Below are 40,987 nucleotides of genomic sequence, written 5' to 3'. Positions count from 1 at the left end.
GAGCCGGATCGAAGCCGCCGGACCCCAAGCCATGACCCAAGACGCCAACCGCCAGTCCACCGGCGGCCCGAATTCCGTTTTCATTCTGGTCAGTCTCTTCGCCGTGGCGCTGGCCAGCGCCTCGCTCGCGACCTTCATGGGGTTCCATATCGTGGAGGATCTGCACCAGCCGCCCTGGGCGATGAGCCTCTACGCGGCCGTGGCGACGCTGGTGACCGTGGGAGCCAACCGCTTCTGTGGCGAGCGGATCGATGGGGGCGCACGCATCGCGCGGCTCGTCTCCGCCGCCAATGCCTTGCGCCTGCTCGGCGTCGTCGTTCTGGTGCTGCCGCATGGCTTCCCGGCCCTTCTGGTCCTCGCTGCCCCCCTTTTGGCGCTCGGCAATTCGGCGACCTCCAGCCTCTATTCCTTCGGTCGCCTTTATGCCGAACGGGAGGGCCTCGACGCGGCGCGATACAACACGCGCCTTCGCACCATGACCTCGCTCGGCTGGATGATCGGCCCGGCGCTCGCCTTCGGCGCAGCCGATCGATGGGGAAGCGCGGTAGCGTTCGAAGGAAGCGCGCTTCTCTGCGCCGTCACGCTCGGCCTTGGCTGGATCTGTCTGCCATCAGGCTTTCGCAAGATCGCAGCCTCCAAGGAGAGCGGGCTTGGGTCGCAGGCCGAAGCGGAAGCGCCGAACCCGGCGCTCTGGCTCGCCACCGGCGCCTGCTTTCTCTTCTCGATTTCGCATGTCCTGTGCACGGCGGCGCTGCCGCTGTTCTATGTCCGGGAAGCGGGCCTGCCGACCTATGCGCCGGGCCTGTCCTTTGCGGTGAAATGCTTCATGGAGGTTTTGGTCATTCTGGCCAGCGCACCTCTCTTGCGGCGGATCGGCGCGCGGCGCTGCCTGGTTCTTTCCGCAGGTCTCGGCATCCTCGCCTATGGGGTGTTGGCTCAAACACACTCAATCCCACATCTCGTGCTGGGCGCGGCTCTGGAGGGGCTTTATTACGGCGTGTTCGCGGGCGTCAGCGCCAGTTTCGTGCAGGGCTTCGCGCGCGGGCGAATCGGCCGGGCGACCTCGCTCTACATGAACTCGCTCTTCGTCGGCGGGCTGATGGCCTCGGCGCTGCTCGGCGGGCTCGCCAGCCTTTTCGACTTTCGAACCGCCATTCTCTCGGCCACCGGCATGATGGCGGCCGCCGCCGCGATGCTCCTCATGACGCGTCATCTCGACCGGCAATCGGATCTTTATGCCGCCGGACAGGCATAGCGGATCGGCGTCAAAGCCATCCGCTGCGGCGGAAGCGCCAGAACAGAAAGCCGGCGACCGTCAGAATGGCTGATAGCACCATGTAATAGCCGTAGCGCCAGTGAAGCTCGGGCATGTTTTCGAAATTCATCCCGTAAACGCCGGCGATGGCGGTGGGCACGGCGAGGATCGCGGCCCAGGCGGCGAGCTGGCGGGTGATCTCGCCCTGCCGGTGCTGCTCCAGGAGCGAGGAGGCTTCGAGCGTCGCGGTGATACTGTCCCGCGCGCCTTCGATGCGCGCGGAGGCGCGGCGCACGCGGCCATAGACATCGCTGAAATAGGGGCGCACATCCTCATCCAGGCTTTTCAGCGCCAGATGGGTCAGGCGCTCCAGCATCTCCTCCATCGGCCCCATGATGCGCCCGAAGCGGGCCAGCTCGCGGCGGATGGCGAAGAGCCGGTTGATCTCGGCGCGCGTCAGAAACGTGTCGAGCGCCTGCCGCTCCATGTCGAACAGATCTTCCTCGATCGATTCCAGAACCGGCTCGTAATTGGCGACCACGAAGTCGAGAACGCCGTAAAGCACGTAATCGACACCATATCGCAGGAGCAAGGGTGAGGCTTCCAGCTTGGCGCGTAGCGGCTTGTGATCGCTGTGCGAGCCCGTGCGGATCGTGACGATCACATCGTCGCAGACGAAGATCGACGTGTTGCCGTAGCGGATATGGTCGCCCTCGCGCATCGCCGTGCGCGCCACGAGGAACAGGTCGCGATCATAGACTTCGAGCTTCGGGCGCACATGGGGCTGGCGCGCATCCTCCAGCGCTAAGGGATGAAGATCGAAACACCGGCCGATCGCCTCCATCTCGGCTTCCGTCGGATCGGCAATGCCGATCCAGATGAAGCTGCCGGGCTCGCGCCGGGGAAGCGGCTCGAAGAGCGAGACCTCGCGAACCCGCTTTCCATCCCGATATTCGAAGCCGGCAACAACGGTCATGGAGCTCTTTCAACGGGAAATCAGCGCGCGCCGCTGGAGGGTTTCATCGCGAGACGGTTCGGCTCGCCCGGCAGATATAGCCGGGCGAGCCGAAGAGACGATGACGAAGGATTCCTTTGTCAGGCGCTCATGCGTGTCAGGCGCTCATGCGCTCGAAGCCCTTCTGCGGATCGGTTTCGCCGAGATCCAGTTCGAAGCCGGAACGCTGAGCCGAAGGCTGCGGGGTCCGCTCAGGGCGCGAGGCTGCGAAGCGACCGACCTGCGACTGGAGCGTGCGGGCGTCTCCGGCTGCCGCCGGCCGGGCGACCGGCGCGTCGAGGACCACGGACATCGGGGCTGCCGGGCGGTCGCGCTGACCGGTCAGCTGGAAGTAGCTGACGCGATCGGCCAGACGGCGGGCCTCGGCGGCAAGCTGTTCGGCCGTTGCCGACATTTCGTTGGCCGCGCTGGCGTTCTGCTGCGTGACCTGATCGAGGGACTGGATGGCGACGCTGGTCTGCTGCGCGATCTGGTCGATCTGCGTGGCCGAATTGCTGACCTGCTGCGTGACCTGATCGAGCTGCTGGATCGCTTGATTGATCTGCTCGGCACCCGAATTCTGCTCGCGGCAGGCCGCGGAGATTTCGGCCACGAGATCGGCCGTGCGCTGGATGTCGGGAACGAGCTGCTCCAGCATCCGACCGGCCTCTTCCGAGACGTGCAGCGTCGAGGTCGAGAGCGAGCTGATCTCGCTCGCGGCGGCCTGACTGCGCTCGGCGAGCTTGCGCACTTCGGAGGCGACCACCGCGAAGCCCTTGCCATGGGCACCGGCGCGGGCAGCTTCGATCGCGGCGTTCAGAGCGAGAAGGTCGGTCTGACGGGCGATTTCCTGAACGATGCGGATCTTCTCGGCGATGGTGCGCATGGCGTCGACGGAGTTGGCGACGGCGACGCCGCTCTTCTGCGCGTTCTGCGAGGCGTTCCCGGCGATCTTGGCCGTGGCGCCGGCATTTTCAGCGTTCTGGCGGATATTGGCCGCCATTTCTTCCATGGCCGAGGAGGCCTGTTCCATCGCGGCCGCCTGTTCGGTGGCGCCCTGGCTCAGCTGCTGCGTGGAGGCGGCCTGCTCGTTCGCGCCCTGGCCGATCTGCTCGGTCGAAGCGGCCTGCTCGCTGGCGCCCTGGCTCAACTGCTCGGCGGTCACGGCAGACTGACGGGCACCGGCCGCGACCTGGCTGGACGAGTTGATGACGTCGGAGACAATCTCGCTCAGCTTGTCGGACATGCCGTTCATGGCCAGCTGGAGATCGCCGATCTCGTCGCGCGTGGTGATCGCCGCGCGTTGCGTCAGGTCGCCGGAGCCGATGGCCTCGGCCAGAGCCACGGACTTGGAAAGGCCCCGCGAAATCGAAAGCGAGATCCAGACGGCGGCAGCGGCCCCCACGAGCACAGCGCCGATGATGAGCGCGATCAGATCGAAGCGGATGGTGTCATAGGAGGTCTGAGCCTGCGCCGCGACATCGGTGGCGGTCTGCGCGAGGTTGCGATTGAGCTGACCGACATAGGTGGTGAGCTTGTCACCTGCCGCCACAACCTGCTTGTCGAGCATATCCTGCGCCTTCGCGAAGTCGTTGACGACCCCGATCTCGGCTTGTTGCTTCAGAACGGCCGTAGCCTTTTCCCATTCGCTCTTCAGGCGTGTCATGCTCGTCGCGTCAGCGGACGGCAGGTCGCGCGTCAGATTGACGATCTGTTGCGCGATGGATTGTGAATTCTGTTCGACGAGGTCGGCCGCCACCTGGATCTGCTTGTCGTCCGAGAGCACGACCGCCGAAATCGCAGCCATGCGAGACGTAGCGATCGTCTCCAACAGGTCATCAACGCGCTGCGACAGAGCCGGGGCATTCTCCCGGCGCAGCATGTCGCGGATACCCGTGAGGTCGGACACCACGGGATCAACGACCTTCCCAATCTCCAAGATGGCTACGTTGCCCGCTTCGATATTGGCTTTTTGCAATTGAACGGTCGCAGACTGGACAGCGACGCGGAAGCCGTCCACCAGTGCATGGAACTCTGCGAGGCTCGGCTGATCGGCCGCGCTGGTGGCAGCCTCCAAACGCTTGAGAGACGCGTCGATCGTCTCCCAGTTTTGCGCAAGCCGCGACTTTTGCGCCTCCAGCATCTGACTGTCATTCGACAGAAGCATACGAAGCATCAAGCGACGAATATCGGCCACGGCGGTCGAGATGGCCAACCCGTTCTGTGACTGAACGAAGGTTGTCTGGGTGAAGCTCGTCATGGCGGCATTGGTCTGCCCCAGACCCGCCACCGCCATATAACCGCTGGCCCCCAGCAGCAGCAGCACACCGCCGAACGCTCCGGCGAGCTTTGCCTTGATCGTCATACGCATAGAATAAACCCCACGACACAACCATTGACGCTACGGCAACGACGGACACGTTGCGACGAATACAAATTCACAACATCCCATTCACTCGAATGGAACTTTTACGATCTCGGGACGAAAAACATCATCGATGCTGATAATAAGAGGCGCGTTAGCACTTCTTCTAATTAATTCTGATTACAACTTGAGGGAAACTCCTTGATGGCGAGCTAACACCTTCGGAATGTTCCCTCTCTTTTCCGGCTCTCAGCCAAGAGGGGCAACAAAGGGTAAATCTAACCCAAGGGCGGTGACGCCGGCCCTCTTACCGGCTTCGGCACAACGGCAAACGGCCCATGTCGGATCGATCCGACATGGGCCGTTTGGACTTTTCGCGACGCTGCTTGAGAGCGGCTGACTTTCAGTGGCCTCCGACTTCCGCCACCGTCCGCGCCGCGCCGATGGCAAGCAGCCCCGCCAACTCGCGCGTGACCTCCTCGCGGAAATGCGGATCGTGCGTCAGGTCCGCACCGAAAACTTCCGGGAACTGGAAATAGGCCTCGACCAGCGCCTCCGCCGTGCGCTTGTCGGCGGTCGCCTCGGCAAAACGCGCCGCCAGCGGATCGCGCACGTCGATCGGCTGGCCATGCTCGTCATGCGCGGTGGCATAGACCATCCAAGCCGCGACGCCGAGCGCCAGACGCTCAAAGCCCGCGCCCGCCTTCAGCCGGTCGCGGATCGTGCCGAGAAGCCGCTGCGGCAGCTTCTGCGAGCCGTCCATGGCGATCTGCCAAGTGCGATGGCGCAGCGCCGGATTGCGGAAACGCTCCAGAAGGGCGGCGCGATAGGCGGTGAGATCGAAGCCCGGAAGGCTGGGGAGCGTCGGCGTGACCTCCTCGCGCATCATGGCTTCCAGTAGCTCGGCGAAGCCCGGCGCGGCCATGGCGTCGGCGACCGTCTCATGGCCCGAGAGGTAGCCGAGATAAGCGAGCGTCGAATGCGAGCCATTGAGAAGGCGGAGTTTCATCAGCTCGAAGGGCTCGACTTCGCTCGCGAAGGTCGCGCCGCCCAGCTCCCATTGCGGACGCCCAGTGGGGAAATGATCCTCCACCACCCATTGGGTGAAGGGCTCGGCCATGACGGGCCAGGCATCCTCGACGCCCAGGGCCTCGGCCACCAGCGCGCGATCGGCGTCGGTGGTGGCCGGCACGATCCGGTCCACCATGGTGCAAGGGAAGGCCACATGCTCGCGGACCCAGGCGCCGAGTTCGGCATCCCGCAGTTCGGCAAAGCGCGTGACGACCTTGGCGACCGTGCGCCCGTTGGACGGGAGATTGTCGCAGGAGAGAACCGTGAAGGGCTGCAAGCCGGCGCGGCGACGGCGATCCAGCGCCTCGACGAGGAACCCGATCGCGGTCTGGGGCTTGGTTGGCTCAGCCAGATCATGAACGATGCCGGGATGGGCCTCGTCGAGTTCGCCCGTCGCCGGCTTGTGGCAGTAGCCCTTTTCGGTCACCGTCAAGGAGACGATGCGCGTGTCCGGCGCCGCCATAAGGGCGAGGACGGCTTCGGGATCTTCCGGCGCGACGAGGCTCTGGAGGATCGCGCCGATCACCTCGAAGCGACCGCCCTCAGCGCCGCGCACGGCCACCGTGTAGAGCCCGTCCTGCGGTTCCAGCGCATCGCGCGTGTCGGGGCTGCGCAGCGACACGCCGGCAATGCCCCAGCTCAGATCGCCCGAGGCGAGCACCGCTTCCGTCATCACGGCCTGATGGGCGCGGTGGAACGCGCCGAGTCCGAGATGGACGATGCCGACCTTCACGTCCGTGCGGTTATAGGCGGGGCGCTGGACGCTGGACGGAAGGTTCGCGAGAGCGGTCTCGGACAGGCGGGTCATGTCGGGTTTCCCTTGGGCCTCACGATGGGGCCGGCGCTCAATGCGCCGGCTGGGACTGCTTGGCTCTAGCCACGATCTGCGTCGGATTGACGAATCGCAGGGCGAGCACGAGCCAGAAGAGTGTCGTGACCATATAGACCACGGCCATGGCGTCGATCGACTGCGAGGCGCGCACGCCGGACGCAAAGACCGCGTAATAGAGCGAGACGACCAGCGTCTGGCTTGTCGGCCCGGCCACGAGGAAGGTCAGCTCGAACATGGCGATGGTGCGCACCAGAACCAGAAGCAGCGCGGCCAGCATGCCCGGCAGCAGCAGCGGCAGGAGAATGCGCAGGAAGAGGCTCCCCGTGCCGGCCCCGAAGACGCGCGCGGCGGCCTCCACGCGCGGGTCGATCTGCTCGATGAAGGGGATCATGACGAGCACCACGAAGGGGATCGAGGGCACGAGATTGATGATCACCACGCCCCAGAAGGAACCGCCGAGCCCGACCTGATAGAGGAGGGTCGCCAGCGGAATGCCGTAGGTGAGCGGGGGCACCAGAAGCGGCAGGAGAAACAGGAGGATGGCGAAGCGCTTGCCCGGAAAGTCCCGCCGCGCCAAGGCATAGGCCGTGGTGATGCCGATGAGGCCGGACAGGATCGTGACCAGAAACACGACCTGGAAGGTGACGAGAAGAACGTCGGTCAGCTGGAACTCGCGCCAGGCGGAGAAATACCAGCGCGTGGTGAAGTCCACCGGCAGCCAGGTGCCGAGCCAGCGCGTTGCCAGCGAGTTCGTCACCACGGTGGCGATGACGCCGAGGAGATTGAGCACGAAGAGGATGGTGACGGCCCAGACGGCCGTTCGCCAGAGTTTGGAGCCGATGCCACGGTCGCGGATCATGGGGTCAGCCTTTCGTTCCGCCGGCGGGGCCGCGATAGAAGAGACCACGGATCCCGAGCACCAGAAGCACCACGGCGAGCTGCACCAGCCCCATGATGATGGCGATCGCCGAGCCGAGCGAGTGATTGTATTCCTCGAAGGCCGCCGAATAGGCCGCGATCGAAATGACGCGCGTCGCGCCCGCCGGCGCGCCGAGCAGCACCGCCGAGGGGAAGACGGCAAAGGCCTGCACGAAGGCAAGGCAGAAGGTGACGGCAAGGCCCGGCACCAGAAGCGGCAGGAAGACTCTCGTGAAGCGCCGCCGCGCATTGGCCCCGAGCGTCGCCGCCGCCTGCTCGATCGCCGGGTCGATGCCCGACACATAAGAGAGCGTCAAGAGGAAGGCGAAAGGAAAGCCGGTGATGAGCAGCGAGGCGAAGACGCCCCAGTAATTGTTGGTGAGGCGGATCGGCGTCTCGAGAAGACCGATGAAGATCAGCGTTCGATTGAACCAGCCCTGCGGCCCGAGGAAGTTCAGGAGCCCTTCGGCCACCAGAACCGTGCCGAGCGTGATGGGGAGAACAAGGAGCGTCGTGAGCAGCCGCTGCCGACGCATGAGGCGCACGCGAAAGGCGATGGGCACGGCGAGCGCGAGGTTGAGCAGCGTCACCGGCAGGGCGAGCCAGAGCGTCGCCGAGATCGTGTTGTAAAGGAACGGGTCGGAGAAGAAGCGGCGGTAGTTCTCGTACCAGACGCCGTCCGTGGGCGTCAGCGAATCCACGACGCCATAGGCGAAGGGATAGATGAAGAGGGCCAGCACCGCGACGAGGCCGGGCAGCACGAGAAGGGTCGTGCCGTCGATGCCGTTGGCGGCGAGGCGCGTCTTCAGCGAGGGCCGCGCCATCACGCGCGGGGCGGCGGAAAGGGTGGTGTCGCTCATGCCCCCTCCCCTTCGAAGACGAGGGTGCGCGTGGGGTCGAAGCGCAGCGTCACGCTCTCGCCGTTGCGCAGCGCCCCGTCGGCGCGGAAATAGACGACCGTTCCGTCGGCGAGAGCCGCCGAGCCGAACCAGGCACGGCCGCGATATTCGATGGCGCGCACGGTGCCGGTGAGACCTTCGCCGCCGCGCGTGGCGACGAAGTCTTCGGGCCGGGTCGAGACGGTGACCGCCGTGCCGGGCCGCAGTTTGGCCGCCGCCGGCAGGATGATGCGCCCGCTCGCGAGATCCACCGCGCCAGCCCCATCCGCCACGCGGCCGGACACGCGGGTGCGATAGCCCATGAAGTCGGCGACCTCGACATGGTTGGGCCGCTCATAAAGGTCTTCGGGCGTGCCGACCTGCCGGATCAGGCCGCCCGACATGACGACGATGCGGTCGGCCAGCGACAGCGCCTCGTCCTGATCATGCGTGACATAGATCGTGGTGGAACCGATCGCCTCGTGGATGGCGCGGATTTCGGCGCGCATCTCCAAGCGCAGCTTGGCGTCGAGATTGGACAGCGGCTCGTCCATCAGAACGATGGGCGGGCGGATGACGATGGCGCGGGCGATGGCCACGCGCTGCTGCTGACCGCCCGACAATTGGCCCGGCAGCTTGTCGCCCTGCGAGCGCAGGCGCACAAGATCGAGCGCGGCATCGATGCGGCTTTCGGCCTCCGCCTTCGGCACGCCCTGCATAGCCAAGCCGAAGCCGACATTCTTGCGGATCGTCATATGGGGAAAGAGCGCGTAGCTCTGGAACACCATGCCGAAGCCGCGCTTTTCCGGCTCCAACTCGTGGATCGGGCGCCCATCAAGGCGAATCTCGCCCCCCGTCAGCGGCAGAAGGCCGGCGATGCAGTTCAGCGCCGTGGACTTGCCGCAGCCCGATGGCCCGAGCAGCGCGATGAACTCGCCGCGCTCTACCGCCAGATCGATGCCGGCCAGCGCCTTATAGGTGCCGAAGGCGCGTTGAAGGTTCAGAAGTTCGAGCCGGCCGCCGCCGACAGGGGGAGCGGACGCGCGGCCCGAAGCCGACACGGAAGAGCTATGGGCGTTCATCGCGGGGGATCTCCGGCGTGATGGGAGAACGGCTCCGGCAACTGGGCCGGAGCGAAGGAGCGGCCGGGTCAACCGGCCGCCCGTGTCGGGGCTATGAGCTTCAGCCCTTCTTGGCGCCGATCCGCTCGTCCCAGATGCGGAAGGCGGCAACGAGCTTGTCGGCGTCGAGCGGGGTTTCCAGCGGATTGTCGGCGATCCACTGGTCGTATTGCGGACGGCCGAATTCCTTGATCGCGTCCTGGCTCTCCTGCGGCGCCATGGACAACGGCACATCCTTCACCGCCGGGCCGGGATAGAAGTAACCCTGGTCATAGGCATAGGCTTGGGATTCCGGTGTCAGCATGAAGTTCATGAGGTCGAGGAGAACCGCGAGCTTCTCTTCCGACACGCCCTTCGGCACGACCATGTAATGGGCGTCCGTCACCCAATGGAAGCCGGCCAGCGTGCCGACCTCGGCCTCGGTCGGAACGGTGCCGAGAACGCGGGGGTTGATGTCCCAGCCCGTGGTCGAGACGACGATGTCGCGCGTGCCTTCGCCCAGCTCGCGCATGGTCTGCGTCGTGCCCGAGGCGTAATATTCGATGTTCTGGCCGAGTTCTTCGAGATAGGCCCAGGTCTTGTCCCAGCCCTTCACGGGATCGCGCGGGTCGGCATCCTTCAGGATATAGGGCAGGCCCATCAGGAAGGTGCGGCCCGGCCCGGAATTGGAGGGGCGCGCATAGATGAACTTGTTCTTGTTGGCCTTGGTCCAGGCCAGAAGCTCTTCGGCCGTCTTGGGCGGCGTCGGCACGCGGTCGGGCATGTATTCGATCAGCGGACCGGACGGGTAGTAGGACACGACGACGCCGTGGTCCTTCGCCATGGCCTGCATCTTGTAGGCCTGCGGAATATAGATGCTCTGGAGATTGGGCAGATCGGCCATATAGGGCTTGAGATCGGTCCAGATGCCCTGATCGAGGCCCGCCGACAGGGCGTCCGTGCCGGTCAGCACGAGGTCGATATCGACCCGGCCCGCCGCTTGCTGCGCCTTGAGCTTGGCGGGCAGTTCGGGCGCGGGGGCCTTGGTGAAGGCGATGCGGCTCGCCCATTCGGGCTTGGCCTGCGTGTAGCGCTCCATCGCGGCCTGCGTCAGCGCCAGATTGCCGGCGACATCGGCCACCGTGATCGTGACGGGGCTCGACGGGGCCTTCAGCGCGGCGAAGGCGCGTCCGCCGAACAGCGTTGCGCCGGCCACGGCCGCCGTCGTTCCCATGAAGCGTCTGCGGTTCATGTTCATTGGTCGATCCTCCCTTTGCAACCTGCCGGTCTCCCGGCCGACAGGCCCATGTCAGATTTTGTAGGCGTCCTTGACCACACGATAGGTCAGGTCGATGGCGACCTCGCGCGCCTCGTCCTCGTCCAGCCGGCCATCGGCCACGAGCTTGGCGAGGAAGGCGCAGTCGACCCGGCGCGCCACATCGTGGCGCGCCGGGATGGACAGGAAGGCCCGCGTGTCGTCGTTGAAGCCGACCGTGTTGTAGAAGCCGGCGGTCTCGGTGACGTTCTCGCGAAAGCGCATCATGCCTTCCGGGCTGTCGTGGAACCACCAGGGCGGGCCGAGACGCAGCGCGGGATAATGGCCGGCGAGCGGAGCCAGCTCGCGGCTGTAGACCGTCTCGTCCAGCGTGAAGAGGATGATGGTGAGCCCCGCCTCGTTGCCGACGACATCGAGCAGCGGGCGCAGCGCGCCGACATAATCCGTGCGCTGCGGGATGTCCGCGCCCTTATCAAAGCCGAAGCGCTCGAAGAGCTTGGAATTGTGATTGCGCGAGGAGCCGGCGTGGATCTGCATGACCAGCCCGTCGTCGAGGCTCATGCGCGCCATTTCGGTGAGCATCTGGGCGCGGAAGAGTTCGTTCTCCGCCGCGCTGCCTGTGCCCGCGAGAATCTTCGAGAACAGAAGCTCGCATTCCGCCGCCGAGAGATTGGCAGTGCGGGCGGACGGATGGCCGTGATCGGTCGCCGTCGCCCCCCGCGCCTTGAAATAGGCGCGGCGGGTGCGGTGCCCGTCGAGATAGCCGCTATAGGTCTGCGGCTCGCCCGTCAGCGCAAAGAAGCGTTGCAGCGCCTCGGCAAAGCCCGGACGATCCGGGTCCACCACGGCATCGGGCCGATAGGTCGGCAACACGCGGCCCCGCCAGCCGGACGCGCGCACCGCGTCGTGATGGGCGAGATCGTCGAGCGCCGAGTCCGTCGTCGCGATGGCCTCGATGTTGAAGCGCTCGTAAAGAGCGCGCGGGCGCATGGCATCGGTCTGGAGCGCATCGGCGATCTGGTCGTAGATCGCGTCGGCCGTCTGGGGCGACAGGCGCTCCTCGATGCCGAAGGTGGCTTGCAGCGAGTGCTCGAACCAGAGGCGCGAGGGCGTCCCGCGAAACAGGCGGTAATGCTCGGCGAACAAGCGCCAGATCCGCCTCGGATCCGTCTCGACCGGGGTGCCGTCGGCCGTGGGAACCCCCAGCGCCTCCAGCGGCACGCCCTGCGAATAGAGCATTCGAAAGATATAGTGATCGGGGATCACGAACAGCGCGGCGGGGTCCGGGAAGCGCTCGTTCTGCGCGTACCAGGCGGGCTCGGTGTGCCCGTGCGGCGAGACGATGGGCAGGGTTTCGACCTCGGCGAAGAGCCGCCGCGCGATCGCGCGCGTGGTGTCCTCAACCGGCAGGAGCCTGTCTGGATGCAGCGCCATCGTTCCTCCCTTCGGCCGTCCCGTCCGTAAGACGGGCTCCCATTCGGCCTTGGCAGGTTCTATCAACTAGTATACTAGAATGTCAATCGCGAGACAGTGCGAGTTTCTTATGTCCGAACGGGTCCAGATCGACGCGCCGGTCGCCCCGCCCCGCCGGGGCGCACCAGCGCGCCGCGTCACATCAGCCACGCAGATTTTCGAAGCCTTGCGCGTGGAGATCGTCGCGTCCCGCCTGCCGCCGGGCTCGCCGTTGCAGGACCGAATGCTGATCGAGCGTTTCGGCGTCAGCCGCACGCCGGTGCGCGAGGCGCTGATCCGCCTGTCGGAGATCGGGCTGGTGGACATCTTTCCCCAATCGGGCACCTTCGTGTCGCGCGTGCCGGTGAACGCCATTCCCGAGGCTGTCCTGATCCGCAAGGCGCTGGAAGGGATCACGGTGGAACTGGCCGCGCGCCATGCGACGCCCGAAGGGCTGGCGGGGGTGGATCTGGCTATCCGCCGGCAAAAGGGCGCGGCCCATGCGGGGGATACGGACGCCTTCCACGAAGCGGACGAGGGATTTCACGCCGCGATCGCGGATCTGTCCGGTCATCCCGGCATCTGGGCGCTGCTGGCGCAGGCCAAGATCCAGATCGACCGCGCCCGCCGCCTGACCCTGCCTGTGCTCGGGCGCATGGAACAGGTGATCGCCGAGCATGAAGAGATTCGCGCCCGTCTCGCCGCGCACGACGAAGACGGGGCGAAGGCCGCCATGGCCCTTCATCTGAGCGCCGTCATTCCCGACGTCGCCGAGCTCAAGGGGCGCTACCCCGACTATTTCATTTAAAGCCCGGCGGGGAACCGGGCGGGAGGAGACAGACGATGCGGCAAGGCTGGAGATGGTTCGGCCCAAAGGCCCCGGTAACGCTGGACGAGGTGCGCCATGTCGGCGCGACGGATATCGTCTCGTCGCTGCACGAGGAGCCGATCGGCGCGGTCTGGACGCCACAGGCGGTCGAGACCCGGCGCGACATGATCGAAACGACGCCCGAAGGCCGCGTGCCGCTGCGCTGGTCGGTGGTGGAAAGCATTCCCATTCCCGATGCGGTGAAGCGCAAGGGCGGGGCCGCCAAACCCGAGATCGAGGCTTGGATCAGCAGCCTCGAAGCGGTCGGGCGCGCCGGCATTCCGGTCGTCTGCTACAATTTCATGCCGGTTGTGGACTGGTGCCGCACGGAGCTCGACTTCGTGACCGACACGGGCGCCACCGCCATGCGCTTCGACTTCGACACGTTCGCCGCCTTCGAACTCTTCATTCTGGAGCGGCCGGGCGCGGGGCGCGACTATACGCCAGACGAGCAGGCCCGCGCCAAGGCGACATTTGCGGCGATGAGCGAGGAGACCAAGGCCGATCTCGTGCGCAACATCACGAGTGCCCTGCCCGGCTCCACCACCGAGCCCATGACCATTCCCGGTTTCCGCGAGAAGCTTCAGGAATATCGCGACATCGACGCCGGACGCCTGCGCCAGCACCTGATCGAGTTCCTGCAAGCGGTGACGCCGGCAGCCGAGGCGGTCGGCGTCAAGCTGACGCTGCACCCGGACGATCCCCCGCGCCCGCTCTTCGGCCTGCCGCGCATCGCCTCGACGGAAGCGGATTATGCCGCCTTGTTCGATGCGGTCCCCTCCCCCGCCAACGGCATGTGCTTCTGCACGGGCAGTCTCGGCGTGCGACCCGACAACAACTTGGCCGCTATCGCCCGGCGCTTCGCCTCGCGCATCCATTTCGCACACTTGCGCAACACGCGCCGCGAAAGCGATCCGCGCTCGTTCCATGAATCGGCCCATCTCGACGGGGACACGGACATGGTCGCGGTGCTGCGCGAGCTGGTGGCCGAAGATACCAAGCGGACGGGCGACGGGACCATTGTCTTCCGCTCCGACCACGGCCATCGGATGCTGGACGATCTCCACAAGAGCGTGACGCCCGGCTACCCCGCCATCGGGCGCATGAGGGGCCTTGCCGAATTACGCGGTATTCTTCATGCGCTTGGCCATCCGCCGGAAGTGCCGGGGCCTGCGCAATCCGCATCGACCGAGGCGCTGACGCTCGCCTGATCGCCGCGCGCGCTCTTCGACAGCTAAGGGACGAGCGCTTCAGGCCGCTCCGATGCGCGATATTTTCCTGCGCATCGGAGACCTCTCATGGACGCAACCGACATCGCCGTTCGCTTGGGGCTCGCCACGCTGGTCGGCCTCCTGCTCGGCATCGACCGCGAGTTGCGCGGCATCTCGGCGGGCATTCGCACCCATGCGCTGGTCGCCATGAGTTCGGCAACGATCACGATCTCGGCGCTGATCCTGTTTCACGAATTGAACGGCCTGGCGAACGCAAGCCCCGATCCGCTGCGCGTCATTCAAGGACTCGCCCAGGCCATCGGCTTCGTCGCCGCGGGCGCGATCTTCGTCTCGAAGGGCGATGTCCACAATCTGACGTCCGCCGCCAGTATCTGGCTGGCGGCCGCGCTCGGCATTGCGGCGGGCGCGGGCCCGTTCTGTCTGGTGGGGATCGCCGCCGGCTTGTGTCTCGTCATCCTGACGCTGGTGCGTGTCCTGGAGCGCCTCCTGCCCGGCAGCGAAAAGGCGCGGCGCGACTGACAGGATCGCTTCAGGCCGTCACGGCCCAGAGGATCGGGTCTTCTTCCAGAAGCGTGCGCATCCCCTGCAACTCGGCCAGAGTCTTGTTGTCGAGAACGGTCGCGATCGCATTGCGGACTTCCAGCATCACCAGCCGCACCCGGCACCGCTCGACATCTGTACAGTCCGTGCAGCGGCGATAGGCCGTGCGACTGGCGCAGGCGATCGGTGCCAGCGGGCCATCCAATACGCGCAGGACGTGTCCCACCGCGATCTCCCCCGCCGGGCGAGCCAGCGCGTAGCCGCCATTGCGCCCCTTCTTGGCATAGATGAACCCCGCGTTGCGCAACTCGCCAAGGATCGTATCCAGAAACTTCTTGGAGATGGCGTTCTGACTGGCGATCTCTTCCGACAGGATCAAGTGCTCCGGTGCCGCATCGGCCAGATGCAGCATGGCTTTCAATCCGTATTTGCCTTTCGCGGTCAGCATGATCCGGCCTTCGTGCGGGCCGCACGAGCGGCTGGGTCCGTCCCGACATAAGGGCTGGGTCCTTATATCGCCAGCCTTGATTCACGCCATCTCGCAACAATCGTTGAGCGCGGAAATGCCGCTCGTGACGCTGCGCAGCATAGCGAGATAGGTCAGCATTGTTGACATATCTCGCCGATCCGTTTTTAACGGCGCCGAACGCTCGCACGGCGCACGCAGACCTCTTTGAACGAGGCGTGTCGGCGGGATTGGAGGACCATCATGGATTTGACCGACCTTTTCGCCACGCGGGCGGGACGCATGAAGGCGTCCGAAATTCGCGAGCTTCTGAAGCTGCTGGACCAGCCCGACATCATCTCCTTTGCCGGCGGTATTCCGGACCCTTCGCTGTTTCCTCATGAAGCGTTTCGTCAGGCCTATGCCGACGTTCTCGGGGGCCCCGACGCCAATACCGCCCTGCAATATCAGGTGAGCGAAGGCTATCGGCCGTTGCGTCGCTGGATCGCCGGCGAAATGGGCCGGATCGGCATTCCCTGCGACGAGAGCCATATCTTCATCACTTCCGGCTCGCAGCAGGGGCTGGACTATCTCGGCAAGCTTTTCCTGTCGCCGGGCGACACGGCGCTCGTGACCTGGCCGACCTATCTCGGCGCGCTTCAGGCCTTCAATGCCTACGAGCCTCGCTATGATCGCCTGTTGCCGGCGGGCGGCAACATGACGCCGGATGCCTACCGTCAAGCGGCCAGCGAGACGAGCGGCGCAGTGAAATTCGCCTATCTCGTGCCCGACTTCGCCAATCCGAGCGGCGAGACGCTGACGCTCGCCCAGCGCGAGGCCGTGCTCGATCTCGCCGAAGAGCTTGGCATCGCGATCATCGAGGACGCCGCCTATGCCGCGCTGCGCTATAGCGGCGAAGGCGTGCCGCCGATCGCGGCGCTCGACGCATTGCGCTCGGGCGGGATCGATCAGGGCCGGACGATCTATTGCGGCTCCTTCTCCAAAATCCTTGCGCCCGGCCTTCGCGTCGGCTGGATCTGCGCGCCGCGCCCGATGATCGAAAAGCTCGTGCTGACCAAGCAGGCGTCGGACCTTCATTCCCCATCGATCAATCAGATGGTGGTCCATCACGTGGCCGAGGCGACCTATGGCGCGCAGGTCGAGCGCACGCGCACCGCCTATCATGCACGGCGCGACGCGCTTCTCGAGGCGCTGGAGCAGCATATGCCAGAGGGCGTGAGATGGACGAAGCCGGATGGCGGCATGTTCGTCTGGGTGACGCTGCCGGAAGGGATGGACGCGGTCGAGCTTCTGGCGCGCTCGGTTGCGGAAGCGCGTGTCGCCTTCGTGCCGGGCAGTGCGTTCCACGCCGATGGAGGCGGCCGGAACACGCTGCGCCTGTCCTTCACGCTGGCCGACGAGCGCGCGGTCACGCAAGGCATTCCGCGTCTCGCCGATCTGATCCGACGCAGCCTTTCGGCCTGAGTTCCGCACTCGATGCCTGTGTCGATCGGTTGACCGCTGGCAACCGATCGACACAGGCGCGGCCTTCCGCGCACCGCCGTTGCCCAGCTCGGGCTCGCATCCCTGCGCAGCGCCCATTCCTGACATCGCCAGACTTGACAACCGCCCCGTGATCGCGTCCCGCTGAGGCGAGACTCTCACCGGCCCCAGCGAGTTTGCGAGCCTGCCATGCCGATCAAGCGCGAGATGCGCGGCTTCTATCCCATCGACTGGCGCGAGCTTTCCCGTTCCATCCGCTTTCGCCGCGCCAAGGGGCGCTGCGACCATTGCCGGCGTCCACACGGCGCTTTGATCTGCGTCAGCGACGATGGCGCATGGTGGGACGAGAGCGCAGCCGTCTGGCTCGATCGACGCGGCCGCCCCTTGCGCAACGCGCGTCCTGCCCCGTCCGACCTCGCGCCGTCCATCCCGGTGTCCTGGACGCGTGTCTGGCTGGCCTGCGCGCATCTCGACCATGATCTCGCCAACAATGCTTCGAGCAATCTCGCCGCCTTGTGCCAGCGCTGCCATCTCAACCATGACAGGCCGGAACATCGTCGCCGACGCCGGGAGCGCTGGATGGCCAGCAAGGCGCTCGGAGACCTGTTCGACGGTCCCTATCGCTGAGCGGGCCTCGCTTGGTCCTTCCCACCTTGTCCGTAAGCTCATCCTCCCGACAATGCGCCGTGGCCCATCAGCTTCGCAGAGCATGGTTGCGCAGAGCCTCCAGCATCGGGCCGAGACGGAACCCCTTGGTCGCGGCCTTATGCGTCAGCGCGCGCAAATATCCGCCGGGCGAGCGAATGTGTGCGGCACGCTCCAGGAGCGCCGCAATCGTCACCGCCGCCTGAAACGGCCCCATCGCGGACTGCGCCGAACGGTAGGCATCTCGCGAAATGCCGAGGAAGCCGCGCACGCGGTCAGCCACGGCTTCCAATTCCCCCGGCGAGCGTATGGGCCCCGTGCTGTAGTCGGACAAGCTCGGGCAGATTTCGAGAACCGTCGCAATGTCGGGGTCATCCAGTCTTGCCGCGTCGCTGCGCGATGTCACGCCCCTGCCCTTCCATACGGGAGCTTTGCTGAGCGAGCGTGTCTTCCCCGTCGACTGAGTTGAGGCTCGCGGCGCCGGATCAGCGTCTAAGCCCGTTTCCTTGTCAGACCGGAGACCCCCGTCAGAATTTTCTTCTTTTTTTTTGTCGATGCTGGATTCAATAGAGTTTTCTGTTTTTGAATTTTGATAGTGACGCTCGTTTCGCGCGTCATTGCCGCTCATTTCTTGTTCAGAAAGACTTGATAGATAACGCGTTTCGGCTTGTGTGCGAAGATCTGCGCATTCACGCAGGCGCGCTGTAAGCTCCGCGACTGGAGCGTTGCGCGCAAGCGGTCGAATGACGTCGATCCACCGCTGCTCCAGAGCGGTCCAATCTCCCGTGCGCCCTTCGGAGAAAGCCGCATCCAAGATCTTTCGGATATCGCGGCGGCAGAGAGAGATATCCGTCTTGATGTGACGGATGGCCCGAGCTTCGGCGCGCGCTGCCTCGGCCGCGGCCTGAATCACATCCGCTGAAAGAGCGAAGGGAGAGAGATCGAACCCGAACGCTTCATCGCCCTGCTCCAGATCCCGCCGCCGGTATCGCTTGCCATTGGGGCTGTCGCGGCGCAGCAGAAGCCCCGCCTCGATCAGGCTGGCCAGATGCCGGCGCAGCGTCGCATCGGCCATGCCGCGCGTTCGCAGCGACAGCTCGCGATTGGACGGGAAAACGATTTGCGGGCGCGCGGGATCGATCCGTTTTCCGGCGTGGCACGACACGAGCGCCTCCAATACGGCGATGGTGCGATCCGACAGGCCGAACCGTGCCCGCGCTTCCGTCAAAGCCCGGAGCAGCGCCCATTTGTCGGGCCCCTCCTCCGCGCCTGTTTTATTGGTGCAAGCGCCATCCTCGCGTAGCCGCGCCTGCGCGCGGCGAACGCCGTCCTCCCGCCGGATCAGGGCAGCCGAAAGCGGCCGCGCCCCGAAAGGCGAGTTCCAATGGATCTCGATCATGTCCCTGTTTCAGGCTCGAGGCCAAGCAGAGGCATTGCCGGAACAGAGCCGACTCTTGACAGAGCAGACCGGACATGATTCTTTCAGATTGCTACATCTTGAAAGGGCTTCCGGAGCGTCTCGTTTCGGGGGCCTTTTTTTCTTGGGTCTTGCCTCGATCTCTGTCCTTTCGTCGGCTGGTTACGTTTGCGGTTCCCCGATGACTGACGCCACCGGAAAGTTCAGTCCTCTCGGCCTCGCGCCTTGAAGGCAGCGTAGAGCGCGGGAATCTCGTCGGCGACGAAAGCGGCAAAATCCGCCTCGCCCTTGAATTCGATGACAGGCCGTTTGGCGTCGCGCCGGATGGTCGCCACCACGCGGCCCCCATCTTCCGTCAGGGCCTCCGCAGCTTCCGCGCTGCCCTTGCTGCGCTTCGTCAGCCGCTCCAGGATGAGAACGAAGCGCTCGTCGCTGGTCGCTTTCGCGAAGCGCTCCGTCGCGATCTCGCGCTCGGCCTTATCGCGCGCACTGGCCGTCTTCAGCTGGTCCGCCAGAAGCATCCAGCGCGTTCGCCCGGCCTTGGGCGCCGGGCCGATGGCGCGCGCGATATCGACCGGCACGGCGTCGGCCACTTGCAGCAGGCGCGTCATCTCGGCCTTGTGCAACGACAGAGCCGACTGCACCGTGCCGCGTTCGAAACCGCGTCGCAGCAAGGCTTCGGCAAACATGGCCCGCTCGATGAAGGAGAGATCGCGCCGCTCGGAGTTTTCCTTGCCTTGCGCGACGACCAGTTCCTCGTCGCTGAGCGGCCGAACGACGGCGCGGACCTTGATCCCGAGGGCGCGGGTGGCCGCAATGCGGCGATGGCCATAGGCGGTCTGATACCAGCCCGCGCGCGCCTTGTCCGCCTCCGGATGCGGGCGCACGAGGACGGGCACTTCCTGGCCGCCGCTCTCGATCGACCGGCACAGCGCGTCGAAAGCTTCGTCCGAGCGGTCGGGCTGCGACAGCCGATCGGCCACGAAGGCCGGTTCGATCAGATCGGGATCGATCTCGATGATCTTTTCGCCCTTGGCCACCTGTTCGCGCAGGAGGCGTGCGTCTTGGGCCTCGGCCCGCAGATTGCCGAGCGCCAGCCCCATGGCCTTCACCGCCCCGGAACTCGAATGCGAGCGAGGGCGAGCGGCCTCCGTCTGCGGTTCGGGGGTCGGCGTCTCCGGCTGGCTGGTTCCGCCCAGAAGGGCCTTGAGTTCGTCGCGGCGGCGGCTCATGGGCGTGCCCCCCACGCCGTCTGATCCAAATCCCTATTGAGCTGTGCCGCCATCTCAGCCGCGCCCCCAACTGGCGAGGATCAGGTCCTCCACTTCGCTGTTGACAGCGGTCAACGACTCCATGGCTCTGTCGTAGGTCGAGCGGGAGAAGTTCTCACGGGCGACCTCGTAAAGCGTCTGCTTGGTCAGACCCGCATCGCTCAGCGCAGTGGATTTCAGCATCGGGTTCGTCAGGACGCGGCTGCCGAACTGCGCGCGCAGAAACCCGGCGATCTGCGCTTGGGGCCCGTCATGGGGCTCGTAGCGCGTCACGAGATAGCGCAGGAAGTCGAAATTGAGATCGCCGCCGGCCTCCCGCACGACCTGCAGGAGGTCCGACGTCATGAAGAGGAACTGGCTCATGGAGGCGACGTCGAGCATCTGCGGATGCACAGTCACCAGGACCGAGGTCGCCGCGCACAGCGCGCCGAGCGTCAGGAAACCCAGCTGCGGAGGGCAATCGATCACGACCACATCGTAATCGTCCTCGACCTCGCGGAGCGCATCCTGCACCCGCGCGAAGAACAGACGCTCGCTGGCCAGCCCCTCGCGCTGCGCCTCGGCCAGTTGCCGGGGGGTCGCGTGCTCGAACTCCTGGAGCTCGAGATTGCCCGGCACGAGGTGCAGCCCGTCGAAATAGGTCGGGCGGATGATGCTGGCGAGCGGAACGCGCTCCTCGTCGTAGCGGATGGCGCCATAGAGCGTATCATTGCCGGTAAGGTCGAGTTCGGGCTGATAGCCGAGAAGCGCGGAAAAGGACGCCTGCGGATCGAGATCGACCGCGAGCGTCCGATAGCCTTGCAGCGCCAGAAACTGAGCAAGGTGGGCCGACGTCGTCGTCTTGCCCGACCCGCCCTTGAAGTTGGTGACCGCGATGATCTGAATATGCTCGCCGTCTTCCGGGCGGCGCCATTTCAGATATTGGCGCGCCTTCACCGAGCCGGCTTCGTGCTGGCCGGCCAAGTGGCGACGCAGCGCGTTGATGTCACCCAGCGTATAGGAGCGACGGCCGGATGGGCCGACCTCGGGCTGCGGGCCTTCGCCGGAGATGGAGAGTTGGCGCAGATAACTGTCGGACACGCCGATCAACCGCGCCGCTTCCCCCGAGGTGAAGGGGCGCAGCGACTTGCTGGACGTCGGCGGGAAAAGCCGCTGTCGCATCGCCTGCAACTGACTGGACAAAAGCCGCGCGTCGGCGGCAATCTGCTCGTCGGCCGGCATGGTCTCGCGGGCAGGGGATGTCGGCTTGGACAAAGCTTCGCCTCGTTTGGGAACGCGCGTCGTTTCCGCGCGGGGCCGTTTCGTGCGCTCTGTTCCGGCGCGGCGAGGCGCACGGCCGCTGTGACCGCCCGGAACCACATCCGGCTCGGGAGAGTGTGGAGCATTCGGGCCCAACCCGAGGTTTGCGCTTCCATCCATCAGTAACGGCACTCGGTACATCTAACGGCTAAAACCGTTAACGAGGATGCGCGTAGGGACGTTAAGAGTCAAATCCGCCTCAATTAACCATAGGTCTGATCACCGCGCAGCAGAGCACTCCGGTCCGAGGCAGCGATACGACTGCCTCTAAGTGCCGGTTTTATATTAGTATTTTCGAGTTCTGCGCCCGTTGCCATCTGTCAACGCTGTCGCTTCAGGCGTTCCGTGACGAGCAACGCGTGATTCCCGAGGGAGAGGAATCGGCCACTACCCGAGCCTGTCGAGGCCGCATCTCTCGCCACGAAAGCCCGTCGACATGGGGTCTTGAGCATTTCCGATCCCTATGCACACCCGTCGCATGAAGGCGTGGCGCAGCTTGTATTGAACGCCCCATACACTTTTGAGAGGGCACTCCTCCGGCACCCAGGTTGATGAGCGTCACTCGAACCGCACATCCCCAGCCCGCTCTGCGCTTTCACGCGATGGGGTCATAGTTGATCGCACGCGCCAGTCCCGCATGGCGTCACGCCTGGAGAGGAACCGATCATGCGTGGGGATGCGGGGGCGGACGCCCCGTAGGCAAGAAAAAAGCCGGCGCCCTAGATGGGCGTCGGCCTCGGGAATCGCGCGAAGGGCGGTATGGTCCGCCCCGAATTAGGCCGCGGAAGTCTTTAGCGAGCCACTGCGATAGCGCTTGGCCATATCAGCCAATGCGATCGGCTTGATATTGGGCGCATGGCCCGCCGTGCCGAACTCCTCGAAGCGCTGCGCGGCGAGCTTCGTGACGGCCGCCATGGCGGGTCCGAGATATTTGCGGGGGTCAAATTCCTCGGGTTTCTCCGCAAAGACCTTACGGATCGCGCCCGTCATCGCCAAGCGGCAGTCCGTGTCGATATTGATCTTGCGCACGCCATGGCGAATGCCACGCTGGATCTCCTCCACCGGCACGCCCCAGGTCGGCTTGATCTCACCGCCATACTTGTTGACGATCTCCTGCAGATCCTCCGGCACGGAGGAGGAGCCATGCATGACGAGATGCGTGTTCGGCAGCTTCTGGTGGATGGCTTCGATGACGTTCATCGCCAGAACATCGCCATCGGGCTTGCGCGAGAATTTGTAGGCGCCGTGCGAGGTGCCCATGGCGACGGCGAGCGCATCGACATGCGTGTCCTCCACGAAGCGCGCCGCCTCGTTCGGGTCGGTCAGAAGCTGGTCATGGCTGAGCGTACCCTCGAAGCCGTGTCCGTCTTCCTTTTCGCCCGAGCCGGTTTCGAGCGAGCCGAGAACACCGATCTCGCCCTCCACCGAGGCGCCGCACCAATGGGCCATGTCGGAGACGCGGCGGGTGATTCCGGCATTGTAGGCGTAGTCGGCGAGCGACGCGCCGTCTTCCTGGAGCGAACCGTCCATCATGACGGAGGTGAAGCCGTGCTGGATGGCGGTGATGCAGGTGGCTTCGTTGTTGCCGTGGTCGAGATGCATGCAGAGCGGAATGTCGGGATGCATTTCCGCCAGCCCCTCGATCAGGCGAGCGAGGATCAGGTCGTTGGCATAGGCGCGCGCGCCGCGGCTCGCCTGAAGGATGACGGGCGAGGACGTCTTCTGGGCGGCGGCCAGAATGGCGAGCCCTTGCTCCATGTTGTTGATGTTGAACGCGGGCACGCCGTAGCCATACTCGGCGGCGTGGTCGAGAAGCTGGCGGAGGGTGATCAGGGCCATGGGGTCTTGTCCTTCCGTGGGGCTCAGCCGAGCGCGGCCGTGACGTCGGCGACAATGCCGAGATAGCCGTCCGCATTCCAGGCGGAGCGGCCGATGAAGAGGCCGTCGATATGCTCACACAGGGCCAGATCGACGCAGTTGCCGGGATTGACGCTGCCGCCATAAACGACCGAGAGCGGCGCGCCGAGCTTGTCTGCGGTCAGCGCCTTGATGCGCTTGTGCTGGGCGTCGGCGAAGTCGGGCTCTGCGGGCGTGCCGCCTTCGCCGATCGACCACACCGGCTCATAGGCAAGGATCACCTTCGCGCCGCTGGCCCAGTCGACCTCGGAAATGGCGGCCAGAACTTGGCGCTCCAGCGCTTCTTCGGTACGCCCGGCCTCGTATTCCTCGCGGGTGTCGCCGATGCAGACGAGAGCGGTCAGCCCATGGCGCACGGCGGCGGCCGTCTTGAGCGCCACGGTCTCATCCGTCTCGTTGAAATAGGTGCGTCGTTCGGAATGGCCGATCTCGACCAGCGCCGCGCCGCAATCGCGAACCTGCGGCACCGAAACCTCGCCGGTCCAGGCACCGGCATCCTTCCAATGCGCGTTCTGCGCGCCGACGATGACGTCCGTCTCCTTCAGATGCTCCGCCACGCGGTGCAAGACGGTGAAGGGCGGGATGACGAAGAGCTGGGCATCGTCGGACCGGCGCGAGCGATCCGAGGCTTTGAGGGTTTCGCAGAAGGCGTCGGCCTCCGCGATCGTCTTGTTCATCTTCCAGCTGGTGCCGATCCAGGGACGCTTTTGCAAAATGGCTCCTCCAGGGGTCTTCGATCCGCTCACCAGCGTTCATGCCGGCGCGGGGCAGGGGGCTTCGGGTGGGAATGCCCCGTCATGAAAAAGGCCGGCTCTTTCGAACCGGCCCTTCTGTTTCGAGGATCAGGCGCGGGCCTTGGCCTTGGCCTTTTCCGCGACCTTTTCGGCCGTGATGCCGAAATGCTTGTAGAGATCGCCGCCCGGCGCGGACGCGCCGAAGCCCGTCATGCCGATGACGTCGTCCTCGTCCTCGACGAAGCGCGTCCAGCCGAAGGGCGAAGCGGCTTCGACCGCAATGCGCGGCGCAGCGCCGAGCACGGTGTCGCGGTAGCTCTTGGGCTGCTGCGCGAACAGCTCCCAGCAGGGCAGGGAGACGACAGCGGCCTTGACGCCTTCGCCGGCCAGACGCTCGGCGGCGGCAACGGCGATCTCGACTTCCGAGCCTGTGGCAAGGATCGTCACGTCACGCGCGCCACCCTCGGCCTCGCGCAGGACATAAGCACCCTTGGCCGACAGATTCTCGGCCGACGCTTCGGTCCGCACCGCCTTGAGGTTCTGGCGCGACAGAACGAGCGTCGTCGGCGCCTTGACGCCGCCCAACGCCGCTTCCCAGCACTCCACCGTCTCGACGCCGTCCGCCGGGCGCATGACGAGCATGTTCGGCATGGCGCGCAGCGAGGCCAAGTGCTCGATCGGCTGATGCGTCGGGCCGTCTTCGCCCTGGCCGATCGAGTCATGCGTCATGACATAGACGACCGGCTGGTGCATCAGAGCCGACAGGCGCATGGCCGGGCGGGCATAGTCGGAGAAGCAAAGGAACGTGCCGCCGAAGGGCGTGAAGCCGCCATGCAGCGACAGGCCGTTCATGATCGCGGCCATGGCGTGTTCGCGAACGCCATAGAACACGTAATTGCCGTCGTAAGCGCCAGCCTGCACGGGCTTGGCTGCGCCGGCCTTGGTGAGGTTCGAGCCCGACAGATCGGCCGAGCCGCCGATAAGCTTCTGCGACTTGGCCGCAAGCGCGTCGATCACCATTTGGCCGGCCTTGCGCGTGGCAAGCGAAGCCTTGTCGGCGATCATCTTGGTCTTGAGCTCGGCGAGCATATCCGCCGGGTCACCGTCGAACCCGTCCTTCAGAACGCGCTCGAAGGCTTCGCGCTGGGCGGCATCCGCACTGGCCAGACGCTCACCCCAAGCCTTCGCGTCAGCCGCGCCACGGCGGCCGAAGCTCTTCCACTGGTCGGTCAGGTCTTCCGGCAGGACGAAGGGCTCATGGCCCCACTTGAAGTAGTCGCGAGCAAACGCGATACCCTCTGCGCCCAGCGGCGAACCATGAACGCCCGACGTGCCGGCCTTCTTGCCCGCGCCATAGCCGATCGTGGTGCGGCAGGCGATGAGGGTCGGCTTGTCGGACTGGCGCGCGCGCTCGATGGCGCTCGCGATGGCGGCGGGGTCATGCCCGTCCACGGCATCCGTGTTCCAGTTGGCGGAGGCGAAACGGCCCGCCACATCGTCGGACGTGGTGAGGTTGGTCGCGCCGTCGATCGTGATGCGGTTGTCGTCCCACAGAACGATCAGCTTGTTCAGCTTCAGATGGCCGGCGAGCGAGATCGCCTCCTGACTGACGCCTTCCATCAGACAGCCGTCGCCCGCGATCGTATAGGTATAATGTTCGCAAAGCTCCGAGCCGAAGCGCGCGTTCAGGATGCGCTCGGCAAGCGCCATGCCGACGGCGGTGGCCAAGCCCTGGCCGAGCGGGCCGGTGGTGGTCTCGATGCCGGCGCCTTCGCCGAATTCGGGGTGGCCGGCCGCCTTGGAATGAAGCTGGCGGAAGCGCTTCAGCTCGTCGATGGAGAAGTCCTCGTAGCCCGTCAGATGCAGCAGGCTGTAAAGGAGCATCGAGCCATGGCCGGCCGACAGCACGAAGCGGTCGCGGTCCGGCCAGTTGGGCTGGCTGGCGTCGAACTTCATGAAGCGCGAGAACAGCACGGTCGCGACATCGGCCATGCCGAGCGGCATACCGGGATGGCCGGAATTGGCCGCTTCCACCGCGTCCATCGACAGGAAGCGGATGCCGCTGGCGAGATAGCGCGTCGCTTCGACGTCGAGCGGGGGAAGGTTCGGTTTATCGAGCATGTGCGTCCTCCGAGATGCGGGGGCTGGCTCATCCGATGCGCCCGCGCCGCCGCCTCTGCGGGGAACCTGACGCGACGGAAGAGAAACCCTCTCCGTTCGGGCACGAGCAATCCCACGGGTGGGCGATCAAATCAATCGGCTCGCGCGGAAATATGTTCATTTGAACGCCGAAACCGCATATGAACATTCCAGACTTGTCACTATGGCCGCGCGAACTCGCATCGCAGCGCTGAAGCTGGGAGGGCTTTTGTGGACGCCGTCGCCCCGACCGAGATCGAATTGATAACCGAAATCGCGCGCCGCTATTACGAGGGCGATGCGACGCAGGCCGACATCGCAGCCGAGTTCGGCCTGTCGCGCATGAAGGTGAGCCGTCTCCTGCGACAGGCGCGGGAGGAGGGTGTGGTGGATGTGCGCATTCGCGTTCACCGCGCGATCGCGAGCGATATCGAAGCCCGGCTCTGCCAGCGCTTCCAGATCAAGCGCGCCCTGATCGCGGCCGATCGCGGCGACCCGGAGGCGCAGCGCGCGGACCTCGCTCTCGTGGTGGCGGATTTTCTGGAGCGCGAACTGTTCGACGGCGCGACGATCGCCGTCGGCATGGGACGCAACGTTGCAGCCGTCGCCGACACGCGCGGCCGCGCGGTCGTGGAAAACGCGGTTTTCGTCTGCGCCACGGGCGGCGCGCACCGGGCCGGCGAGCCCGGCAATGCCGACCATATCTGCCGTAAACTGGCGCGGCGCTTCGGCGGCACGCCCGAAACGCTCTACGCTCCCGCCTATGTGCCCGAAGCTGCCTTGCGCGACGCGCTCCTGCGAAACCAGACGGTGCGGCGCACGCTGGATGTCGCGCGCTCGGCCGATTTCGCGCTGATCGGCATCGGCGATCTCGGCGAGGAAAGCCATATGGTGCGCATGGGCTGGTTCAAACGCGAGGAAATTCTGGCCGCGCGCGCAGCCGGCGTCGTCGGTGATCTCATGGGCTACGACTTCTTCGATCTGGAAGGGCGCGAGCGAAACGAGATTCTGGGCGGGCGGGTGATCGGTCTCCGACTGGAGGAGATGCGCGCGATCCCGCATGTCGTCGCCATCGCGAGCGAGGCCAACAAGGCTCTTGCGCTCCTTGCCGCGCTTCGCACGGGCGTGATCGACATTCTCGCGACATCGCTCGCCAATGCGCAGAGCATTCTGGCGCTCGACGAAGCGACGCGGCTTTCCGGGTCGGCCGGCACCGCGCAGGCTTGAACATATGCTCAGAAAGTGGTTGAAGTAACACCCAGCAGACGGCGCGGGATCGACCCTACGATGCCACGAGGCTGTAGGGGCCGTTGATTGGCAGACTATCCTCCAAAGGAGACAAATCCATGAAGATCGTTCTTGGCGGCGACAGCGCGGGCGTTTCGCTGGTGAAGATCATTCACGAGCACCTGTCCAAGCGCAGCGACCTTCAGGTGGTAGATGCAAGCGCGGCGCCGAACGGCGAGTCCGAGCGCTACGCGACGACGACCGACCGGATCGCCAACCAGGTGCTGGACGGCACCTATGATCGCGGCATCCTGATCTGCGGCACCGGCATCGGCGTCTGCATCTCGGCCAACAAGGTTCCCGGCATCCGCGCGGCCCTGACGCACGACACCTATTCGGCCGAGCGCGCCGCGCTGTCGAACAACGCGCAGATCATCACGATGGGCGCGCGTGTCATCGGTCCCGAACTGGCCAAGGCGATCGTTGACAGCTATCTCGCGCAGACCTTCGATCCCGCCTCCTCGTCGGGCCCGAATGTCGAGGCGATCGACGCGATGGACCAGAAGTACAAGAGCTGCTGAACCACAGCTCGTCGCGCCTTTCGCGCGCAGCTTTCGTATGACGATGCGGGGTTGGTCGATACGGCCGGCCCCGCTTTTGCCTGTGGCGCGTTCGCCTCACGTCGCTCCTCTTGCAAGCGACGAAACGTCCTGCTCTGGACCGAGGTCTTACCGGGTGCAGCGTCCCGCTCTACACTTTACACTGAAAGACTGTGGCAGGAGTGTTGGCGATGGTCCATAGCGACGAGACCCAGATGATCCGTGATCGCGCCTATGCGATCTGGCAGGCCGAAGGCTATCCCGATGGCCGCGCGCTGGAACATTGGCTGATGGCGGAGCGCCAGCGCCTGGCATCCGATCCTTCTCAGCCCTGGTATGAGGCCAATGGTTTCGAAGGCGAGATCGCCTTCATGCGCCGGATGCTCTGGTCGGCCCAGCCCTTCGTGGCGGAGACCGCGACCTATCACTGATTTGCCATTGCCGCGCCGGCGGGTTGCGATCTCGGAAGATCGGTCCGCTTGCTCCGTGTCAGAAGGCGTAACGCACTTCGCAATAGGGCATGGCTTCCTCTAGCCACTGCCGAAGGCGGCCCAGCCATTGGCGTTTCCAGCCGGCGCGATAGCGCAGGTTCACCATGCCGCTTTCGCTGATCTTCTTTTCCTGAAGGTCGGGCCGCCAGAGCGCGGCCTCGCCTTTCGGATGCCAGTTCATATTGATCTCGTGCAGCCCCGCATTGTGGGTCAGCATGATGACCTCGCATTTGAATTGCGCCTTGGCCGCTGGCGAGAGCTGGTCATCGACTTCGCGAAACAGCGCCTTCCATTCCGCCTCCCAATTCTCATGCACGATGACGGGCGAGAAATTGGCGTGAACCTCATAGCCGGCCGCGACGAAATCGTTGATCGCGGCGATGCGCTCGCCGATCGGGGACGTTCGGATATCCACGAGCTTTGCCATGGCCGGCGGCATGAGTGAAAAACGGATGCGCGTGCGCCCCTGCGGGTCGTAGCCCAGCAGGTCGCGATTGACATACTTCGTGGCGAAGGAGCCCTTGGCGTTCGGCATAGAGCGAAACGCGACGACGAGATCACGGACATTGTCGCAGATCGTGGCATCGACCGAGAGATCGCCGTTCTCGCCGAGATCATAGACCCAGTCCACCGGGTCGATACTGTTCGCCTCGCCCTTGCGGCCGAACTTCAGCGCATGGCGGCGGATGGCATCGGCGATCTCGTCCAGATTGACGAAGAGCGACACCGGGTTCGCATAGCCCTTGCGGCGTGGCACGTAGCAATAGGAACAGGCCATGGCGCAGCCGTTGGACGAGGACGGTGCGATGAAATCGGCGCTGCGCCCGTTCGGCCGCATGGCGAGCGTCTTCTTGACGCCCAGCACCAGAACGTCCCGCTTGATGCGCAGCCAAGCATCGAGGCTCGATGGGTCGTTGAAGAGGTCCGGAATGCGCCAATGGCTCTCCACCTCGACCTGACGCGCATCCGGGAAACGCGCCAGAATGTCCTGCCCACGCCGACGCTGGCGCACGGCGGGTTCGAGATAGATGAGCTGCGGGTCGATCAGCGGACGGGCGTTCATGGCCTCCCATATGGAGCCGCGCGGAAGCGGGGGAGGGGGCTGCGACTCCGGGCCGGGACTTTATTCCCTTTCCCGCGCCACACCCCGACCCATTGTCATTCGGCCGCGACGAGACGCGGCTCCGCCGCCTTGCGATGAAGCGCCTTGCTTCGCGCGTCCACGATCTGGAGCGCGGCCGCAGCGGCCTCACGACCTTTTTCGACGAAATGCGCGCGGAAGATCGCGGTGTGGTGCTCGGTCTCCTGATAATGATGCGGCGTCAAGGAGACGGAGAGGACGGGCACGCCGGACTCCAGCCCGGCGCGCATCAGCCCATCGACCACGGCCTGCGCGACGAAATCATGCCGGTAGATGCCGCCATCGACCACCAGCGCGGCGGCGACGATGGCGTCGTATCGCCCGGTCCGCGCGAGTTCCAGCGCCATCAAGGGCAGTTCGAACGCGCCGGGAACGTCGATCACGTCGACCTGATCCAGCGGGATGCGTTCCGCGAACCCGTCGAGCGCGCGCGTCACGATGTCGGTGTGCCAATTGGCTTTGATGAAGGCGTAGCGGGGAGCGGTCATGGTGAAGTTCCGATAAAGAAGAAGAGCGATGGACGGACCGGCGGCGCGGCCCCTCAGCTCCAGGCGTGAAGCGGCGGGTTGACGCCGTTCAGCGCATGGTTGCCGATGATCGCGTATTTCCAGCGAACGGGATCGTGCAGCGTATGGGTGCGGGCGTTGCGCCAATGGCGGTCGAGGTGATGTTCGGCGAGGGTCGAGCGCGTGCCGGCCAGTTCGAAGAGCTTGTTCGTGGCCTCGATGGCGATTTCCGTCGACAGGATCTTGGCTTCGGCGGTGGCGATCTGCGCCTGCGCCACGGTTTCGGTACTCGGGTTCGCCACGGCCCGATCGACGGCATGGCCCGCGATGTCCTGCAACGCCTGCGCGGCATGGAGCCGAAGGGTCAAGGCGCCGACGGCCTGAATCGTGTAGGGATCGTCCGAGGCGCGCTCCAGCCCGGAATCCACCCATGCGCGCGACTTGGTGCGCACAAAGTCGATCGTCTCCGCGATCGCGGCGCGTGCGATGCCGGTGTCCACCGCCACCTGGATGATCTGGAAGATCGCCCCGTCCGCCGTCGGCACTTCATAGCCCTTGTAGCCCGGCACGAGATGGGTCTTGGGCACTTTCACGCCGTCGAGGATCACGGTGCCCGACAGGGTGGTGCGCTGGCCGAAGGCCGACCAATCGTCGATGACCGTCAGCCCCTCGGCATTGCGATCGGCGATCGCGTACCAGGCGCGACCCTCCTCATCCAGCGCGACGATCGGCACGAGATGGGCCAGCAGCGCGCCACTCGAATAGAACTTGCGTCCCGTCACGATCACATGGTCGCCCGCGTCCACAAAGCGCGTCTCGAAGTCCGCCGCACGTTTGGAGCCGAATTCCGAAAAGGCATTGCCGAAGCGAGTGCCCCGCAGAACCTCGCCGAACAAAAGGCGCTGCTGCGCCTCGTCCGAGACGGTGCGAATGGCCGCGACGACGCCCAGATGGTTCTGCGTGATCTGACCGATGGAAGGATCGGCGGCCGAGACGATCTCGATCACCTTCGCCAGCGTGGCATAGGAAACCTCCGGCCCGCCGAAGGCTTTGGGCACGTTGATCGACCAGAGGCCCGACTGCGAATAGGCGTCGAGTTCCTCGACGGGCCAGATGCGCTCGGCGTCGCGCCGGGCCGCGCCCGGCCGGATGCGGTCGGCAATCGCGTGAGCGACGGCGATCGCTTCGGCATCGTCGCTGATGACGTGGGCGTGCGCGGTGGGGCGGGGCAGGCCGGGGACAGCCGAAGCCGCCGGTTCGATTTTCTGTCCGGCAATGGTCATGGAAGCCATTCCTCGTTTGACGGATGGGGACGGAAAGGGCAGATGCCCTTATTCGGCGGCCAAGCGGTGGGACGCTTGGGAGGCTTCCAGCTCGCGCACGAGCGGAATGACGGTTCGACCGAAATGCTCGACCTCTTCCTTGAAATGCAGGAAGCCGAGGAGGATCAGATCGGCCCCCGCGCGCTTCAAGGCGACGATGCGCTCGGCCACCTGCAAGGGCGTTCCGATGAGATTGGTGCGGAACCCGTCATTATATTGAACGAGGTCCTCGAATGTGGATTTCGCCCAATTGCCTTCGCCTTCGGGCGAGGCCTTGCCGGCATTCTTCACCTCGTGGCCGAAGGCCCTGACCGCCTCCGGGTTGGCCTTGGCGACGATCTCGTCGCGCACGGCCCGCGCTTCTTCCTCCGTGTCGCGCACGATGGCGAAAGCGTTGATGCCGATCTTCACGCGCCGGCCCGCATCAGTGGCCTTGGCGCGGATGTCGTTCACCTGGGCGGCCAGACCCTCCGGCGTATTGCCATTGGTGAAGTACCAGTCCGACACGCGCGCCGCCATATCCCGCGCGGCGCGCGACGAGCCGCCCTGGAAGATTTCCGGCTGCGGCTCGACGGGCTTGGGCTTCAGGGAATAGTTGTTGAAGCGGTAGAAGTCGCCCCGGAAGGTGAAGGCATCCTCGCTCCAGATGCCGCGCAGGCTGCGGATGAACTCTTCCGTGCGGCGGTAGCGCTCGTCATGGTCCAGCCAGTGCTCGCCGATCGCATGGAACTCGCCCCGGAACCAGCCGGACACCATGTTCACCGCGATGCGACCGCCGCTGAGAATATGCACCGTCGCGAGCTGCTTGGCCGCCAGCGCCGGGTTCCACGGACCCGGCAGAAGCGCGGCGATCACCTTGAGACTGGTCGTATGGGCAAGCAGATGCTGGCTGAAGGACACGCTTTCATGCTGCTCGTCCGCCCCATAGCCCGCCGTGAAGCGGATTTGGCTGAGCGCGTAGTCGAAGCCGGAGCGCTCCGCGATCTGCGCCAGCTCGACATTATACTGCGGGTCGTGGCTCGTGCGCTGCTCGATGTTGGAGACGACGAGGCCGCCCGAAACATTGGGCACCCAATAGGCAAATTTCAGATCGGACGAAGCGGAGGTCTGGGTCATCAATAGGCTCCTTCGACAAGGAATCGATCAGGCCAAACGAAAGGTCGGCGCGAGGGGAAAACGAGAGAGGCAGCGGCCTCAGAAGCCGGTCGGGCAGGGGATGCGGCACAGCGACATGGGGTACCTCGGGGCCGTTGCAGATGCGCTCAAGATACGATTTTAAAATCCATAGATCAGATAGATTATTTTGTTTTTGGCGGCGGAACGGAAAATTCCGTCGCCGGATCGAGAGGCGATCTCGCTTGGGATCGGAGCAGACGCTTTGCGTTTCAGCGCCAGGGCACGGGCGTCAGCAGGTCTTTCAGCACCTGAGCGAAGCGTTCCATGCGTGCGGCCCGCCCCTGGCGAGGCCCGAGCAGCGCCACCACATCGGCATCGGGCATCCGCCAGGAAGGTAGGAGTTCGATGAGACGCCCGGCGCGCAGCTCGCCGGCTATGTCCCATTCCGATCGCTGGACGATGCAAAGCCCGGCCAGCGCCCAGGCCTTGATCACCTCGCCGTCATTGCTGGTGAGTTCCGGTCGCACGCGGATCGTGGCCGTCTCGCCATCATCCCCGCCGAAGCTCCAGAGCGTCACGTCAGCCTGATCCTCCCGTATCACCCCGCACACATGCTGCGCCAAGTCCTGCGGATGGACGGGATGTCCCAGCGCTTCGAGATAGGCTGGGGATGCGCAGAGAATGCGCCGGTTGGGCGCGAGCCGGCGCATGGCGAGGGCGCTGTCAGCGAGCGGGCCGACCTGCACCAGCACGTCCCATCGGTCCGACCGGATGCCGCTCGCCGGATCGTCCAGAAGCGTCAGCTTCAGCTCCACCGCCGGATGAAGCTGACGCATCCGCGCCATTGCCTGTGCCACGAAGGCGCGCCCGAAGCCGAGGGGCGCCGCGACATGCAGCGGGCCGCTCACGATGTCGCAGCGCTCGCGAAGCTCGGCGGCGAGGCTTTCCAAGTCTTCCAGCACCGCCTGCCCGCGTTCGGCCAGAAGCGCGCCTTCCGACGTGAGGCTCAGCTGGCTGCCCGAGCGGTCCACCAGCCGCATTCCGAGCCGTCGCTCCAGCGCCTGAAGCCGTTGCGAGACGGCCGGCGGCGTCACGTCGAGCGAACGAGCCGCCGCCGCCAGCGAGGGTTCGGACGCCAGAACGGCGAAGAAGGCGAGATCCTGCGAGGTGAGCATAAAGGCCAGACTTAATCCGAAATGCAGGCCCGGTAAATTTCAGATGCAAGGTCACCGAGTTAAGAATCGAGCGACCTCGCCATAGGACCCACGCTATGACCGCTCATCCTCAACTCGCCGATCTTCCCACCCCCTCGCTGCTGCTCGACGAATCGCGGATGCTAGCCAATATCGAGCGCCTGCGCGGGCGCATGGCCGGGCTTGGCGTTGGTCTGCGGCCGCATCTCAAAACCGCGAAGTCGGTGGATGTCGCCCGGCATCTTCTGGACGGCGGCAACGGCCCGGCCACCGTTTCGACGCTGCGCGAGGCGGAGGTCTTCTTCGAGGCCGGTGTCACCGATATTCTCTATGCGGTCGGCATCGCGCCGCAGAAGCTGCCTCAGGTGGCGAAGATGCGCGCGGCGGGCTGCGACCTGACCGTTCTTCTCGACACGATCGAACAAGCGGACGCCGTCGCGGCGGCCTCGCGCGAAACGGACGCGCCGATCCCGGCCCTGATCGAAATCGACTGCGACGGCCATCGCGGCGGCCTCGAACCCGGCGATGGCAGGCTTGTCGAGATCGCGCGCAGGCTGGTGGAGGGCGGCGCGACGCTTCGCGGCATCATGACCCATGCGGGCGAAAGCTATGGCGCGGTCGGCATGGAGGCGCAGGCCGTCTTCGCCGAGCGCGAGCGGGCGGCGGTCGTGGCCGCTGCTGCACGCCTGCGCGAGGCCGGCCTGCCATGCCCGGTCGTCAGCGTCGGCTCGACGCCCACCGCCCATGCGGCGAGAGACCTGACGGGCGTGACAGAAATGCGCGCCGGCGTCTATGTCTTCTTCGATCTGGTGATGGCCGGGATCGGCGTCTGCCGTGTCGAGGACATCGCCTTGTCCGTTCTGACCACCGTCATCGGCCACAAGCGCGAGCGCGGCTGGATTCTCATCGACGCCGGCTGGATGGCGATGTCGCGCGATCGGGGTACGGCGGCGCAGACGGTGGATCAGGGCTATGGCCTCGTCTGCGACGAAACGGGCCGCGTTCTGGACGATCTTTTGGTAGTCACCGCCAATCAGGAGCACGGGATCGTGGCGCTGCGAAAGGGCAGCACGGCAGCGCTTCCCGAGTTGCCGGTCGGCACCCGGCTGCGCATCGTGCCCAACCATGCCTGCGCGACGGCGGGACAGTTCGACGCCTATCATGTCTTGCCGAAGGAAGCGGGTGTGCCGCTGAAGCGCTGGTCCCGTTTCGGCGGCTGGTAAGGAGAAAGCCATGAAACTCGTCACCGAAGAACAATCCGCGCGCCTTGCGACCCATGAACTCGCCTACCGCGCCGTGCGCGAAGCGCTGATCGCGGCGGTCGATCCGCAGACCGCCAGCTTTCCCGTCGTGCTCGGCCATTCGTTCGATCCCTCGAACCGCTTCACCGTGAAGTCGGGGGCAGCGCCCGGCATCGTCGGCCTCAAGATCGGCTCCTACTGGCCGGGCAATCCGGAGCGCGGGTTGCCGCGACACAGCTCGACCATCATCCTCATCGACGAGGCGATCGGCCGGATCAAGGCCGTCGTGGAAGGCGGCCAGCTCAACGCCTATCGCACGGCGGCGGCGGACGCGGTGACGACCGACACGCTCGCCCGCAAGGATGCCGAAGTGCTCGCGCTGTTCGGCACCGGCCATCAGGCGCGCTACGAGGCGGCAGCAGTGGCGCGGGTGCGCGCGCTCCGGGAGGTTCTGGTGGTCGGGCGCTCCGCCGCGTCAACGGAGACCATGGTGGCCGATCTGCGTGCGCTGGGCCTGCCCGCGCGCCCGAGCGGGGCGGAAGACGCCTGCCGCGCCGCCGACATCATCGTCGCGGCCACCACGGCCCGCGAGCCTTTGTTTGAGGCGGATTGGGTGAAGCCGGGAACGCACATCTCCTCCATGGGCTCCGACGCGACCGGCAAGCAGGAACTGCCGCCCGCCCTGTTCGAGCGCGCGCGGCTTTTCTGCGATCTCTGCGAGCAGTCCTGCCGCATCGGCGAGTTCCAGCACGCCGGGCCGGAGGCACGGATCGAGGCGATCGGCTCCGTTTTGCTGGGCGCGGTGCCCGGCCGCACGAGCGACGGCGAGATCACGATCTTCGACAGCTCCGGCATCGCGGTGCAGGATCTTTTCATCGCGCGCGCCATCCTGGCGGAGGTCGCCCCGACCTGATCCGCGCCTCGCCGACGGCGGACGCTCAACCGCGCCAGAGCGCGCGCGTGGCCATGTCGAGCCCGAGCACGAGTAGGAAGGCGAGGAAGATCCGGCGAAACAGAAGCGGGCTGATCCGGCTGCGGATCGCCTGCCCCGCCGCCATGCCGGCCAGCGCCGGCAGAACACACAAGGCGGAGGCGAGCCAGCCTCCCTGCAAGCCGGCCCCATGCCAGCCAAGGCCGATCGCCAGCGCGATGGTGGACACTGTGAAGCTGAGCCCCAGCGCCTGCACCAGCTCGTCGCGCTCCAGCCCCAGCGACTGGAGATAGGGAACGGCTGGAATCACGAAGACGCCGGTTCCGCCCGTCACCAGCCCCGTGATCAAACCCACGAGGGGGCTGGCGACCGGCTCCAAGCGTCGGGGCACACGGATCGGGCGCGCCAGCAGCGCATAGGTCGCATAGACGGACAGGATGATCCCCAGCGCCATACTGGTGGCGCGCGTGTCGCCGCTCGTCAGAAGCGTCGAGCCCGCGACGGTTCCCGCGAGGATGGCCAGCATCATCGGCCAGAAGCGTCGGATTAAAGGGAAAGCGCTTGGCCCGGTCAGAAGCTGCCAGAGATTGGTGACGAAGGACGGCACGAGAAGCAGCCCGGCCGCCGCGAGCGGCGACAGGAACGCGCCCAGCACCCCCATGGCCACGGTCGGCAAGCCCATGCCGGTCACGCCTTTGACGAGACCGGCGAAGAAGAATGTGGCGCCGACCGCGCCCATCAGAAAAAGGTTCGTGTCCATTCCCCCATGAACCCGGCGGGGGGCCAGAGCGCAATTCGGAAAGGGGCGAGCGACACTTCGGCTGAGCCGAAGCCTGAAAGCGAATTTCGCCGCTGCTTTGTTCTTCCGACTAAGCCTCAACGCTGGCACAATGGGCCATGCGTTTCGACTTGGCAGACCTCAGCCTGTTTCTCGCCATCGTGGACGCCGGCAGTATCACCCATGGCGCGGCGCGCGCGAACCTGTCTCTGCCGGCGGCGAGCGAGCGGCTGCGCGACATGGAAGCGGCGTCCGGCGTGCTGCTCCTCGTGCGCCGCCAACGGGGCGTCGAGCCGACGCGGGCGGGCGACACGCTCGCCCATCATGCCCGCATCGTGCTACGGCAGGTCGGCGCGATGCAGGCCGAGCTGTCCGATCATGCCCGGGGTTTTCGAGGACGGGTCCGCGTCATGGCGAATTCGGCGGCCATCGCGGGCTGCCTGCCGGCGCGCCTCGGGCCGTTTCTGGCGCTCCATCCCGGCGCGGACATAGAGCTTGCCGAGCGGCCCAGCCCGGACATCGTCAAGGCGCTCGCAAACGGATTGTGTGATCTCGGCATCGTCTCAGACGCCGCCGACACGAGCGCGCTGTCGACGTCGCCCTTCGCGGTCGATCGTCTCGTGCTCGTGACGGCGACGAACCATCGGCTCGCGCGGGAGCGGCGCGTCGCCTTCGCGGATGTGGCGGGCGAGCCGATGATCGGCTTCGACGGCGCGCTGCAAGGCCAGATCGAAGAACAGGGCGAGCGGCTGGGATATCGAATTCGCCCGCGCATCCGGCTGCGCAGCTTCGAGAGCCTCTGCCGCATGGTAGCCGATGGCGCGGGCGTCGGGATCATCCCGCAATTCAGCGCTCAGCGCGCGCGGCGCTCCATGCCGCTTTCCTGCCTACGGCTGACGGACGCTTGGGCAACGCGCAAGCTGCTCCTGTGTTGGCGATCACAAGAGAGCCTCGATCCGCTGAACGCCAGCCTGCGGCGGCATCTGGCATTGGTCGAAGCCCGGTCCCGCCCGCATTCCGCCACGGGCAACGCCTGACCGCACCGGCCCTCTCGTCGGAGCGGTCCCGATGGGACGCAGTGCATCTCATCCGCTCGCAAGGCGCGCACGGCTCTTGCCCGGATTGGGGCGGTGCGACTGCGCCAAGGGAAGGCCATAAGGTGACAACATCCCCGTCCCTTCACGCAGCCCTGGCGCAACCCCGAATTGAAGATTCCAGGAACGTAAGGAAGTAAGCAAAAATACTTTTAACCTCTATTCGGTGCAAGTCGCGCTTTGAGCGAGACGCCTCGTTAAGAACAGAGGCGCATAAGTGAAGCAAGTGCTCGTTCCGCTTCACTCATAAGGATGCCAGTGTTTTCGAGGTTTTCGACCTTTGCAGCTGGCGTGGCCGGGAGCGCGGCGATCGAGTTCGCCCTCCTCGGTTCGATCTTCTGTGTTCTGATGCTGGGTCAGTTCGAAATCGGCTATATGCTTTATCTCCAGCACAGTCTGGACGATGCAACGGTGGTGGCCTCCCGGTCCATTCAAGTCGGCGTTGCACAACGCGCCCAGGACGATACGGTCGACAAGTTCAAGACCAATCGTCTTTGCCCTGCACTCGGCTCGCTTCTGGACTGTTCCAAAGTGATCGTGGATTCCGGCCTCCTGCCCAATGCCGGTTCGTCCTTCGACAGCGGCACATGGGCCAACACACCCATTGGCTCGCGCTCGGCCGATACGTTCTGCCTGGGCTCGTCGGGCGAATACATGTTCCTGCGCATCTCCTACCCCCAGCCCCCGATCACCGGGGGGCTTCTACCTGCCTCGATGTTCACTCTCTACAACGGGCAAAAGGTCACGATGCTGCAGTCCTTCGCCGTCATGCGCATCGAGCCGGTGCAGGCCAAGCGGACGGGGCCCTGCAAATGACGCCCCGCCAGCTTGCCACGCGCGAAGAGGGCGTCATCGCCATCGAGTTCGCGTTCATTCTGCCGATCCTCCTGATCCTGATCGTGGGAACCTTCGAGATCAGCAAATATATCCAGACCAACAATCAGGTCGTGCAGGTCGTCAGCATGGTCGGGCAAATGTCGTCCCAGCTACCGGCGACAACCGACGTGACGGATGTCCAGCGCATCTGGAGCGCATCGCCGCTGATCGCGCCGGAAGCCCAACGTGTCGCCGCCCATCTCAAGGCCCAGCGTTGGAGCGATGTTCTGAACGTGACAATCACCAGCATCGTTTTCGCCAAGCGCGTGCCCGATTGCCAATCCAACTGTGTCTACGACGCCCAGATCGCCTGGAGCGTCGGCCAGAATCCAGTCTCCTGCGGAACGATCCCCTCCGGAAATCCCATTCTGCCGACGCAGGACGTCATTCCCGCCGAATTATACGGGCAGGGCAGCGTGATCTCCGTTCGCGCATCGCTTTCCTACCTTCCCTATCTCATCGGCACGTCCGATCTCCTGGCTGGTCTGGCCTCGTCTTTGTCCGGGCAGATGACGGAGTCGAGCTGGTTCCTGCCGCGCAACGCCGATCGAACCGCCTTGACCGGGCTCGCCGCCGCCACGCCACAAGTCAGACTTTGTCCGGGGATCGCATCATGAAGCGCGGATGCCTCATAGAACTGCGTCGCAATCGCAAAGGCAGCATGGCGATCGTCTTCGCGCTGGCCCTGATCCCGCTTCTGGGCTTTGTCGGGCTGGCGACGGACTATGCCAAGTCGCTTCTGGTCAAGCGCCGGCTGGAACTGGCGATCGACAGCGCGGCTCTCGCGTCCGTAAAGCGTACGGTCGATCTGCTGAACGACGGCCAGACCTCCCAGTCCAGCGCGATCCAGCAGGGAGAGGCAGAGGGCAAAGCTTATATGGCCGCGCAGTCGCAGCGGCTCATGGACACCGATCTCAGCGCGGTGAACGTGAAGGTCACGGTCGACGGATCGACCATCACCTCGCAAACCGGGTACGCGGCCGGCGTGCCCACCGCTTTCGCGCAGCTGTTTGGGGTCAAGACCTTTCAGATCGCGGGCAATTCAGGGGCCTCGGTGACGCTGTCGCCTTATGTCGATGTTCATGTCCTCATAGACGTGTCGGAGTCCATGGCCATCGGCGCGACGGAGCGGGATCAGGACATTATCACGAATATGCCGGTACGTCGCTTCTGGAGCGGCGGATCAGGCGTATGGCAGAACGGGTGCGCCATCGCCTGTCATATCATGCAGCCCGATCTTATGAGCAACGACCGGCGATACCCGTCCGTAACGACTTATGAACTCGCGCATCAGAACGGCGCGCGAATGCGGATCGACGTCGTGCGCGATGCCGTTCAAAGGCTTGCAACAACGCTCCTGACCCGAAGCGACAAGCGGTACAGAGTCGCACTTTACACGTTTAACTCCTCATTCAACGTGTTGACCGGTCTGACGAACAACCCAACGATAGCCGCCACCGCCATCGCAACGCTGGAACCTGCCTCGAGTCAGGGGGGTACGAACGCTCACGTGGCCTTCCGAAAGCTAAACAGTGCGATTCAGCCCCCTGGCGATGGAATGACACAGGATAAGGCGAAGGCCATCGTGGTTCTCATGACGGACGGGACAGAGGACACTCAGATGCAATATCCCGGCGACACACATGATTACACGGATCCGAATTTCGTCTATTTCGACCCTTACTCAGAGGATTTCGGAGGGCGGATTCAGTCCTTCGATCCCCAAATGTGTAAACCGCTCAAAGATAAGGGTGCGCAATTTATAGCCCTTAATACAAAGTATCTGATCCCCAAAGGGCAGACGAACGTGAAGTTCATTGGGCTTCAGACCTTTCTTCTGAAGGTCATAGAAAAAAACATGGCGGCCTGCGTCAGCACTCCAAATGACTATTACGACGCGTCGAGCCCGGAAGAGATCGACAACGCCGTCAGCCAGATCACGAGTTCGATCACCAAACCGCTGGCCCTGACACGGTAAACGCTCAGCCCTCCAGCGAGCAGAGAACCGCGAGCGTCGTTTCGAGCAGGGCCGTCGCGCCCGACACGCAGAAGCGCGGCTCGACATGTTCGGCCTCGTTGTGGCTGATCCCGTCCCGGCAGGGGGTGAAAAGCATGAGCGCGGGGGCCTTGCGGGCCAGAAATAGCGCATCGTGAAACGCGCCGGACACGATGCGGCGGTTCGCAAGGCCCGCCTTGGTGCAGGCCGCTTCGGCCAGCGCCAGCATCGCCTCGGGGAAGGCGCTCGGCGCCATGTCGTTGAGAAGGCGCACATGCAGGCCACAGCGCGCGCGCTCCGCCTCGCGTTCGCAGACGGTGCGCGC

At 65.2% G+C, this 40,987-nt stretch carries 37 protein-coding genes; 15 read left to right on the top strand and 22 right to left on the bottom strand.

Features of this window, described 5'->3' with window-relative positions; genetic code table 11:
* Nucleotides 1-1,255, top strand: a 1,255-nt coding sequence (locus AUL36_RS12730) for an MFS transporter (protein WP_210168861.1), incomplete at its 5' end; no start/stop codon positions are given.
* A gap of 10 nt (nt 1,256-1,265) precedes the next feature.
* Here AUL36_RS12730 and AUL36_RS12725 read toward each other — a convergent pair.
* From AUL36_RS12725 to uxaC, 8 genes are all read right to left on the bottom strand, one after another.
* Nucleotides 1,266-2,231, bottom strand: a complete 966-nt coding sequence (locus AUL36_RS12725) for a magnesium and cobalt transport protein CorA (RefSeq protein ID WP_062221316.1) — start codon at nt 2,229-2,231, stop codon at nt 1,266-1,268.
* Nucleotides 2,232-2,367: 136 nt separating this feature from the next.
* Entirely contained in the window at nt 2,368-4,620 is a 2,253-nt protein-coding gene (locus tag AUL36_RS12720; protein WP_082655815.1) for a HAMP domain-containing methyl-accepting chemotaxis protein, read from the bottom strand.
* A 397-nt stretch (nt 4,621-5,017) separates the two neighbouring features.
* Nucleotides 5,018-6,493: a mannitol dehydrogenase family protein gene (locus AUL36_RS12715; RefSeq protein ID WP_062221311.1), complete on the bottom strand. Its 1,476-nt coding sequence runs from the start codon at nt 6,491-6,493 to the stop codon at nt 5,018-5,020.
* A gap of 37 nt (nt 6,494-6,530) precedes the next feature.
* Nucleotides 6,531-7,376, bottom strand: coding sequence for an ABC transporter permease (locus AUL36_RS12710; protein ID WP_058600376.1), 846 nt, complete (start codon nt 7,374-7,376; stop codon nt 6,531-6,533).
* A 4-nt stretch (nt 7,377-7,380) separates the two neighbouring features.
* Complete coding sequence (locus tag AUL36_RS12705; protein WP_062221332.1) at nt 7,381-8,259, bottom strand: ABC transporter permease; 879 nt, start codon at nt 8,257-8,259, stop codon at nt 7,381-7,383.
* A 32-nt stretch (nt 8,260-8,291) separates the two neighbouring features.
* Nucleotides 8,292-9,395 carry an ABC transporter ATP-binding protein gene (locus tag AUL36_RS12700; RefSeq protein ID WP_062221308.1) on the bottom strand — a complete coding sequence of 368 codons (1,104 nt, stop codon included), beginning with the start codon at nt 9,393-9,395 and terminating at the stop codon, nt 8,292-8,294.
* Nucleotides 9,396-9,495: 100 nt separating this feature from the next.
* Nucleotides 9,496-10,671: an ABC transporter substrate-binding protein gene (locus AUL36_RS12695; protein WP_062221305.1), complete on the bottom strand. Its 1,176-nt coding sequence runs from the start codon at nt 10,669-10,671 to the stop codon at nt 9,496-9,498.
* Nucleotides 10,672-10,722: 51 nt separating this feature from the next.
* Nucleotides 10,723-12,123 carry a glucuronate isomerase gene (uxaC, locus tag AUL36_RS12690; RefSeq protein ID WP_062221302.1) on the bottom strand — a complete coding sequence of 467 codons (1,401 nt, stop codon included), beginning with the start codon at nt 12,121-12,123 and terminating at the stop codon, nt 10,723-10,725.
* A 109-nt stretch (nt 12,124-12,232) separates the two neighbouring features.
* Between uxaC and AUL36_RS12685 the strand changes: the two genes are divergently transcribed.
* The 3 genes from AUL36_RS12685 (at nt 12,233) to AUL36_RS12675 (ending at nt 14,760) form a co-directional block, all read left to right on the top strand.
* Nucleotides 12,233-12,949 (top strand): GntR family transcriptional regulator, encoded by a 717-nt coding sequence (locus AUL36_RS12685; RefSeq protein ID WP_062221299.1) that lies wholly within the window; start codon nt 12,233-12,235, stop codon nt 12,947-12,949.
* A gap of 35 nt (nt 12,950-12,984) precedes the next feature.
* The gene (gene uxuA, locus AUL36_RS12680; protein ID WP_062221296.1) at nt 12,985-14,220 is read left to right on the top strand and encodes a mannonate dehydratase; all 1,236 of its coding nucleotides are present in this window, start codon (nt 12,985-12,987) and stop codon (nt 14,218-14,220) included.
* 87 nt (nt 14,221-14,307) lie between these two features.
* Nucleotides 14,308-14,760: an MgtC/SapB family protein gene (locus AUL36_RS12675; protein WP_062221293.1), complete on the top strand. Its 453-nt coding sequence runs from the start codon at nt 14,308-14,310 to the stop codon at nt 14,758-14,760.
* Between the two features lie 10 nt (nt 14,761-14,770).
* Here the strand turns inward: AUL36_RS12675 and AUL36_RS12670 are convergent, their stop codons facing one another.
* The gene (locus AUL36_RS12670) at nt 14,771-15,229 is read right to left on the bottom strand and encodes an RrF2 family transcriptional regulator (RefSeq protein WP_058600368.1); all 459 of its coding nucleotides are present in this window, start codon (nt 15,227-15,229) and stop codon (nt 14,771-14,773) included.
* A 258-nt stretch (nt 15,230-15,487) separates the two neighbouring features.
* On the opposite strand from AUL36_RS12670, the gene AUL36_RS12665 reads away from it, so the two are divergent.
* Both AUL36_RS12665 and AUL36_RS12660 read left to right on the top strand, forming a co-directional pair.
* Entirely contained in the window at nt 15,488-16,711 is a 1,224-nt protein-coding gene (locus AUL36_RS12665; RefSeq protein ID WP_062221329.1) for an aminotransferase-like domain-containing protein, read from the top strand.
* Between the two features lie 207 nt (nt 16,712-16,918).
* Nucleotides 16,919-17,356: a hypothetical protein gene (locus AUL36_RS12660; RefSeq protein ID WP_058634033.1), complete on the top strand. Its 438-nt coding sequence runs from the start codon at nt 16,919-16,921 to the stop codon at nt 17,354-17,356.
* A gap of 67 nt (nt 17,357-17,423) precedes the next feature.
* Here AUL36_RS12660 and repC read toward each other — a convergent pair whose 3' ends face one another.
* The 6 genes from repC to tkt all read right to left on the bottom strand — a co-directional run bounded on the left by repC (nt 17,424) and on the right by tkt (nt 26,133).
* Nucleotides 17,424-18,773, bottom strand: coding sequence for a plasmid replication protein RepC (gene repC / locus AUL36_RS12655; protein WP_062221290.1), 1,350 nt, complete (start codon nt 18,771-18,773; stop codon nt 17,424-17,426).
* 221 nt (nt 18,774-18,994) lie between these two features.
* A complete protein-coding gene (gene repB, locus AUL36_RS12650; protein ID WP_062221287.1) occupies nt 18,995-20,023 on the bottom strand; it encodes a plasmid partitioning protein RepB in 1,029 nt (342 codons plus the stop codon).
* A gap of 54 nt (nt 20,024-20,077) precedes the next feature.
* Entirely contained in the window at nt 20,078-21,316 is a 1,239-nt protein-coding gene (gene repA / locus AUL36_RS12645; RefSeq protein WP_082655813.1) for a plasmid partitioning protein RepA, read from the bottom strand.
* Between the two features lie 819 nt (nt 21,317-22,135).
* Nucleotides 22,136-23,200, bottom strand: coding sequence for a class II fructose-bisphosphate aldolase (gene fba / locus AUL36_RS12640; protein WP_062221281.1), 1,065 nt, complete (start codon nt 23,198-23,200; stop codon nt 22,136-22,138).
* Nucleotides 23,201-23,223: 23 nt separating this feature from the next.
* Entirely contained in the window at nt 23,224-23,991 is a 768-nt protein-coding gene (locus AUL36_RS12635; RefSeq protein ID WP_082655812.1) for a triose-phosphate isomerase, read from the bottom strand.
* A 129-nt stretch (nt 23,992-24,120) separates the two neighbouring features.
* Entirely contained in the window at nt 24,121-26,133 is a 2,013-nt protein-coding gene (gene tkt, locus AUL36_RS12630; RefSeq protein WP_062221279.1) for a transketolase, read from the bottom strand.
* 249 nt (nt 26,134-26,382) lie between these two features.
* On the opposite strand from tkt, the gene AUL36_RS12625 reads away from it, so the two are divergent.
* From AUL36_RS12625 to AUL36_RS12615, 3 genes are all read left to right on the top strand, one after another.
* Nucleotides 26,383-27,378 carry a sugar-binding transcriptional regulator gene (locus AUL36_RS12625; protein ID WP_062221276.1) on the top strand — a complete coding sequence of 332 codons (996 nt, stop codon included), beginning with the start codon at nt 26,383-26,385 and terminating at the stop codon, nt 27,376-27,378.
* A gap of 119 nt (nt 27,379-27,497) precedes the next feature.
* On the top strand, nt 27,498-27,959 hold the full coding sequence (gene derI, locus AUL36_RS12620; RefSeq protein WP_062221273.1) for a D-erythrulose-4-phosphate isomerase: 462 nt from the start codon (nt 27,498-27,500) through the stop codon (nt 27,957-27,959).
* A 209-nt stretch (nt 27,960-28,168) separates the two neighbouring features.
* Entirely contained in the window at nt 28,169-28,408 is a 240-nt protein-coding gene (locus tag AUL36_RS12615) for a DUF2934 domain-containing protein (RefSeq protein WP_058600359.1), read from the top strand.
* A 58-nt stretch (nt 28,409-28,466) separates the two neighbouring features.
* Here the strand turns inward: AUL36_RS12615 and AUL36_RS12610 are convergent, their stop codons facing one another.
* The 5 genes from AUL36_RS12610 to AUL36_RS12590 form a co-directional block, all read right to left on the bottom strand.
* The gene (locus tag AUL36_RS12610) at nt 28,467-29,531 is read right to left on the bottom strand and encodes a spore photoproduct lyase family protein (RefSeq protein ID WP_062221270.1); all 1,065 of its coding nucleotides are present in this window, start codon (nt 29,529-29,531) and stop codon (nt 28,467-28,469) included.
* A gap of 95 nt (nt 29,532-29,626) precedes the next feature.
* Nucleotides 29,627-30,097, bottom strand: coding sequence for a 6,7-dimethyl-8-ribityllumazine synthase (locus AUL36_RS12605; protein WP_062221267.1), 471 nt, complete (start codon nt 30,095-30,097; stop codon nt 29,627-29,629).
* Nucleotides 30,098-30,150: 53 nt separating this feature from the next.
* Nucleotides 30,151-31,398 carry an SfnB family sulfur acquisition oxidoreductase gene (locus tag AUL36_RS12600; RefSeq protein WP_062221323.1) on the bottom strand — a complete coding sequence of 416 codons (1,248 nt, stop codon included), beginning with the start codon at nt 31,396-31,398 and terminating at the stop codon, nt 30,151-30,153.
* Between the two features lie 48 nt (nt 31,399-31,446).
* Entirely contained in the window at nt 31,447-32,553 is a 1,107-nt protein-coding gene (gene sfnG, locus AUL36_RS12595) for a dimethylsulfone monooxygenase SfnG (RefSeq protein WP_062221263.1), read from the bottom strand.
* A 269-nt stretch (nt 32,554-32,822) separates the two neighbouring features.
* Nucleotides 32,823-33,728: a LysR family transcriptional regulator gene (locus AUL36_RS12590; protein WP_062221260.1), complete on the bottom strand. Its 906-nt coding sequence runs from the start codon at nt 33,726-33,728 to the stop codon at nt 32,823-32,825.
* Between the two features lie 95 nt (nt 33,729-33,823).
* On the opposite strand from AUL36_RS12590, the gene AUL36_RS12585 reads away from it, so the two are divergent.
* Both AUL36_RS12585 and AUL36_RS12580 read left to right on the top strand, forming a co-directional pair.
* A complete protein-coding gene (locus tag AUL36_RS12585; RefSeq protein ID WP_062221258.1) occupies nt 33,824-34,969 on the top strand; it encodes a DSD1 family PLP-dependent enzyme in 1,146 nt (381 codons plus the stop codon).
* A gap of 10 nt (nt 34,970-34,979) precedes the next feature.
* Nucleotides 34,980-35,900, top strand: coding sequence for an ornithine cyclodeaminase family protein (locus AUL36_RS12580; protein ID WP_062221255.1), 921 nt, complete (start codon nt 34,980-34,982; stop codon nt 35,898-35,900).
* A gap of 25 nt (nt 35,901-35,925) precedes the next feature.
* On the opposite strand, the gene AUL36_RS12575 is transcribed toward AUL36_RS12580, so the two are convergent.
* Nucleotides 35,926-36,678 carry a sulfite exporter TauE/SafE family protein gene (locus AUL36_RS12575; protein ID WP_062221252.1) on the bottom strand — a complete coding sequence of 251 codons (753 nt, stop codon included), beginning with the start codon at nt 36,676-36,678 and terminating at the stop codon, nt 35,926-35,928.
* 137 nt (nt 36,679-36,815) lie between these two features.
* On the opposite strand from AUL36_RS12575, the gene AUL36_RS12570 reads away from it, so the two are divergent.
* The 4 genes from AUL36_RS12570 (at nt 36,816) to AUL36_RS12555 (ending at nt 40,644) form a co-directional block, all read left to right on the top strand.
* Nucleotides 36,816-37,733: a LysR family transcriptional regulator gene (locus tag AUL36_RS12570; protein ID WP_062221250.1), complete on the top strand. Its 918-nt coding sequence runs from the start codon at nt 36,816-36,818 to the stop codon at nt 37,731-37,733.
* A 315-nt stretch (nt 37,734-38,048) separates the two neighbouring features.
* Nucleotides 38,049-38,606 carry a TadE/TadG family type IV pilus assembly protein gene (locus AUL36_RS12565; protein ID WP_193752795.1) on the top strand — a complete coding sequence of 186 codons (558 nt, stop codon included), beginning with the start codon at nt 38,049-38,051 and terminating at the stop codon, nt 38,604-38,606.
* Nucleotides 38,603-39,283, top strand: coding sequence for a TadE/TadG family type IV pilus assembly protein (locus tag AUL36_RS12560; RefSeq protein WP_062221247.1), 681 nt, complete (start codon nt 38,603-38,605; stop codon nt 39,281-39,283). The genes AUL36_RS12565 and AUL36_RS12560 overlap by 4 nt, the downstream gene beginning before the upstream one ends.
* Nucleotides 39,280-40,644: a TadE/TadG family type IV pilus assembly protein gene (locus tag AUL36_RS12555; RefSeq protein ID WP_082655809.1), complete on the top strand. Its 1,365-nt coding sequence runs from the start codon at nt 39,280-39,282 to the stop codon at nt 40,642-40,644. The genes AUL36_RS12560 and AUL36_RS12555 overlap by 4 nt, the downstream gene beginning before the upstream one ends.
* Before the next feature lie 4 nt (nt 40,645-40,648).
* Here the strand turns inward: AUL36_RS12555 and AUL36_RS12550 are convergent.
* On the bottom strand, nt 40,649-40,987 hold a 339-nt coding region (locus AUL36_RS12550), incomplete at its 5' end, for a M20/M25/M40 family metallo-hydrolase (RefSeq protein WP_156418370.1).

Origin of the sequence: Aureimonas sp. D3 (assembly GCF_001463805.1) — a bacterium.
Lineage (GTDB): Bacteria > Pseudomonadota > Alphaproteobacteria > Rhizobiales > Rhizobiaceae > Aureimonas > Aureimonas ureilytica_A.
This window is presented reverse-complemented; position numbering and strand designations above follow the sequence as displayed.

What these genes read in the sequence shown, in the direction of transcription:
- AUL36_RS12725 (WP_062221316.1), bottom strand. Translation starts at nt 2,231, where the DNA reads ATGACCGTTGTTGCCGGCTTCGAATATCGGGATGGAAAGCGGGTTCGC.
- AUL36_RS12720 (WP_082655815.1), bottom strand. Translation starts at nt 4,620, where the DNA reads ATGCGTATGACGATCAAGGCAAAGCTCGCCGGAGCGTTCGGCGGTGTG.
- AUL36_RS12715 (WP_062221311.1), bottom strand. Translation starts at nt 6,493, where the DNA reads ATGACCCGCCTGTCCGAGACCGCTCTCGCGAACCTTCCGTCCAGCGTC.
- AUL36_RS12710 (WP_058600376.1), bottom strand. Translation starts at nt 7,376, where the DNA reads ATGATCCGCGACCGTGGCATCGGCTCCAAACTCTGGCGAACGGCCGTC.
- AUL36_RS12705 (WP_062221332.1), bottom strand. Translation starts at nt 8,259, where the DNA reads ATGGCGCGGCCCTCGCTGAAGACGCGCCTCGCCGCCAACGGCATCGAC.
- AUL36_RS12700 (WP_062221308.1), bottom strand. Translation starts at nt 9,395, where the DNA reads ATGAACGCCCATAGCTCTTCCGTGTCGGCTTCGGGCCGCGCGTCCGCT.
- AUL36_RS12695 (WP_062221305.1), bottom strand. Translation starts at nt 10,671, where the DNA reads ATGAACATGAACCGCAGACGCTTCATGGGAACGACGGCGGCCGTGGCC.
- uxaC (WP_062221302.1), bottom strand. Translation starts at nt 12,123, where the DNA reads ATGGCGCTGCATCCAGACAGGCTCCTGCCGGTTGAGGACACCACGCGC.
- AUL36_RS12685 (WP_062221299.1), top strand. Translation starts at nt 12,233, where the DNA reads ATGTCCGAACGGGTCCAGATCGACGCGCCGGTCGCCCCGCCCCGCCGG.
- uxuA (WP_062221296.1), top strand. Translation starts at nt 12,985, where the DNA reads ATGCGGCAAGGCTGGAGATGGTTCGGCCCAAAGGCCCCGGTAACGCTG.
- AUL36_RS12675 (WP_062221293.1), top strand. Translation starts at nt 14,308, where the DNA reads ATGGACGCAACCGACATCGCCGTTCGCTTGGGGCTCGCCACGCTGGTC.
- AUL36_RS12670 (WP_058600368.1), bottom strand. Translation starts at nt 15,229, where the DNA reads ATGCTGACCGCGAAAGGCAAATACGGATTGAAAGCCATGCTGCATCTG.
- AUL36_RS12660 (WP_058634033.1), top strand. Translation starts at nt 16,919, where the DNA reads ATGCCGATCAAGCGCGAGATGCGCGGCTTCTATCCCATCGACTGGCGC.
- repC (WP_062221290.1), bottom strand. Translation starts at nt 18,773, where the DNA reads ATGATCGAGATCCATTGGAACTCGCCTTTCGGGGCGCGGCCGCTTTCG.
- repB (WP_062221287.1), bottom strand. Translation starts at nt 20,023, where the DNA reads ATGAGCCGCCGCCGCGACGAACTCAAGGCCCTTCTGGGCGGAACCAGC.
- fba (WP_062221281.1), bottom strand. Translation starts at nt 23,200, where the DNA reads ATGGCCCTGATCACCCTCCGCCAGCTTCTCGACCACGCCGCCGAGTAT.
- tkt (WP_062221279.1), bottom strand. Translation starts at nt 26,133, where the DNA reads ATGCTCGATAAACCGAACCTTCCCCCGCTCGACGTCGAAGCGACGCGC.
- derI (WP_062221273.1), top strand. Translation starts at nt 27,498, where the DNA reads ATGAAGATCGTTCTTGGCGGCGACAGCGCGGGCGTTTCGCTGGTGAAG.
- AUL36_RS12615 (WP_058600359.1), top strand. Translation starts at nt 28,169, where the DNA reads ATGGTCCATAGCGACGAGACCCAGATGATCCGTGATCGCGCCTATGCG.
- AUL36_RS12610 (WP_062221270.1), bottom strand. Translation starts at nt 29,531, where the DNA reads ATGAACGCCCGTCCGCTGATCGACCCGCAGCTCATCTATCTCGAACCC.
- AUL36_RS12605 (WP_062221267.1), bottom strand. Translation starts at nt 30,097, where the DNA reads ATGACCGCTCCCCGCTACGCCTTCATCAAAGCCAATTGGCACACCGAC.
- AUL36_RS12600 (WP_062221323.1), bottom strand. Translation starts at nt 31,398, where the DNA reads ATGACCATTGCCGGACAGAAAATCGAACCGGCGGCTTCGGCTGTCCCC.
- sfnG (WP_062221263.1), bottom strand. Translation starts at nt 32,553, where the DNA reads ATGACCCAGACCTCCGCTTCGTCCGATCTGAAATTTGCCTATTGGGTG.
- AUL36_RS12590 (WP_062221260.1), bottom strand. Translation starts at nt 33,728, where the DNA reads ATGCTCACCTCGCAGGATCTCGCCTTCTTCGCCGTTCTGGCGTCCGAA.
- AUL36_RS12585 (WP_062221258.1), top strand. Translation starts at nt 33,824, where the DNA reads ATGACCGCTCATCCTCAACTCGCCGATCTTCCCACCCCCTCGCTGCTG.
- AUL36_RS12580 (WP_062221255.1), top strand. Translation starts at nt 34,980, where the DNA reads ATGAAACTCGTCACCGAAGAACAATCCGCGCGCCTTGCGACCCATGAA.
- AUL36_RS12575 (WP_062221252.1), bottom strand. Translation starts at nt 36,678, where the DNA reads ATGGACACGAACCTTTTTCTGATGGGCGCGGTCGGCGCCACATTCTTC.
- AUL36_RS12570 (WP_062221250.1), top strand. Translation starts at nt 36,816, where the DNA reads ATGCGTTTCGACTTGGCAGACCTCAGCCTGTTTCTCGCCATCGTGGAC.
- AUL36_RS12560 (WP_062221247.1), top strand. Translation starts at nt 38,603, where the DNA reads ATGACGCCCCGCCAGCTTGCCACGCGCGAAGAGGGCGTCATCGCCATC.
- AUL36_RS12555 (WP_082655809.1), top strand. Translation starts at nt 39,280, where the DNA reads ATGAAGCGCGGATGCCTCATAGAACTGCGTCGCAATCGCAAAGGCAGC.